The organism is Metallibacterium scheffleri (assembly GCF_002077135.1).
In the GTDB taxonomy this organism is placed as follows: Bacteria; Pseudomonadota; Gammaproteobacteria; order Xanthomonadales; family Rhodanobacteraceae; genus Metallibacterium; species Metallibacterium scheffleri.
The window spans coordinates 1,028,692-1,086,362 of record NZ_LDOS01000002.1 but is presented as its reverse complement, the minus strand read 5'-3'; the positions used below and the strand labels follow the sequence as shown (position 1 = coordinate 1,086,362).

The window sequence follows — 57,671 nt, the reverse complement described above, 5'->3', positions numbered from 1 at the left end:
GGCGCCGGGTTTACGCCCGCGCCTGCCGCTGCAGCGCACCCAGTTCCTGGACATCAGCGCTGCGGCCATGACGCGCTTCCTGGAGCGTGGTGCTGCCGCTGTAGTCGGCGTGATCAACGCGTTGCCGTTCGCCGACCAGACCTTCGATCTGGTCTGCAGCTTCGACATTGTCGAGCATGTCGACGACGACGCGACCGCGCTGGCTGAACTTTCGCGCGTGTGTGCGCCCGGTGGCACCCTGCTGCTCTCGGTGCCCCTGCACGAGGCCGCCTGGACTGCGTTCGACGACTTCGTCGGCCACCGCCGCCGCTACGAACCGCAGGACCTGATCAACATGCTGCGGCGTCACGGGTTTGACATCGAGCGCAGTGCCATCTTCGGCATGCAACCCAAATCCCCGCGCCTGATCGCCTGGAGCATGTGGCATCTGATCCATCATCGCGAACGTGCGATGTGGTGGTACAACCACGTGTTCATGCCCATCGGCCTGCGCATGCAGAGGAAGCTGCGCTGGCTGCCGGGCCTGATTGATGACCCTCACGTGGACACCGTGCTGATGGTCTGCCGCCGAACGGGGACTGCGAACGGCGCCAGATTCACTTGATGACGCTGAACGTTGACACTGAATGGAACCCCGACCCCCTTATGACCTACCCGCTTGCACCGAGTGTCGATATGCCATGCTCGGCCTGACACCCGCGGCCGGAGACTCCGATGTCCTCATCCACGATCAGACGCATTTTCGCTACTGCGGCGATCCTGCTGCTCGGCTGCTCGCTGAGCGGCTGTTTCTACCCCGGCTATGGCAACAACCGTGACGGTGACTACCGGCGCGGCGACGGCCAATCTGAACGTCACCACCGGGGCGATGGCGGCGATAACGGGGATGGCGGCGGCAGTTCGTATCAGCACCCAAGGTGACGGCACCTGACCGACGCCAAGCGTTCCCTTTACGACGAATCCGGTCCGCTTGACCTGTTGGCGCGCGTTGGCAATCGACCTGCGCGTTCCACAAGATCAACCCACGCTGTCGACACGTTCATCCTGTCTGCGGCTTGTGCCGTTGAACCATGGTCTGCCGTGATCGCACGCAATGGCCAACTGGTCAATCGCGAGCGCGCAGCAACACCGCTGGATTTCGCCAACGCCCGGCGCACCAGCAGTGTGCTTGCTATCCGGCGGCTGTCACTGGAAGGCGGACCAGCGCGGAAAGGCCGGTTTCGTGCTCAGGCCGAGGAGCTTTCCTCGGCGACGATGCGCCGTCTGGCCGACCGATAGTGCAGTCCCACCAGCACCGCCACGATGCCAGATGCAGCGCCCACGCCCATGGCCCAGCGCGGGCCGAAATGGTCGGCCACAATGCCCACCGCCAGCGCACCCAGCGGCGTGCCGCCCATGGCCACGGCCATGCGCAATGCCATCACCCGCCCACGCATACCGGGCGCGCTGGCCAGTTGCATGAAGCTGGTGCTGGCGGTGACGAAGACCAGCGCGGCGAAACCGGTCAGCGCCAGCGCGGCGGCGAACAGCGCCGGATCGGGCGCCAGCGCGGCCAGCGCGCAGCCCACGCCGAAGCCCAAGGCCGAGAAGCCCAGCGACGCCATGCCGGGGCCCTCGCGATGGGCGGAGAACAGCGCGCCACCCACCGAGCCCACCGCGAACGACGAGGTCAGGAGTCCATACAGACCGGCGTTGCCATGGAATGCGGTCACCGCCATGGTCGAGATGTAAATCGAAAAATTGAGGCCGAACGTGCCGATGACGAACACCATTACCAGCACCGCCATCAGGTCGGCACGCCGGCCGACGTAGCGGAAGCCTTCAGCCAGACTGCCAGCCTTGTGCGCGCTGCGGATCTGTGGGTGCAACTGGCCGCTGCGCAGCAGCATCAGCGAAGCCAGCACCGCTGCGAACGAGGCTGCGTTGAGCATGAACACCCAGCCCGTGCCGATCACGGCAATCAAGGTGCCGGCCACGGCCGGGCCGATCATGCGCGCGGCATTGAACGAGGTGGAGTTCAGCGCCACCGCGTTGGCCAGTTGCGCTTCGCCGACCAGCTCGTTGACGAACACCTGTCGTGCGGTGGCATCGAATGCGGTGACGCAGCCCAGCAGGAACGCGAACACGTCCACCTGCCACAGCGTCACCATGCCAGCGAGGGTGATCAGGCCCAGACCCAGCGCCAGCAGGCCCTGCGCGATCTGCGTGGCGATCAACAATTTGCGCCGGTCGAGATGGTCGGCCGCGCGCCCGGTCCACGGCAGGCACAGCAATTGCGGCACGAACTGCAGCGCCACCACCACGCCCATGGCGCTGGCGTTGTGCCGGGTGAGCACGGTGAGTACCAGCCAGTCCTGGGCGATGCGCTGCATCCAGGTGCCGACGTTGGATACCAGCCCGCCCAGGAACCAGATGCGAAAGTTGTAGTTGCGCAGCGAACGGAACGCCTTGCCGAAGCCGGAAGGCTTGCGATCGGAGGAGTGGGGCGCGGACATCCGCACCATTATCGCAGAGGCGATGGAAGCCGGAGACGATCGAGTGTTGCCGCCGCATCCGCGCCTCGCGATCAGTTTGCTGCGCGCGGTGCGGGTCGATTTTCCGCGCGCGCCACCTGCTTGCGCTGCAGCACGGTGTCGGATCCGGCGTCTCTGTCTGCTTCGTCATTACTCGTAGTACGCGCCCGGGCGCGGGATTCGGGACGTTCGATCAGGATGCGTCGAGTACCAATCGCCTTATTTTGTGTCGGCAATGCATGCCAGCAGTGCGGGTCCATAGCGTTCGAGCTTGACATCACCGACGCCGGAAATGCCGCGCAGGTCAGCAAGCGTGGCGGGGCGGGTGCTGGCGATGGCGTGCAGCGTGGCGTCGGGGAATACCACGTAGGCGGGCACGCCGTGCTCTTTGGCGGTGCTGGCGCGCCAGGCGCGCAGACGCTCGAACAGCGCGGCATCGACGCGGGACAAGGCTTGCAGGGCCGCGCCTGCGCTGGCTGCTGTCGCGCCGCTGCCGGCGACGCCACGCGGGGCACGGCGCTTGCGTTCGCTGCCCGGCGCGCGGCGCTTGAGCAGGATCCGGCGCTGCCCGCGCAGCACCTCACGGCTGGCCGCGCCGAGCTGCAGCACATTGAAGTGCGCGGCGTCCACCTCGACCAGATGTTGCGCGACGAGCTGGCGCAGCAGGCTGCGCCAGTCCTGCTCGTCCAGGTCCGCGCCGATGCCGAAAGTGGACACGGCGTGGTGGCCGTAGCGCTCGACCTTGTCGCCGCGCTTGCCGCGCAGTACGTCGATGATGTGCGTGGCGGCAAAACGCGTGCCGCTCGCTTGCTGACATCGGTAGATGGTGGATAGCAGTTTTTGCGCGGACTCGGTGGCGTCGATCAGCTCGGGTGGGCTCAGGCAGTTGTCGCAGTTGCCGCAAGGCGTGCTGGTTTCGTCGAAGTAGGCCAGCAGGCGCACGCGGCGGCAGTCGGCGGCCTCGGCCAGGGCCAGCATGGCGTCGAGCTTGGCCGTGGACAGGCGCTTGTAGGTGGCGTCCGCCTCGGATAGTTCGATCAGCCGGCGCTGCTGCACCACGTCCTGCAGGCCGTAGGCCAGCCACGCCTGCGCGAGCAGGCCGTCGCGCCCGGCGCGGCCGGTTTCCTGGAAATAGCCTTCGATGGACCTGGGCATGTCGAGGTGCGCGACGAAGCGCACGTCGGGTTTGTCGATGCCCATGCCGAAGGCGATGGTGGCGACCATGACGATACCGTCCTCATCCAGAAAGCGGCGCAGGTGGTGTGCGCGCATTTCGGCGGACAGGCCGGCGTGGTAGGGCAGGGCGGCGATGTCTTGTGCGGCCAGCATGGTGGCCACTTCTTCCACCGTATTGCGCGACAGGCAATACACCACGCCGCAATCGCCGGCGTGTTCGCCGCGAATGAACTGCAGCAGTTGCGCACGGCCATCGCGCTTTTCCACCACGCGGTAGCGGATGTTGGGGCGGTCGAAGCTGGAGACGAAAGCGCGGCCATCGCGCAGCAGTTTGTCGGCAATTTCCTGTCGCGTGGGCACGTCGGCGGTGGCGGTCAACGCGACGCGCGGCACGTGCGGCCAGCGCTCGCGCAGGATCGACAGCTGCCCGTACTCGGGGCGGAAATCGTGGCCCCATTGCGACACGCAGTGTGCTTCGTCGATGGCGAACAAGGCGATGCGGCATTGGTCCAGCAGGCGCTGTCCGCTGTCGCTCAGCAGACGCTCGGGCGCCATGTAGAGCAGGTCCAGGTCGCCGCGCCGCGCCTGTTCCTGCACCCTGCGCGCCGTTTCGGCGTCGAGCGTGGAATTGAGGAAGGCCGCGCGCAGGCCCAGCTCGCGCAGTGCGGCCACCTGGTCCTGCATCAACGCGATCAGCGGCGAGACCACGATGCCCAGGCCGTCACGCAGCAGCGCCGGGATCTGGAAGCACAGCGACTTGCCGCCGCCGGTGGGCATCAGCACCAGCGCGTCACCGCCGCCCAGCACGTGCTCGATGACCTCGCGCTGCAGGCCACGAAATTCGGCATAACCCCAGATGTGCTGCAGCAGGTCAGCGGCGTCCGGATTCGCGGGCACGGTGTTCATCCCCGGGCGCGGCTGTGGACGGAATGAACGCGCGCGCGCTGCAGCCTTGATGCGCTAACGTAGGCGCCAGGACATCGCGGAGCTGAGCCATGCACCCCCCCAAAGCCACGCCGGACCATGCACGCCTTGATCGCGTCGTTGCCGATGCGCGGCGTGCTGCCGAGACACGCAACAACGGCTACCGCGAGCGTGCGCTGAAGATGTACCCGTGGATCTGTGGCCGCTGCGCGCGCGAATTCACCCGCGCCAACGTGCAGGAACTCACCGTGCACCATCGCAACCACAACCACGATGACAACCCGGCCGACGGCAGCAACTGGGAGTTGTTGTGCGTGTACTGTCACGACAACGAGCACGCGCGGCATGTCGATCATGCCGCGGGCAGCATGGGTTCGGCCGCTGCGCCTGCCGCCGCGACGGCGCAGCCGTTTGCCGGTTTGCAGGCGCTGCTGGAAAAACGCGGCAAGGGCTAGGCGTCGGGGTTGCACGCAGTCGTTCATTCCTTCGTGGCGCCAGGCGCCATGACCGGCGCTGCCGTGGCGCTGCGCAAGCGTTTCTGCCAGCGCCGTGTCTCGGTGATCAGCGTCGTCAGGCCCACGCCCAGGACGACGCCCACCGCCAGCATGAACGGCACGCCCAGGTGATCGAGGTTATGCACGTGCAGACCGGTCACGATGCCGAACTCGCGCAGGCGCGGCAGCAGCAGCCCGAGTGCGCCGGCGCTGGCGTAGGCGAGGCCACCCCAGATCAGGGTGCGCGTGGCGGTGGTCAGCGCGACCGCGCGGATGGCCTCGGGCGGCAGGCTGCGCCGCGCAGCGATGCGGCCGAACAGCGCGCCGGCCAGCACCTGCACCAGTGCCGTGCCCAGCCCGAACAGCGCGCCCGGCAACCAGCCCCACCACGCCGAAGGCATCGCCGGTGCCAGCGTGGTGTAGAGGATCAGCGCGAAGGCGCCAAACCCCCAGCCGGCGACAAAACCATGCACCGCAGGCATCCACCCGGCCAGCTTGCGCGCGCGCGCGTCGCGGGTGCCGTGGCCGCGCAGCGACGCATCGGCGGCCTGCATCAACGCCGGTTCAGCGCATTGTCCGAACAGATGCAGGTGCACCGCATGCCGCTGTCGTGCCATGAGCATGCCGCCGAACAACATCAGCAGGCCCACGGGTATATACAGCGCGTAATCCAGACCCTTCAGGCCCATCCAGTGCGCCAGTCCGAGCCAGGCCAGTTCGCTGGCCAGCGCGCGTTGCACGATGAAGCTGAAGGAAAACAGTGCCCCTGCTCGCAGGCCGGCGCGGGTGGAATAGCCACCCACGGCGTAGCTGAAGGTGATCGGCCAGGTGTGCTCGTCCGGCGTGATGCCATGCACGATGCCCAGCAGCAAGGCGGTGATCAGCGCGGCGCCGACATCAAGATGACCGGGGGCCCAGAGGTTGAAGTCCACGCTTTGGCTCCGCAGTACTTGCGACAATCGTTATATCATAACACTGCGTCGCGGCCGCCGTATCCTCGATCGATCGCGTTTCAGAGCAACTGCATGCGCGCCCATGTGGCATCGAGCGCCGCGGCGGCGTCGTGCGGCGTGAGCTTCGCGGCGCGCTCGAAGGCTTCGGTCACCGCCGCGCCGCGGCGCATGCCGGACAGTGCCAGCAACGCATTGCCGGTTTCCAGCCATGCCAGCGGGTTGGCCGGCATCAGCCGGCGCGCGGTTTCCAGATGATGTTCCGCGGCGGTGGCATTGGCGCCGCAACTCATCTTCGCGGCGATCGCGCCCATGCGGCCGACCAGCGTGGCGTGGAAAGCGCCCAGTGCGAGTTGTGCCTCGGCGTGGCGCGGGGCGAGCTGCAAGGCGTTCTGCAAAGCCGCGTGCTGCATTTGCAGTTGCGCGTTATCGAGGCGTGCATTCGGGCTCATGTTCTGCAGATGCAAGTGCAGCGCGCACGCCAGCCGATAGTGGCTGTTGGCTTCGCCGGGCAGGATTTCGCGCAGCGTCGCGGCGACCGGGATAAGGTCCTTGGCGTACTGCCGCCGCGCGGCGGCATCGCCCAGCATGTGTCGCGCGTGCGCGCAGCCGGCCTTGACCGCGACCGAGGCACCCGCCACGCCCAGGGCCATGCCTTGCGCCTGCGCGGACTCGAATTCGCCGATGTGATAGGCGCGCCAGGCATCTTGCAAGGCGGCAGCCAGCGAAGCGGCGTCCGCATGTGGCTGTGCGGGCAGCGCCAGCAATGTCGCGGCGCGTTGCGCATCGGGCCAGGGCTCGAGATCGCCCAGATGCAGTTGTTTCCATGCCGCGTGCAGCGCCGCGCCGCTGAAATCGAAAGCATAGGGTGCGGCAGGCGCGGGCAGCCGGGCGGATTTGCTCATGGTGTCGATTCCAACGATCGCGGTTTTGGCATGTCTGGCGCGAACGCGCCGCTACGGCGATTATGCGGCACCACACTATGCGCCGGAGCCATGCGGTGCACATTGCAAGCAAGTTGTGATCTTGCGGCGATGCCGCCGCATGAGGAGCGTGTTCATGTCCGACCCGTCTGCGCCGAATGCGCAAATCGCCCGCCTGCGTCTGCGCATCGAAGACGCCAATCACCGCTATTACGTGCTCGACGATCCGGATATACCGGATGCCGAATATGACCGCTTGCTGCGCGAGCTGCAGGCGCTGGAAGCCGCGCATCCCGAACTGGTGACAGCCGATTCGCCCACGCAGCGTGTCGGTACGCGACCGGCCGGCGGCTTCGCCGAGGTGCGCCATGCGCTGCCGATGCTGTCGATCGAATCGGTCACGGTCGATGAGGAAAAACGCCCCGGGGAGGCGCGTAAACGCATCGAGCGGTTTGTGCTCGATGCGCGGCAGGCACTGGGCCGCGATGACCTCGAGTTTTCGGTCGAGCCCAAATTCGACGGGCTGGCCATCAGCCTTCGTTATGAACATGGGTTGCTGGCGCAGGGCGCCACGCGCGGTGATGGCAGCGTGGGTGAAGATGTGACCGCCAACCTGCGCACGGTACGCGCCATCCCGTTGCGTTTGCGCGGCAATGCACCCGCCGTGTTCGAGGTGCGCGGTGAAATCATCATGCTGCGTGCTGATTTCGATGCGTTCAACCGGCATGCGCTTGCGCAAGGCCAGCCTGCGCTGGCCAATCCGCGCAACGGCGCCGCGGGTGCGCTGCGCCAGCTCGATCCGCGCATCACGGCCAGGCGCCGGCTGACTTTCATGGCGTATGGAATCGGCATCGCCGATCCGCGCGAGGGACTGCCGGCCACCCAGTCGGGCATGCTGGCATGGCTGCGCGAATTGGGCTTTCCCGTCGCCCGCGAAGTCTCTACCGCGCACGGTTTCACCGGTCTGATCGACTATTACCAGCGCATTGGCACGGTGCGTGATCATTTGCCGTATGGCATCGACGGCGTGGTCTACAAACTCGACCGCTATGCCGACCAGGAGACACTGGGCTACGTCGCGCGTGCGCCGCGCTGGGCGATCGCGCACAAGTTTCCGGCTGAGGAACAGATGACCGTGCTCGAGGCCATCGACGTGCAGATCGGGCGTACCGGCGCCGCCACGCCGGTGGCGCGTCTGGCGCCGGTGCAGGTCGCCGGCGTCACCGTCACCAATGCGACCTTGCACAACGCCGACCAGATCGGGCGGCTGGACGTGCGCGTCGGCGATACCGTGATCGTGCGCCGTGCCGGCGACGTGATCCCCGAAGTCGTGCGCGTGGTAGCCGAGCGCCGCCCGCCGCACGCGCAGCCATGGCACATGCCCGCGCACTGCCCGGTATGCGGCGCGCAACTGCTGCGCGAGGCGGGTGCCAGTGCCTGGCGCTGCTCGGGCGGCCTGAGCTGCGCGGCGCAGCGCCGCGAGGCGATCCTGCATTTCGCCGCGCGCCGGGCCATGGACATCGATGGTCTGGGCGAACGCTACATCGAGGATCTGATCGCCTTCGACTATGTGCACACGCCGGCCGATCTGTATCGCCTCACGCTGGACGATCTGCTGGCGATGAAACGCCGTGCGGATGCGCGCGATGGCACCACGCCGGAAACGGTGAAGCAGGGCAAGGTCGCCACGCTGTGGGCCGAGAACCTGATCGCCGCCATCGCCGCCAGCACGCGACCCACGCTGGCGCGGCTGCTGTTCGCGCTGGGCATCATGCACATCGGCGAGGAAACCGCGAGGACGCTGGCCGACGCGCTGGGCAGCCTCGAGCGCGTACGTCGTGCGCCGGTGCTGGTGCTCGAATGCCTGCCCGATATCGGCCACGCGGTCGCCAATTCCATCGCCACCTTTTTCGCGCAGCCGGGCAACGCCGCAGCAGTGGATACGCTGCTCGCCGCGGGCGTGGCAGCGAGCGATGAGCATGCCCCGCGCCGCGCCTTGCTGGGCGATCTGCACTGGGCGGCACTGATCGAACGCGCTGGTATCCGCAACATCGGCAAGGGCGGCGCGCAAACGCTGGCCGAGGCCTGCCCCGACGCGCGTGCCCTGCGCGCGATACATGGCGCCGCAACGGGTTTGAACAGCCGTGCGCAGGCCGCGCTCGATGCCTGGCTGCATACGCCCGACTTCGATGCCCTTGTCGCTGCCGACACCTACGCGCGCAGTGTGCTGGCCGAAGCTGAAGGCACATCGACATCCGCAGGCCCGCTCGCAGGCAAGACCGTGGTGCTCACCGGCACGCTCGCCCGAATGAGCCGCGAGCAAGCCAAGGCCACGCTGGTACAGCTCGGCGCCAAGGTCGCCGGCAGCGTGTCCAAGACCACCAGCCTGGTGATCGCCGGCACCGAAGCCGGTAGCAAGCTCGACAAGGCCCGCGCGCTGGGCGTCGAGGTCTGGGACGAAACGCAGTGGCTGCGCTGGCTGGCGCGACACGTTTGACGCATCGCGCGACGCGCAAGCCGAGTCTGCCGCGCTAAGCTCGCGTTTTGACCCTGCCCGAACGCCCATGACCGAACCCATTCGCATTGCCATCCACGGCGCCGCCGGGCGCATGGGGCGCAGCCTGATCGAGCTGACGCGCTTGGATGCGCGCCTGAAACTCGCCGCCGCGCTGGTGGCGCCGGGCTCGACACTGGAGGGCACGCCGCTGGTCAGTCCGGCCGTGCCCGGCGCGCTGACCTACAGCACGCGTCTGGGCGACGCCGGTGCGCGGGTGCTGGTGGATTTCAGCAGCACCGGGGGCTTTGATCGTGCGCTGGCGCTGTGCGTGGAGCGCGGCATGGCGCTGGTCAGCGGCACGACCGGATTGAGCGCGGCGCAGTGGGCTGCGCTGGATGTGGCTGCCGCGCACATCGCGGTGCTGCACGCGGCCAATTTCAGCCTCGGCATCAGCCTGCTGACGCGCCTGTTGCGCGCGGCTGCCGCCGCGTTGCCGGATTGGGACATCGAGATTCTCGAGGCACACCACGCGCGCAAGGAAGACGCGCCTTCCGGCACCGCGCTGGCACTGGGCGAAGCCGCTGCCGCCGCGCGCGGGCGGCGCCTCGAGGAAGTGATGCAGACCGCGCGCCACGGACAGGTCGGGCCGCGCGCGCCGGGCGCGATCGGTTTCGCCGTGTTGCGCGGCGGCGACGTGGTGGGCGAACACGGCGTGTGGCTGCTGGGCGCGGGCGAGCGCATCGAGCTCACGCATCGGGCCGGCAACCGCGTCATCTTCGCGCGCGGGGCCCTCGAGGCAGCCTGCTGGCTGGCGGGGCGCCCGCCGGGCCATTACACGCTCGAACAGGTGCTGGATGTTCCGCGTGACAGATTGCCGACCTGAGCCGCGCCGCGCTGCGGTTGCGCGAGGAGGCGGCGCCGAAACAGCAGCACCAGCAACAGGCAGGCGCCGGCGCTGAGCAGCGCGTCGGTGAGCAAGGCTCCGCTGATGCCATGCCAGGCATAGCCGCGCGCATCCACGGCGGCCATGTAGTCGATGGGCAGATTGCCGGCAGCGATCAGTAGCGCATAGGTCGTTGCAGCCAGCGGGTTGCCGGTACCGATGACCTCGAAGGTGATTGCAGCCGCAGCAGCGATGGCTGCCGACTGCATCGTGTTCTCGCCGAGGAAGACCAGACCGAACACTGCCTCGGTGCGTGGCAGCAGCAGCATGCACAGGGTGAAGCTCGCCCCGACCAGGCCAATGGACAGATACAGCGCCCGTAGCGGGATGCGCCGCGCCAGTATCGGCACCAGCAGACTGCCGATGATGCCCCCGGCGATGATGCCGCCGCCACCGATCAGGCTGACGAATTGTTCACTGGCGCGGAAATCACCGCTCCAGCCGCTGAGCACGTTGGTCAGCGCGAATGAGGCCGAAGGCAGGATGAACATCGCCAACGCCATCAGCACCTGCGGACGCCTGACCAGGGCACCGATCTCGCGCACGAAGCGGCTGAAGTTCTCGCCCATGCGCACCGTGCCGACCTGGACGGATGGAATCCAGATGAACGCCAGTAATGGCGCGAGGAAAACCGCAAAGCACAGTGCTGCCGCCGTGGTGATGTTCCAATGCTCGATGGCATAACCGGAGACCATCGTGCCGATGCCGCCGCCGGAGAGGTTGTACACCGTGCTCCATGCGCCGAGCTTGCTGTCCTGGTTCTCGCCAATCAGGCTGCCTACCCATCCGCCCACTGCAGATTGGTACATGCACACGGACAGAAAGCCGATGAGCATGACGATCTCGACCACGACCAACTGGTGCATGTGCAACACGGTGAAGGCCGTGGCGGCCACGCCAAGGATGCCGAACACCAGCGCGTAGGTGCGGCGATTGAAGCGTACGTCCAGCAGCGGCGCGAAAATGAAATTCCAGAACATCGGCGAACCGATCACAGCTACCGCCACGCCCAGGCGCGCGCCGGGGATGCCCTGCGCGCCCAGCACGTTGGGCAGCGTCACCAGCACGAAACCGCTGACCATGCCGAAGGTGAGCCAGGGCAGGGCAAGGATCCAGACGGGCGGTATCTTCCTGCCGTTCATGCGCACCTGTGGTTGGTCTGCGCGATGCGACACGCAGCCATGCCGGGCCAAGCGCAGCGCGTATCAGTTCAGTGTACGCATGGTAACGCCGAGTGACGGCATCGTTTGCCGCGGTGCATAACACGATTCCGTGAGCGGGATCCTGGCGCGGCGGCTCAGTCCAGGTGCCCCGCGTTGCGGTCGCGCCCCGCGCCGAGCCTGCGGTCGAATCCGCCGAACAATTGTTTCATCAGGCGCGAAAAGCGTCCACGCCGGGTCTTGCGCGCCTTGGCCTCCTCGCTGACCACCCAGGCGATCTGCAGCACCTTGCGCTCGCCCTCGCAGGGCAGATGACCGTGGAAGGAGTTGTCGGCGCGCTTGAACATCGCCAGCGTGCCGAACAGCGGTCTGATCTCGGGCACCAGCACGGCGTCGATGTCATGCGCGTCGGCCAGAAAACGCAGGCAACCCGCGCTGGTGTCCGGCCAACTGGTGTTGAGGTAAAGCAGCGCCGTGGCCACTTTGGAACGACTGTCGGTATGGATGGTGCCGTGGCGCATGTTCATGCGCCCGCACAGCGTGACCAGGGTGGGGTACTGGCTGAGCCGCTCGATATTCAGTTGCGCGCCCAGCGCATCGGCGAACGCCGGCGCGGTCAGTGCCGCAACCAGCGCGTTGAAGCGCGGCCCGCATTGCTGCGGCGTGTAGGGGAAGAACCCGGCCTCGTTGAAATGCGGATAGTCCGGCAGCAGCGCGGGCGCCGACGCGGCGGGCAGCAGGTCCGGCACGACGATGAAATCGAAGGGCTCGTGGCGCAGCGTGCGCGCCGGACTGAGCAGGTGCGTGGCGGCAGGCAGCCAGTCGGTGTCGAAAGCGGGCAGGGCAGCGGCGTTCATCCGGTGCGCTCCGGGGGTTGACCAGCGCATTCTAGCGAGTGCGCGGCTCGCGGCGCGTGACTTCATGCCGCGACGCGCCTAGAATTGCGCCTCGCCTGCTGTCCCCCCACACCTCGGTCCCGCCGCGCGCTGGATCGCGGGTCTTGTCGCATCTGGAAGGCGTACCCCCATGCATGATCCAGCCCTGCTCGCCCTCGAAGACGGCACCCTTTTCGTGGGGATGAGCGTTGGCGCCCCCGGTTCCACCGTGGGCGAGGTGGTGTTCAACACCGCCATGACCGGCTACCAGGAAATCCTCAGCGATCCGTCCTATGCCAGGCAGATCGTCACGCTGACGTATCCGCACATCGGCAACACCGGCTGCAACGCGGACGATGACGAGTCCGCGCAGGTGCATGCCGCCGGTTTGATCGTGCGCGACGTGCCGCGCCTGCCCAGCAACTGGCGTAACCGCGAGAGCCTGCCGGATTACCTCGCACGCCATGGTGTGGTCGCCATCGCCGGACTGGACACGCGCAAGCTCACGCGCATCCTGCGCGACAAGGGGGCGCAGTCCGGCTGCATCCTGGCCGGCCCCGAGGCCGCGCACGCCGATGCCGCCGTGCGCGCCGTGACCGCCGCGCGCGGTTTTCCCGGCCTTGCCGGCATGGACCTGGCGCGCGTGGTCAGCACCACGGCAGCGTATCGCTGGCAGGATGGCAGCATCGATCTCGACCGCGGCGGCTGCGCGCATGCTGCGCCGCGCCGGCACGTGGTGGCCTACGACTTCGGCGTCAAACACAACATCCTGCGCCTGCTGGCGGATCGCGGCTGCGCCGTGACCGTGGTGCCCGCGCAGACGCCGGCCAGCGTCGCGCTGGCGCTCAAGCCCGACGGCGTGTTCCTGTCCAACGGTCCCGGTGATCCCGAGCCCTGCGCTTACGCCATCGCCGCGATCCGCGAGTTCCTGGCGCGCAGGACGCCGCTGTTCGGCATCTGCCTTGGCCACCAGTTGCTCGGCCTCGCCGTCGGTGGCAAGACGCTGAAGATGAAATTCGGCCACCACGGCGCCAATCACCCGGTGCAGGAACTGGCTTCCGGGCGCGTGCTGATCACCAGCCAGAACCACGGTTTCGCGGTCGATGAAACCACGCTGCCAGCCAACGCGCGCGTCACGCACCGCTCGCTGTTCGATGGTTCCAACCAAGGCATCGAACTGAGCGATGCGCCGGCGTTTTCGTTCCAGGGTCACCCGGAAGCCAGTCCCGGGCCGCACGACGTCTCCGACCTCTTCGACCGTTTCGTGGCGCTGATGGAGGCGCGCTGACATGCCCAAACGCACCGACCTCAAAACCATCCTGCTGATCGGCGCCGGTCCGATCGTGATCGGTCAGGCCTGCGAGTTCGATTACTCCGGCGCGCAGGCATGCAAGGCGCTGCGCGAGGAGGGCTACCGCGTGGTGCTGGTCAACTCCAACCCGGCGACGATCATGACCGACCCGGACATGGCCGACGCGGTGTACATCGAGCCGCTCACTTGGCAGTCACTGGAACGCATCATCGCCAAGGAAAAGCCCGACGCGCTGCTGCCGACCATGGGCGGGCAGACCGCGTTGAACTGCGCGCTGGATCTGGCCGATCACGGCGTGCTCGAACAATACGGCGTCGAGATGATCGGCGCCTCGCGCGAGGCGATCCGCATGGCCGAGGACCGCGAGCTGTTCCGCGTGGCCATGCAGGAGATCGGCCTGGCCTGCCCCAAGGCCGCGGTGGCGCGCAGCTTCGAGCAGGCGCTGGAGGTGCAGACGCTGGTGGGCTACCCGACCATCATCCGTCCCAGTTTCACACTTGGCGGCAGCGGCGGCGGCATCGCCTACAACCGCGAGGAGTTCGAGGACATCGCCAGGCGCGGCCTGGAACTCTCGCCGGTGCACGAAGTGCTGGTCGAGGAATCGGTGCTGGGCTGGAAGGAGTTCGAGATGGAAGTGGTCCGCGACAAGGCGGACAACTGCATCATCGTGTGCTCGATCGAAAACCTCGATCCGATGGGCGTGCATACCGGCGACAGCATCACCGTGGCGCCGGCGCAGACGCTCACCGACAAGGAATTCCAGCGCCTGCGCGACGACAGCATCGCCATCCTGCGCAAGATCGGCGTGGACACCGGCGGCAGCAATGTACAGTTCGGCATCAACGCCGAGGATGGCCGCGTGGTGGTCATCGAGATGAACCCGCGTGTGTCGCGCTCCTCGGCGCTGGCGTCCAAGGCCACCGGGTTCCCGATCGCCAAGGTCGCCGCCAAGCTGGCCGTGGGCTATACGCTGGACGAGCTGCGCAACGAGATCACCGGCGGCAAGACCCCGGCCAGCTTCGAGCCCAGCATCGATTACGTGGTCACCAAGATTCCGCGCTTCGCATTCGAGAAATTCCCGGCCGCCGACGCGCGCCTGACCACGCAGATGAAATCGGTCGGCGAGGTCATGGCGATCGGGCGCAGCATGCACGAGTCGCTGCAAAAAGCGCTGCGCGGGCTGGAGATCGGCAAGAACGGACTGGATCCGACCGAACTTGATCTGTCACTGCCCGACGATCTGGTGCGCCTGAAGCGCGAGTTGCGCGAACCCAGCCCGGAGCGTCTGTTCTATGTGGCCGATGCCTTCCGCGCCGGTCTGGTGCTGCAGGAAATCCACACGCTGACGCACATCGATCCGTGGTTTCTGGCGGTGATCGAGGATCTGGTGCTGGAAGAAGCGCGCGTGCGCGAGGGTGGCCTGAAGGCTCTGGACGCCGTGCGCCTGCGTGCGCTCAAGCGTCTGGGCTTCGCCGATGCGCGCCTGGCCGCGCTGGTTGGCACCGACGAGGCAGCGCTGCGCCACTTGCGCCATGCACTGGGCGTGCGTCCGGTGTACAAGCGCGTGGATTCGTGCGCGTCCGAGTTCGCCACCAGCACCGCCTACATGTACTCGACTTACGAGGACGAGTGCGAGGCCGCACCCACGGATCGCAGAAAGATCATGGTGCTCGGTGGCGGCCCCAACCGCATCGGCCAAGGCATCGAGTTCGACTACTGCTGCGTACACGCCGCGCTGGCGCTGCGCGAGGACGGCTTCGAGACCATCATGGTCAACTGCAACCCGGAGACCGTGTCAACCGATTACGACACCTCCGATCGCCTGTACTTCGAGCCACTGACGCTGGAAGACGTGCTGGAGATCGTCGAGCTGGAAAAGCCTGTCGGCGTGATCGTGCAGTACGGCGGACAGACCCCGCTGAAACTGGCACAGGCGCTGGAAGCCAACGGTGCGCCGGTGATCGGCACCAGTCCCGATTCGATCGATCTGGCCGAGGACCGCGAGCGTTTCCAGAAGCTGGTCAGCGAACTGGGCCTGCTGCAGCCGCGCAACCGCACCGCGCGCAACGCCGACGAAGCGCTGGTGCTGGCGCGCGAGATCGGTTATCCGCTGGTGGTGCGGCCCAGCTACGTGCTCGGCGGGCGCGCCATGGAGGTCGTGTATTCCGATGCGGATCTGACGCGCTACATCCGCGACGCGGTGCGCGTGTCCGAACGCTCGCCGGTGCTGCTTGACCGCTTTCTGGACAACGCCATCGAGGTCGATGTCGACGTCGTCGCCGATGCCGATGGCAACGTGCTGGTCGGCGGCATCATGGAGCACATCGAGGAAGCCGGCGTGCATTCCGGCGACTCGTCCTGCTCGCTGCCGCCGTATTCGCTGTCGCCCGCCGTGCAGGCGCAGTTGCGCACGCAGGTGATGCAACTGGCGCGCGCACTCAAGGTCAACGGCCTGATGAACACCCAGTTCGCGGTGCAGGGCGAAACCATCTACATCCTCGAGGTGAATCCGCGCGCCTCGCGCACGGTGCCGTTCGTGTCCAAGGCCAGCGGCGTGGCACTGGCCAAGATCGCCGCGCGCTGCATGGCCGGACGCTCGCTGGTGGAGCAGGGCGCCACGCGCGAAGTGGTGCCGGATTACTACTCGGTGAAGGAGGCGATTTTCCCCTTCGCCAAGTTCCAGAACGTCGATCCGATCCTCGGCCCGGAGATGCGTTCCACCGGCGAAGTGATGGGCGTGGGGCGCAGCTTCGGCGCGGCCTTCGCACGCGCGCACGAGGCCGCCGGGATCAAGGCGCCGCCGCTGGGCAGGGCGTTCCTGTCGGTGCGCGATGCCGACAAGGAACGCCTGCTGCCGGTGGCGCTGGACCTGCTGCGACGCGGCTATGGCTTGGTCGCGACCAGCGGCACGGCTGCATTCCTCAGCAGCCACGGTGTAGTCTGCGCGCGCATCAACAAGGTGCTCGAAGGCCGGCCGCACATCGTCGATCTGATCAAGAACGGTGAGATCGTATTCATCGTCAATACCACCGAGGGCAAGCAGGCCATCGCCGACTCGTTCTCGATCCGTCGCGAGGCGCTGCAATTGCGCGTCACGTATTCCACCACCATCGCAGGCGCGCGCGCCCTTCTGCACTCGCTGGACTTCCGTGGCCAGGGCGAGGTGCTGAGTCTGCAGGAACTGCATCAGGAGCTGCACGCATGAAGCGCGCCCCCATGACCCGAAAAGGCTCCGAGCGCCTGCGCGCCGAGCTGGAACGCCTGAAAACCGTCGAGCGCCCGCGCGTGATCCACGCCATCGCCGAGGCGCGCGCGCACGGCGACCTCAAGGAAAACGCTGAATATCACGCCGCGCGCGAGCAACAGGGCTTCATCGAGGGCCGCATCAACGAGCTGGAAGCCGCGCTGTCCTTCGCCGAGATCATCGACGTGGCGCGCCTCAACGCCGCGCCGCGAATCGTCTTCGGGGCCTGCGTGCAACTCGAGGACGCGGACAGCGGCGTGACCATCACCTACCAGATCGTCGGCGACCTCGAAGCCGACATCAAGGCCGGATTGATCTCGGTCAGCAGCCCGTTCGCACGCAGCCTGATCGGCAAAAGCGTCGGCGACAGCGTGGATTTCAACGCCCCTGCCGGGCCGCGTTGCTTCGATATCGTCGGCGTGCGCTACGAGTGATTTCCTTTCGTGGTGTCGCATTGCGCCGCGGCGGCAGACTGCTGCTGTCCGGCCTTGATCTGAACGTGCACGCCGGCTGGCGTGTCGGTGTGATCGGCCGCAACGGCAGCGGCAAGTCGAGCCTGTTCGCCGCGCTCAAGGGTGAGCTGGAGCCGGATGCCGGCAGCCTCGACATGCCCGCCGACCTGCGCATGGCGGCGGTCGATCAGGAAACCCCGTCGCTACCGGAAACCGCGCTGGACTTCGTGCTTGGCGGCGATGCCGAGCTGCACGCCGCGCATCGCGCTGCCACGCTGGCCACACAAGCGGACGATCACGAGGCCGCCGCGCAGGCGCATCTGCGCATCGAGGCACTGCACGGTTACGATGCCGAAGCGCGCGCCGCGCGCCTGCTGTACGGACTCGGTTTCGCGCCGGAGACGCACCAGCACGCGGTGGCGCGTTTCTCCGGTGGCTGGCGCGCGCGCCTGAACCTGGCGCGCGCGCTGATGACGCCATCCGACCTGCTGTTGCTGGACGAGCCCACCAACCATCTCGATCTGGATGCCGTGCTGTGGCTGGAAACCTGGCTGCTGCGCTATCCGGGCACGCTGCTGCTGATCTCGCACGATCGTGAGTTTCTGGACGCGGTGTGCACGCAGATCCTGCATATCGAGGCCGGCGTCGCGCGCGCCTATGTCGGCAACTACAGCGCCTTCGAGCGTCAACGCAGCGAACAGCTCAAGCAGCAGCAGGCGATGCGCGCACGCGAACAGACCGAACGCGCGCATTTGCAATCCTTCATCGATCGCTTCAAGGCCCAGGCCACCAAGGCCAAACAGGCGCAGTCGCGCATGAAACGCCTGGAAAAACTGGGCGATACCGTGGTGCTGCGTCCAGCGGAGGCATTCCGCTTCAGTTTTCCGGCACCCGAGCGCCAGCCCGAATCGCTGCTGGCGCTGGACGACGCCGCGATCGGCTATCCCGGTCACGAGATCCTGGAAAACGTGCGCTGCAACGTGCAGGCCGGCGACCGCATCGGCTTGCTCGGTCGCAACGGCGCCGGCAAGTCCACCCTGGTCAAGGCACTGGTTGGCGAACTGGCGCTGCAAGGCGGCACGCGCCAGGCGCACAAGGATATGGTCATCGGCTACTTCGCCCAGCACACGGTGGAAAGCTTGCGCGCCGGGCACAGCGCCTATGCGCATTTGTCCGAGCTGGCACCGCGCGCCGCACCGCAGGTGCTGCGCGACTGGCTGGGGCAGTGGCAATTCGCCGGCGAGCGTGCGTTCGAACCGGTCGAGGCCTTCTCCGGCGGCGAGCGTGCGCGCCTGGCGCTGGCATTGATCGCGTGGCGCAAGCCCAACCTGTTGGTGCTGGACGAGCCCACCAACCACCTCGATCTGGACATGCGCGAGGCGCTGGCCGAGGCGCTCAACGATTATCCAGGCGCGCTGCTGCTGGTGGCGCACGACCGCCACTTGCTGGGCCTGGTGTGCGAGCGCTTCTGGCGCGTGCACGACGGCGAGGTGCAGGTCTTCGATGGCGACCTGGACGACTACGCCGCGCTGCAATCCACCTCGACGCGCAGTGCACGTAGCGGTACCGGCAAGGCGGCCGGGGCCGAGATCAACGCACGCGAACGGCGTCGTCAGGCAGCCCAGCAACGCGAGCGCGAGAAGCCCCTGCGCCAACGGTTGCAGAAGGTCGAAAGCCGCTTGCAGACGCTGGCCGACGCACTGGCCGCGCAGGCGCAGCAGTTGGCCGATCCGCAACTTTACGCCAGCGCCGATGCCGAACTGACGCACCTGCTGCAGCAGCAGGCCGGGCTGCACGCCGAACACGCTCGGCTCGAGCAGGAGTGGCTGGACATCTACGCCCGGCTCGATCCCGACACGGCTGCATGAGCGTGGCTGATGTGCGCGCCAAGTGCCGGGTTTAGGCTGCGCACATGAACACGCATACGCTGCTGCTGCCGCCGTTGGCGCGGCTCGCCGATGAGCTGGCGCTGCGGCGCCTGCTGGGGCGTGGTGATCGCCTGCCCGCGCAGCCGCCGGGGCTGCTGGCCGCGCTGGGCGAGCTATTCGCGTTGCCCGGTACGGCCTTGCCGGTGGCGGCGCTGCTGCGCGAGGCCGCCGCGCACGACGCCGGCGACAGCGTGTGGCTGTGCGCCGACCCGGCCTGGGTGCAGGCCGAGATGTCCGGTGCGCGACTGCTGGCCTGTGGCACATTGGGCCTGACGCGTGTCGAAGCCGAGGATCTCGCGCGCCCGCTGCGCCCGCTCTTGGGCGATGCGGGCATGCTGCTGGAGATCACCAGCCCGGACCGCTGGCAATTGCGCCTGCCCACGGGCAGCCCGTTGCCGAGGTTCGCGGCACCCGAGGCGGTGCTCGGCGAACAGCTGCTGCCGCATCTGCCGCAAGGCGTCGAAGGCCGCCGCTGGCGCGCCCTGTTCACCGAACTGCAGGTGCTGCTGCATCAGCATTCGCGCAATCGCGTGCGCGCGCAGCAGGGTCTGGCGCCGGTCAATGCGCTGTGGCTGTGGGGCGGTGGCGCTTTGCCGGCACGACCGCGTACCGCGTTGACGCAGGTGCGCTCGATCGATGCGTTGGTGCGCGCGCTGGCGCAGCATGCCGGCATCAGCATCGTCGACGGGTCGCTGCCGGCGCGCGCTAGCGGCGATCGCTGCAGCGATCTTGCCGCGCTTGATCCGCAGTCGGCACGCGCTGCCATCGCGCAGGCTGCGCGCGCGCTGCATCGCGATGAAATCCTGCGCCTGGCCTTCATCGATGGCGCGCGCTGGCGCATCCGTGCAGCGCAGCGCTGGCGTTTCTGGCGGCGTGCATGGCGGCCATGATGCGCCTGCGCCAGCGCGTGCTGGATGCCGCCACACCACTGCCGCAAGCCCTGCACCCGGCGCTGGCGCGCGTGTATGCCGCGCGCGGCGCACTGGATGCCGCCAGCATCACGCCGCGCCTGGCCGCGTTGCTCGCGCCGCAGGATTTTTCCGCCATGCCGGCCGCGACCGCGCTGCTGCTGGATGTGCTGGCGCGCGATGCCCGCATTTTGATCGTCGGCGATTACGATTGCGACGGCGCTACCGGTATCGCGGTCGGCCTGCGCGGACTGCGCCTGCTCGGTGCGCGCCACGTCGATTACGCCGTGCCCAATCGCCTGGTGCATGGCTATGGCCTGAGCCCGGCGCTGGTCGCCACGCTGGCGCAGGCACCCGATCTGCTGATTACCGTGGACAATGGCATCGCCGCGCTGGATGGCGTGGCCGCGGCGCGCGCGCGCGGTTGTCGCGTACTGGTCACCGACCATCATCTGCCCGGCGCGGCGCTGCCCGCGGCCGATGTCATCCTCAATCCGAATCTGCCCGGTGAGCGCTTTGCCAGCCGCGCGCTGGCTGGCGTCGGCGTGATGTTCTACCTGCTGCTGGGTCTGCGTGCCGCGCTGCGTGCGCAAGGGCGCTACCGTGATGTCGCCGAGCCCGATCTGGCGCCGCTGCTGGACCTTGTCGCGCTGGGTACGGTCGCCGATCTGGTGCCGCTGGATGTGAACAACCGCGCGCTGGTGCGCGCCGGGCTGGCACGCATGCGCGATGGTCGCGCCACGCACGGCATCGCGGCGCTATTCGCGGTCAGCGGTCGCGATGCGCGCGTTGCCTCAGCCGCTGATCTGGGCTTCGCGCTGGCGCCGCGCATCAATGCCGCGGGCAGGCTGGACGACATGCGTATCGGCATCGAATGCCTGCTCGCCGATGACGCCGCGCGCGCCGCAGCGCTGGCCGCGCAACTGCATGCCATCAACGCCGAGCGCCGCGAGGTGCAGGCCGGCATGCTTGAGCAGGCGCTGGCGCTGGCCGACGCCGATCACGTTGCCGACGTCTGCGGCGTGTGCCTGTTGCAGCCGGGCTGGCACGAGGGCGTGGTCGGCCTGGTGGCTGCGCGCCTGAAGGAACGATTGCATCGCCCGGTGGTGGCGTTCGCGCCTGCTGCCGGCGCACCCGGCGAACTGCGCGGCTCGGCGCGATCGATTCCCGGCCTGCACATTCGCGATGCGCTGGCCGATGTCGATGCCGCGCACCCTGGTCTGCTGCTGCGCTTCGGCGGACACGCCATGGCGGCGGGCCTCAGCCTGCGCAGCGCCGACTACGCGCGCTTCGCCAGCGCGTTCAATGACGCCGTGCACGCGCGCCTCGCCCCCGGGGCGCTGCAGCCGGTGCTGTGGACCGATGGCGAACTGCAGGCCGATGAGTTCACCCTCGATCTGGCGCGCGCGTTGCGCGACGGTGGTCCGTGGGGGCAAGGTTTCCCCGAGCCGCTGTTCGAGGGTGATTTCGCTTGCCTGCACTGGCGCCCGCTCAGCGGTGGCCACTGGCGTCTACGTCTGCAGGCGCTGCCGCACGGCCCCGAACTCGACGCGGTGTATTTTCAGGCGCCCGGCGAGCGTCCGCCCACCCGCATGCGCGCGGCCTATCGCCTGCAGCTGGACACCTGGCAAGACCGCGAGCGCCTGCAATTGCTGTTGCAGCACGTCGAAGCCGTGCATCTGTAAAAGACGAGGTCGCCCATGTGCCCGCGCGCCGATCCGCACGTGATTCCGGCAGGGTGGCGGCCTGAAGAATTGCGCGGTGCTCTGCTATCCTCGGATGCTTTATACGGCGTGTCGTCCATGATCGAGACCAACCCCATCCACAACCTGATCGCAGACCTGCGTGGGCGCGTTGCCGCGCTCAGGGGGTATCTTTGACTACGCGGGCAAACGCGAGCGTCTGGAAGAGGTCAACCGCGAGCTGGAGTTGCCCACGATCTGGGACGATCCGGCGCACGCGCAGGAGCTGGGCCGCGAACGTGCGCGGCTGGCCCAGGTGGTCGAGGGTCTGGATGCGATCGGAAGCGGGCTGAACGACGCTGCCGAACTGCTCGATCTCGCCATCGCCGATGGCGACGAGGCTTCGATCAAGGCCATCGCCGCAGATGTCGATGTGCTGGCCGGTCGCGTCGGCACGCTGGAGTTCCGGCGCATGTTCGCCGGCAAGATGGACAGCAGCAATGCGTTTGTCGATATCCAGGCCGGTGCCGGCGGCACCGAGGCGCAGGACTGGGCCGAAATGCTGTTGCGCATGTACCTGCGCTGGGCCGAGTCGCGCGGTTGGAAGACCGAACTGCTGGAAGCCAGCGCCGGCGAGGTGGCCGGCATCAAGAGCGCGACCTTCCGCGTCGAGGGCGACTACGCCTACGGCTGGCTGAAAACCGAAACCGGCGTGCACCGACTGGTGCGCAAGAGTCCGTTCGACTCGGACAATCGCCGCCACACCAGCTTCGGCAGCGTGTTCGTCGCGCCCGAGGTGGACGACGATATCGACATCGCGATCAACCCGGCCGACCTGAAGACCGACGTGTATCGATCCTCCGGCGCCGGTGGCCAGCACGTCAACAAGACCGAATCCGCGGTGCGCATTACCCACGTGCCGACCAACACCGTGGTCGCCTGCCAGACCGAGCGCAGCCAGCACGCCAACCGCGACCGCGCGATGAAGATGCTCAAGGCCAAGCTGTACGAGCTGGAACTGCACAAGCGCAATGTCGAGAAGGCCGCGGTCGAGGCCACCAAGTCCGATATCGGCTGGGGCAGCCAGATCCGCAATTACGTGCTCGACCAGTCGCGCATCAAGGACCTGCGCACCGGTATCGAACGCACGGACACGCAAAAAGTGCTGGATGGCGATCTCGACGCGTTCGTCGAGGGCAGCCTGAAGGCTGGCCTTGAAGTCGGCTCCAGGCGCGCGGATGCCTGACTATCCTCGATGCTGCAATGATGGAAAACTTGCCCATGAGCGAAGCCACGCCCCCGGCCACTGACAGCGCGCCGGACGAGAACAAGCTGATCGCCGAACGCCGCGAAAAACTCAAGGCGCTGCGCGCTGCCGGCATCGCCTATCCCAACGATTTCCAGCCGGATGCGTTCGCCGGCGACCTGGTTACGGAGTATGCCGACGCCGAGCGCTGGAGCGCCGAGGCACTGGCCGCCTGCGCGCGCCGCGTGCGCCTGGGTGGGCGCCTGCTGGCCAAGCGCGTGATGGGCAAGGCCAGCTTCGCGCGCGTGCAGGATGGCAGCGGCGCGATCCAGTTGTTTCTGCGTGCCGAGCTGGGCGAGGCCTATGCCGCTTTCAAGGGCTGGGACATCGGCGATATCGTCGGCGTCGAGGGCACGCTCACACGCACCAAAACCGGCGAATTGTCGGTGGCGGTCAGCGCGATCCGGCTGCTGGTCAAGGCGCTGCGCCCGCTGCCGGACAAGTGGCACGGGCTGGCCGATGTGGAGCAGCGTTACCGGCAGCGCTACGTCGATCTGATCGTGACCCCCGAGACGCGCGCCACGTTCCGCTTGCGTTCGCAGGTTATTGGCCACATCCGGCGCTGGCTCGAGGACGCGCCACGGCGCTTCATGGAAGTTGAAACGCCGATGATGCACGTCATTCCCGGCGGCGCCACGGCGCGGCCGTTCATCACCCACCACAATGCGCTGGACCTGCAGCTTTACCTGCGCGTGGCGCCGGAGCTGTATCTCAAGCGCCTGGTGGTCGGCGGTTTCGAGCGCGTGTACGAGATCAACCGCAACTTCCGCAACGAGGGCGTATCCACGCGCCACAACCCCGAGTTCACCATGCTTGAGCTGTACCAGGCCTATGCCACCTATAGCGACATCATGGACTTGACCGAAGCCCTGCTGCGCAGTTGCGCAACCGATGTGCTCGGGCGCTGTGCGCTGAGTTGGGAAGGCCGTGCGGTTGATCTGGACGCGCCGTTCCGGCGCTGGCGCATACAGGACGCGGTGCTCGAGCACAATCCGCAAATCCAGCCCGGTCAGTTGCGCGACCGCGCTGCGCTGGCCGCGCATGCGCAGCGCCTGGGCGTGGTGGTCAAGCCCGACTACGGCTGGGGCAAGCTGTTGCTGGAGATCTTCGAGAAAACCGTCGAAGCCAGCCTGGTGCAGCCGACCTTCATCACCCAGCACCCGGTCGAGGTGTCGCCGCTGGCGCGCGAGAGCGACACCGACAAGGGCGTCACCGACCGCTTCGAGCTGTTCATCGGCGGCAAGGAAATCGCCAATGGCTTTTCCGAGTTGAACGATCCCGAGGATCAGGCGGCGCGCTTTCAGGCCCAGGTGGATGCCAAGGCCGGCGGCGATGACGAGGCCATGCACTACGACGCCGACTACATTCGTGCGCTGGAACACGGCCTGCCGCCCACCGGTGGCCTCGGCATCGGCATCGACCGGTTGGTAATGCTGCTGGCCGACGCGCCCTCGATCCGCGACGTGTTGCTGTTTCCGTACATGCGCCCGGAAGACCGCGACCCGTGACATGCAAGCCTCGCGCACACTCGGCACGCACGTTTCCCACTTCCCGCTCACGAGCGCTCTAGCCCATGTGGTACGCCATCACCGCGATTGACCATCCCGACTCGCTGGCCGCGCGCCAGGCCGCACGCCCGGCGCATCTCGCGCGTCTGCGCGCGCTGCTCGAACAGGGGCGTCTGCTGCTGGCCGGACCGTTCCCGGCGATCGATGCCGAGGATCCCGGGGCGGCCGGATTTAGCGGCAGCTTGATCGTGGCCGAGTTCGCCGATCTTGGCGCCGCGCAGGCCTGGGCCGAGTCGGATCCATACCGTGCCGCGGGCGTCTACCGCAGCATCGAGGCCAAACCCTTCCGCAAGGTGTTGCCGTGACGGCGTCGCGCGTGGCGCTCATCCGCGCGCGCCTGCAGGACGCGTTCGCGCCGCTGCAGCTCGAAGTGATCGACGACAGCGCCCGACACGCTGGTCACGTCGGCGCGCGCGATGGGCGCGGGCATTTTCGCGTGCGCATCGTCAGCACTGCATTCGCCGGCATGGCGCCGCTGGCCAGGCATCGCGCCGTCTATGCCGCACTGGGCACGCTCATGGACAGCGATATCCACGCCCTGCAAATCGAGGCCACATCCGGGACCGACCCGAAATCTGGCGGTGACTTATAAGGGATCGGTTTGCAAAACCGGGCATCCTGCCGCCAGATTCAAAGCGGCTTCATGCAAGCAAACAGGCGCGGCAAAGCCGCACCACCCAGGTCGCGACCAGCACTTGCATGCCCGTCGCGGCGGCACTTTGGCAGCTACGCATCCTGCTTCGCTGCCAAAGCCCTGCCTGCACCATCCATGGTTCCGGCGCGCAGCGGGCGCCGGCCCAGTGCGCCCATATGCTGCAGCGGGTTTGCAAACAGCTCAAAGCTTGAACATTTTTATTCAATGAGTTGCGTAATAAATTGAGTTTAAATTCGAGCCCGTTCGCATTGCGCATCGATGGCGGCATTGGCTACAGTTCATGGCTTGGCCGCAGCGGGGAGCGCGGCGTTCACCGGATTCCTGCACGCGCATGCGCCTGACCTCGATCAAGCTGGCCGGCTTCAAGTCCTTTGTCGACCCGACCACGTTGTCACTGCCGACCAATATCACCTGCGTGGTCGGTCCCAACGGCAGCGGCAAATCCAACATCATCGACGCGGTGCGCTGGGTGCTGGGCGAGAGCGCGGCCAGCCGTCTGCGCAGCGAGAACATCACCGATGTGATCTTCGCCGGATCCAGCGCGCGCAAACCGGCCGGGCAGGCCAGTGTCGAGCTGGTGTTCGACAACTCCGAAGGCACGCTCGGTGGCGAGTGGGCCAACTTCGCCGAGATCTCGGTGCGGCGTCTGGTCAGCCACGACGGCCAGTCGAACTACTACATCAATGGCACGCGCTGCCGACGTCGCGATATCACCGACCTGTTCCTCGGCACCGGCCTCGGCGCGCGCAGCTACGCGATCATCGAGCAGGGCGTGATCTCCGACATCGTCGAGTCCGAGCCCGAGCACCTGCGCGTGCATCTGGAGGAAGCCGCTGGCATCTCCAAGTACAAGGAGCGGCGCAAGGAGACCGAGAGTCGCATCAAGGCCACGCGTGAAAATCTGGATCGCATCCGCGATGTGCGCGATGAGGTCGACAAGCAACTGGATCACCTCAACCGCCAGGCCCGCGCGGCCGAGCGCTGGCAAGCACTGAAAACCGAACAGACACGGCGCGAGGCCGAATTGCGCGCACTCGAATACCGCGCACTGAGCGCCGAACTGGCACAACAACAGCAGGCGCTGCGTGACCGCGAGCTGGCGATCGAGCGCGAACAGGCGGCGCTGGCCGCGATCGAAAACCGCCTCGAGCACGCGCGTACTGCACATGCCGAAGCCGGCACGCGATTCAATGCGGCACAAGCCGAAACCTACAAGATCGGCGCGGAAGTCGCGCGCGTCGAGCAACAATTGCGGCACAACCGCGAGTTGGGCGAGCGCCTGCAGCGCGAGCAGGCCGAGGTGCTCGTGCAAATGCAGCAGATCGAACGCCAGCTCGAAGACGACCAGGCCCGCCAGCACGAGCAGCGCCGCGCGCAGAATGAGGCGCTACCGCAGATGGATGACCTGCGCGCTGAAGAACAGCGTCATGAGCAGGCGCTGCAGCAGGCCGAGGCGCAACTGGCCATATGGCAGCAGGATTGGGATGCGCACAGCGGTGAATCCGCCGATGTGGCGCGCGCGGCCGAGGTCGAGCGCACGCACCTGAGTCACCTCGATCGCGAGAGCATGGAACTGGCGCGCCGCCGAGAAACCCTGGAACGCGAACGCGGTGGTACCGACCTCGCCGCGCTGGCCGCCGAGATTGGCGTGCTGAATCAACAGCACGATGCGCAACAGCAACAGGTCGAACGCCTCAACGCCGCACTGGAACAGCACAAGGCGGAATTGGCTCGGGCGCAGACGCACGAACGCGAGCAGCAGGCGGCACAGGACCACGCGCGGCAGAACGTGCAGACGCTGCGCGGGCGGCTGGCATCGCTTGAAGCCCTGCAGCACGCCGCGCTGGGTGAGGACGATGCGCGACTGCGCGGCTGGCTGCAGCGTCTCGGCTTGCAGCAGGCCACGCGTCTGGGCGCGCAGCTCAAGGTGGATGCGGGCTGGGAGCGTGCGGTGGAAACCGTGCTCGCCGGTTGGCTCGACGCCGTGCTCACCGTGCAGCCGCTGGAAGCTGCTGGCGCCCTGAGCGCAGATGACGATTTTGATCTGACCCTGCTCGGGCTCGATCAGGCGAGCGCACCCAGGGTTGCAGGCACATTGGCCATGCATGCCCAGGGACCAGCGGCGGCACTGGCCCTGCTGGCACGCGTGCATACCGCCGCGGATCTGGCCAGCGCGCGCGCGCTGGCGGTGAATCTTGCGCCAGGGCAAAGCGTCATCACCGCCGGCGGCGAATGGCTGGGTCGCGATTTCCTGCGCGTGCTGCGCGGTGGTGACAAGCAGGTCGGCGTACTGGCGCGTGCGCGCGAAATTGCGTCCGTGCAGACCATGCTGGCCACGGCCGAGGCCGCCGTACAGGCAGCCAGCGTTGCCGTGGAGGCAGCCACCACCGCGCGCGCCGAGCACGAACGCCTGCGCGAGGACACACAGCGCGAGCTGTACCAGGCGCACCGGCACCTGTCGGAATTGGCCGGTCAACGTCAAAGCCAGGCAGGCAAGCTGGAACTGGCGCGCAATCGCCTGACCCGGCTGGATGAGGAGCTTGGCGGCGTTGCGCAACGCCTGACTGCGCTGGAATTCGAAACACGCAGCGCACGCGCCAGGCTGGAGGCTGCGCTGACGCGCATGGGCGCTGATGAAACCCGGCGCCATGGGCTGGATGCCGCGCGGCGCAACCTGCTGGAAGCGCGCGAAGAGGCGCGCCTGAATCTGCGCGAGGCCAGCGAGCGGCAGCGGCAGCTGGCGCTGGGCCTGGAGGCGCGGCGCAGCGCGCTGATCGCGCTGGAACAGGCGATCGCGCGCACGCAGGCGCAGCATGCGCAAGTGCGTGCACGCAGCGAGGCACTGGCCGAACTACTCGCCACTGGCGCCGCGCCGCTGGTCGAACTCGATGCCGAACGCGCGGTGTATCTCGAGCAACGCCTGCTGGCCGATCGCGCACTGGTCGAAGCGCGCGGCGCACTGGAAGCAGCCGAGACCGGCCAGCGCACGCTGGAAGGCGAGCGCCAGCACGCCGAACAACGTCTGCTGCGGCAGCGCGAGCAGGGCACCGAGCAGCGCCTCGCGGAACAGGCGCAGCGCCTGCGCGCCGCGCAGATCGCCGAGGCCATCGGCGCCAGCGGCCTCGCGCTGGATGAAGTGCTGGCCAGCCTTGCCGAGGACATCGAGATCGACAGTTTCCGCACCGCGCTGCTGGACCTGGAGCAGAAAATACGCCGCCTCGAACCGGTCAACCTTGCCGCGATCCAGGAACACGCCGAACAGGCCGAGCGCAAGACTTATCTGGATGCGCAGCTGGCTGATCTGACCGAGGCGCTGGAGACGCTGGAAACCGCGATCCGCAAGATCGACCGCGAGACCAGGCAGATGTTTCGCGACACCTTCGACAAGGTCAACACCGGTTTGCAGGAGCTTTTCCCGCGCTTGTTCGGTGGTGGCACGGCCTATCTCGAGCTCACCGGCGATGATTTGCTCGATGCCGGCGTGGCGATCATGGCGCGGCCACCTGGCAAGCGCATCAGCAATATCTCGCAGCTCTCCGGTGGCGAAAAGGCGCTGATTGCAGTGGCGCTCGTGTTCGCGATTTTTCGCCTCAATCCGGCGCCGTTCTGCATCCTCGACGAGGTCGATGCGCCACTGGACGAGGCCAACGTCGGCCGCTTCACCGAACTGGTCAAGGAGATGAGCGAGCGCGTGCAATTCATGTACGTGACGCACAACAAGACCAGCATGGAATCCGCGCAACATCTGTGCGGCGTGGCCATGCGCGAACCTGGCGTATCGCGGCTGGTGCAAGTGGATCTCGAAGAAGCCGCTAAACTCGCCGGCGTTGCCTGACCCCCTCCGCGCTGATCGGCGCGGAACCCCGGAGAACACGATGCATTGGGACCCCGCGATCGGACTGCCGTTGCTGATTTTGAGCTTCGTTGCGCTGCTGGCGATCTATATCATCGGCCGCAAGCGCCCACCGGCCGCCACGCGCAACGAGACCGAACGCGCCGAGAGCGTGCGCATCGAACCGCGCTTCGGCGACGCGGCGCTGGATGCGGACCCTGCCGCGGCGCGCGTGAAGGTCCCCGCCGAGACAGGCAAGTCTGGCGTCAGGCCCATGACCCCGCAGGCACCGCTGGCGCATGCGGCCGCGGCGGCACCGATCACGCCTGCGTCCGCTACGCCCGCCAAGAGCGCCGGGAAACGCCAGGAGGCGAACATCGAGCGCATCATCAGTTTGTTCGTCACCGCGCGCGAAGGGCGGGTATTTCGCGGTGTCGATCTGGTGGTGGCCGCCGAAAAAGTAGGTCTTGAATTCGGCGACATGAACATCTTTCACCGTCTCGATGAGCGCAGCGCGGCGCTGGGTCCGGTGTTCAGCGTGGCCAACATGGTCAAGCCCGGCAGTTTCGATCTGGCGCACATCGATGCGTTGGCGACGCCCGGCCTCGGTTTTTTCATGACGCTGCCCGGTCCGCTCAACGCGCTGGATGCTTGGGATGCCATGTTGCCCGCCGCGCAGCGCATGGCCGAATTGCTCGATGGCGTGCTGCTCGATTCCGAGCGCAATGGCCTGGGTCGTCAAGGCATCCAGCATATCCGCGATGATCTGCGCAATTGGGATCGCCGCCACGAGGGCGAGGAAATCGGCTTGCGCGGGCGCTGAGTTGCGCTCAAAACCGGCGCTGTCCATCCGGCTCGCGCGACACGATCGGCACCGCGACCAGGCGCAGCATGAAGTGAGCGACGAATGCGATCGTCATGCCGATCAACAGCCACAAGCCGTCGCGGATCGGCACGAGTGGCAGCAGTATCAGAATGGCCAGTATCGGCAGCATGGCCAACCCATGGCCCCACCACGGCACGCCGATGCGACAACCACAGCGGCGGCACTCACGCGCCTGCCACGGTGAGGTGAGTGCCTTGACCACGGCCGGCATGGCACGCTGCGCGCAGTGCGGACAACCGAGTTGCATGTGCATGGCGGAATTCGGTGGACGCAGGTGGGCGCAACGTCTGCTCAGGCGCCCAGGCTGTGCACCAGTTCGATGTACTTGCTCTGTGCCGCATCGCGCGCGGTGCCCTTGAGCTTGGCCCAGGCTTCGTACTTGGCGGTGCCGACGAAATCAAAAAAGCCCGGCTTGGGGCCATCGACATCGCCCACGGAGCCCTGCTTGTACAGCGCATAGAGCTTCAGCAGCGTGTCGTTGTCGGGACGCTCACCCAGCTTTTTGATGGCCTCGCTGGCGGCGAGAAATTGTTGTTCGAGATCAGCCATGGCGGGCGTCGACAGAATAGGTGGCAGGGCTTGTAGCACGCACCCCGCAGGGGGTCAACGCGCGTTGCACTAGCGGCGCCACATCATCCGTGTCGCGCCGGGATACCTGATGCGTGCAAACGACCTATTGCGTCAGTCGGGTGACGCCGACGGACGCCCCGCGCACTGTTCGGCCAGCATTTTTGCGGTCTGCGGGGTTGGCCTGAATCCTGCTTGGATGTTTGCGTACCCGGCGCAAGGGGCCGGAACCGGACACCAGCATGAGTGCACAGAACCTTTATCGTCACGCCCGCCTGCATGTGGTCAGCGCGGTACTGCTCAGCCGCGGCGCCGAGAGTGCGCAGAGCGAAATGGTCGACATTTCCGCAACGGGTCTGTGCGTGCAGCGCCCGCAGCAGTGGCAAGGTGGCCGTGGACAGTTGTGGACGCTGGATCTGCTGCTGGAAGGCGATGCGCACATCAATCTGGAGGCTACTTGCGTGCGCGAGACCGAGCACAAGCTGTGCTTCGAGTTCACGCGCATACCCGAGGATCGGCAGATCCCGCTGTGGGACCTGCTCGGCGGCTATGCGGATCGCGTGGAGGCTTTCAATACCTGAGTTTTTCAACGACTGAGTTTGCCGGGGTCGTTGCGTCGCAGCCTCAACTCCCGGGACTGGCGCGCAGTTCGCGACGCAGGATCTTGCCGACGTTGGTCTTGGGCAGGCTGTCGCGGAACTCGACGATGTGCGGGCGCTTGTAACCGGTGAGGTTGGCTTTCGCATAATCGCGTACCTCGGCCTCGGTCAGCGCGGGGTTCTTGCGCACCACGAACAGCTTTACCGCTTCACCGGATTTATCGTCGGGTACGCCGATGGCGGCCACTTCGAGCACGCCGGGGCAGGCGGCCATGACGTCTTCGACTTCATTGGGGTACACATTGAAGCCGGATACGAGAATCATGTCTTTCTTGCGATCGACGATGTAGAAAAACCCGTTGCTGTCCATGCGCGCGATGTCGCCGGTGTGCAGCCAGCCGCCGCTGTCCATGACCTTGGCGGTTTCGTCGGCACGGTTCCAGTAGCCCTGCATCACCTGCGGACCCTTGACGCACAATTCACCGATCTCACCGGTGGCCAGCAACGTGCCGCTGTCGTCCTGCACGCAGACCTCGGTGGAAGGCACCGGCAGGCCGATCGAGCCGTTGTAGGCGGCCAGGTCCAGCGGGTTGATGCACACCGCTGGGCTGGTCTCGGTGAGGCCGTAAGCTTCCACCAGCGTGCAGCCGGTCACCTGCTTCCAGCGTTCGGCCACGGCACGCTGCACCGCCATGCCGCCACCGAGGGTCATGCGCAGGTGCGAAAAATCCAGATCGTTGAAGCCGGGCGTGTTGAGCAGGCCATTGAACAAGGTATTGACGCCGGTTATCGCGGTGAAGCGCAATTGGCGCAGTTCCTTGACGAAGCCCGGCATGTCGCGCGGATTGGTGATCAGATAGGCATAACCGCCGGTTTTCAGGAAAGTGAAGCAATTGGCCGTGAGCGAAAAGATGTGATACAGCGGCAGCGCGGTGACGATGACTTCCTCGCCCTCGTGCAGCACCGACTGGATCCAGGTCGAGGCCTGCAACATGTTGGCGACCATGTTGCCGTGGCTGAGCATCGCGCCCTTGGCCACGCCGGTAGTCCCGCCGGTGTATTGCAGGAACGCCAGATCGTCGTGGCCCAGCGCCACCTGCGGGCGTGCCTGACCCGCGCCCAGCACCAGCGCCTGATGCAGGCTGACGGCTCCGGGCAATTGCCAGGGCGGCACCATTTTCCTGACATGACGCACTGCGAAGTTGATCAGCGCGCCCTTGAGTGTGCCCAGCATCTCGCCCAGGCTGGTCACCACCACGTGACGTACGTCGGTATGCGTGATCACGCCCTGCAGCACGCCGGCGAAGTTCTCCAGCACCACGATGGCCTTGGCGCCGGAATCCTTGAGCTGGTGCTCCAGTTCGCGCGCGGTGTATAGCGGATTGGTGTTGACCACGACCAGTCCGGCGCGCAGTGCACCGAACAGGACGATCGGGTACTGCAGGATGTTGGGCAGCATGATCGCGATGCGATCGCCCTTGGCCAGACCCAAGGTGCCGCCCAGATACGCTGCGAACTGCGCACTGAGGCGATCGATCTCCGCATAGCTCAGGACATGACCGTAATTGCCATAGGCCGGGCGCTGGGCGAAGCGCAGGCAGGCCTCGTCAATGACTGAAACGACCGAGGCGTAACGGTTCAGGTCGATTTCGGCAGGGACATTTTTCGGGTAGTGCGCAAGCCAGGGACGCTCAACGCCCATGTGTTGACCTCATCGACCGTCAGATGGAGCGTGCACCCTGCGCGCACGTAGGGTCCGGATTGCAACATAGCCCCCGCGGCCCAGCAAGATGCGCTGCAATGCCGCGTTGCCATCATCGGGGCCGTCTGTCCTGGCTATGGCTGGGCGCCGGCCACCCATGACTAATGGCAGGGATACGGAACCGTAGCCTGGAAGACTGCTCTAATGCTTCGCTCGCGCCATTCAGCGCCTGTTACCAATCCCGGGAGAACGCCTTGAAACTGCAACGCAAGATACTGCCCATGCTGCTGGCCGCAGCTCTGTTGCCCATGGGCGCGTATGCCGCCGACGCCGCCCATGCCGAGCCCGCCAAGACCGCAGCTGCCGCAACGCTGCCGCAGCAGCGCGAGGTCGTGACCCACGGCAGCGTGCGCATCGGCAATGAGGACGTGCGCTACACCGCCACCGCAGGAACCATCATCCTGCGCGATGACAAGAATGAACCGGTGGCGACCATGTTCTACGTGGCCTACACCAAGGACGGCGTACGCAATGAGGCCAGGCGCCCGATCACGTTTCTGTACAACGGCGGACCCGGATCTTCTTCGATCTGGCTGCACATGGGCGGTCTGGGTCCGATGAAAGTCGCGCTCAACAATGCAGGTGCCACGCCGCCCGCACCGTATGCCATCGTGCCCAACCACGACAGCCTGCTCAATGACAGCGATCTGGTGTTCATCGACGCGATCGGCACCGGTTACAGCCATGTGGTCGGCAAGGGCACCGACAAGATGTTCTGGGGCGTGGATCAGGATGTGAAATCCTTCAGCCAGTTCATCCAGCGCTATCTGACCCAGTTCAATCGCTGGAATTCGCCCAAGTTCCTGCTTGGCGAAAGCTACGGCACCACGCGCTCGGCAGCGCTGGTGGAGTATCTGCAGGATCAGGGCATCAGCATGAACGGCGTGGTGCTGCAGTCGTCCATCCTCAACTACGGCTTGCTGATGCCGGGGTCGGACACGAAATACGAGTTGTACCTGCCAACCTACACCGCGCTGGCTTGGTACCACCACAAGCTGCCGGGCAATCCGGGCACCGATTTGCCGGCGCTGCTGGCCAAGGTGCAGCAGTTCGCGCTGGGCGAGTATGCGCACGCGCTGGCGCAGGGTGAAAACCTTCCTGTCGCCGAGCGCGACGCGGTGGCTGTCAAGCTGCACGAGTACACCGGGTTGCCGCTGGAGTACATCAAGCGCGCCAACCTGCGCATCGAGGCCAGCAATTTCCGCAAGGAGCTGATGCTGCCCGAGCGCGAGAGCATCGGCCGCTACGACGGACGCTACGCCGGACTGGATATCAACGCGATCGGCTCCACGCCGGATTTCGACCCGTCCGACCAGTTCGTCTCGCCGGGCTTCACCACGGCCTTCAACTGGTATTTGGGCAACGTGCTGAAGTACCACTCCGAACGCCCGTACAAGGTGATGAACGACAAGGTCATCGGCGAATGGGACTGGCACCATGCCGTGCCGGGCTCGGGCTGGAAACTGCCGCTGCCCTATGTGGCGGGTGATCTCGGCGCGGCGCTGCGCAAGAACCCGTACCTGCGCGTGATGTCGGCTAATGGCTATTTCGACCTGGCCACGCCATTCTTCGCCACCGAGTATGACCTCGACCACATGATGCTCGAGCCGCAGTTGCGCAGCCATGTCGAGTTCACCTTTTACGACTCGGGTCACATGATTTACCTCAATCCGCAGGCACTGGCCGCCTATCACGCGGACCTCAATCGGTTCTACAGCAGCACGCTCGCGGTTGACGCTGCCGGCGACAAGCAGTAATAAAGCCACTGACCGCGCGGGTGTGATGCCCGCGCGGTCAACCCTGATGAGCGGACCGCGTTATCCAGGAGGGGGCTTCTGGAGTTGGCAGTGAAACGAATTTTTGTTGTGGGCTGTCCGCGTTCGGGTACCACCGTGGTGCAGGCGCTGATCGCACGTCACCCCGATGTATATACCTTGCCCGAAACAGGGTTCTTCGAAGCCCTGTACGGCGGCACCCAGGCGCGCTGGGGCGATCCCTACGCGCGCGACGGACGGCGCTGGTATCACCGCCGACTGCATCTGGCGCAATCGCGTGGTCGTCGGCGCCTGCGCGAACTCGAGCACGGCGCCGGCCTGAGCCGGCGTCCGCCGGTCCCATGGCGCGATGGCGCATGCATCCGGCGTTTCGTGCACATGCTTGATCGCGCTGCGACGCGCGCCGAGTGCAGCGCGTGGATCGAAAAAACCCCGCAGCACCTGCTGTATCTCGACGAGATTGCGGCTGCAGTGCCCGATGCGTGCTTCGTGCATGTGATTCGCGCTGGCCGCGACGTGCTGGCCTCGATCGCCGATGCCGATCTGCACCAGCCGTGGCCGGATTTCACCGGCGGCGTGGTCACCTGGGCACGGCGCTGGAACCACGCATTGGGCTTGTCGCTGGCCCGTCAGGATGACCCGCGGCATTTCCTGCTGTGCCTGGAAGACCTGACCCGCGACTTCGACGGCACATGGCATGCGCTGCGTGGGTTTCTCGATCTTGCGGCCGATCGCACCTTGCTGGCGCGGCCCGGCAGTCGCGTCAGCAGCGTCGATCACGAACCATGGCGCAAGCGCGAGACCACGGGGCGAATCAGTACACCCGAGCGCAAATACGAGCGCCTGTTCGGACCCGAAACCCGCGCCTGGATCGAAACCGCGCTGTGTGACTATGCCAGCGCGCGGCGTCAGATCAGCGCGGCCTGCGCGCAGTCCCGCTCGGGTTGATGCATGTGCCGGCGCGGGCAGTCCGGCGTCGTCCAGACACGGTAGTCATCAGTTGGATGACGCCGCGGGCGGTGCGCAGACCCGCTGCGCGCCGCAAGGCATGCACCCGTGCTCGTTGCCGGGCACATCCCTGTGCCGCGGCCATGCAACCAGGGCCTTGTCAGCGCGAACTCAGGCCGCCTTGCGTGCGGCCAGTTGGCGCAGCACGTAGGGCAGGATGCCCCCATGGCGATAGAACTCGCGTTCCTTGGGGGTGAGTAGCATGACCTGCACCTGGAAGCGCTTTTCGCCGCCATCGCCCTGCGCGATGACCGTGGCCTCGCACGCTTCGGGCGCATCGAATCCGACGATGGCGAAACTCTCGCGACCCGTCAGACCATGCGCCTGCGCGCTTTCACCGGGCAGGAACTGCAGCGGCAGCACGCCCATGCCGACCAGGTTGGAGCGATGGATGCGCTCGAAGCTTTCCGCGATCACCGCCTTCACGCCCAGCAGCAACGTGCCCTTGGCAGCCCAGTCGCGCGAGGAGCCAGTGCCGTATTCCTTGCCGGCAAGCACGATGAGTGGCGTTTTCTCGACCTGGTAGCGCATGGCCGCGTCGTAGATCGCCATCTGCTTGCCACTGGGCACGTGCAGGGTATAGCCGCCCTCCACGCCATCCAGCATCAGGTTCCTGATGCGGATATTGGCAAAGGTGCCGCGCACCATGACATCGTCGTTGCCGCGGCGCGACCCGTAGGAATTGAAGTCCCTAGGCTGCACGCCGTGTTCGATGAGGTAGCGTCCGGCCGGGGAATCCTGCTTGATGTTGCCGGCCGGTGAAATGTGATCGGTGGTGATGGAATCGCCGAACAGGCCCAAGCAGCGCGCGCCCTGGATGGTGGCCATCGCGGCGGGCTGCATGCGAATGCCGGCGAAATAAGGCGGATTCTTGATGTAGGTGGAATCACCCCAGCGGTACAGCTCGCCCACGGGCGCGTCGATGCTGTTCCAGCGGCTGTCGCCGGCGAACACGTTGGCGTAGCTGTGGGTGAACATCTGCGGGTCGATGGTGCTGGCGATCAGATCGGAAATTTCCTGGTTGCTCGGCCAAATGTCTTTCAGATACACCGGTCGGCCATCACTGCCCGTGCCCAGCGGGTCATGGGCAAGGTCGATGTCGAGCGAGCCCGCCAGGGCATAGGCCACGACCAGCGGCGGCGAGGCGAGATAGTTGAGCTTGACCTCCGGGTGCACGCGGCCCTCGAAGTTGCGATTGCCCGAGAGCACCGCGCCTACCGCGAGATCGCCCGTGGCGATGGCTTTGCTGACCGCCGCCGGCAGCGGACCGGAGTTGCCGATGCAGGTGGTGCAGCCGTAGCCGACCAGATAAAAACCGAGCTTTTCCAGCTCGCCCAGCAGCGCCGCTTTCTTGAGGTAATCCGTCACCACCAGCGAGCCCGGTGCCAGCGAGGTCTTCACCCAGGGCTTGGCCTTGAGGCCGCGTGCGACGGCCTTCCTGGCGACCAGCCCCGCAGCCAGCATCACCGCCGGATTGGACGTATTGGTGCAGGACGTGATCGCGGCGATCACCACGGCGCCATCACCGAGGTCGAAGGTTTGCCCATTCATCTCGACACGCACGCTGCCCTCGGACAAGGCATTGGCGGCATTGCCGACCGCACTGTCACCGCCTTCATCGACAAATCGTGCGGCATCGCCATTGCGCGGCTTGCGTAGGGCCGCCAGTGGCTTGATGGCGGCGGCGGCGCTGGCCTTGACGTCCTCCAGCAAGACGCGGTCCTGCGGGCGCTTGGGACCCGCGAGCGCGGGCCGCACACTGGCCAAGTCCAGCTCCAACGTGGCGCTGAATTCGGCGTGAGGCGTGTGCGCGTCGTGCCACAGGCCCTGGGCCTTGGCATAGGCCTCGACCAGCGCGATCTGCGCGGCCTCGCGGCCGGTCAGGCGCAGATAATTCAGCACCTCGGCATCGATCGGAAAGATGCCGCATGTGGCGCCGTATTCTGGCGCCATGTTGGCGATGGTGGCGCGATCAGCAAGCGCCAAATGCGCCAAGCCATCGCCATAGAACTCGACGAACTTGCCGACCACGCCCAGCTTGCGCAGCATCTGCGTCACGGTCAACACCAGGTCAGTGGCGGTGGCGCCCTCGGGCAGCTTGCCGGTGAGCTTGAAGCCCACCACGTGCGGAATCAGCATGGACGAAGGTTGGCCCAGCATGGCCGCCTCGGCCTCGATGCCGCCCACGCCCCAACCCAGCACGCCCAGACCATTGACCATGGTGGTATGCGAGTCGGTGCCGAATACGGTGTCGGGATAGGCCCAGCGCGCACCGTCCTTGTCGGCGCTCATCACCACGCGCGCCAGGTGCTCCAGATTGACCTGATGCACGATTCCGGTGCGCGGCGGCACCACCTTGAAATTGTCCAGCGCCTTCTGCCCCCAGCGCAGGAAGCCATAGCGCTCGCCGTTGCGCTGGAACTCGATGGCGACGTTGTCCTCCAGCGCCCTGGCGGTGCCGAACTCGTCGACCTGCACCGAGTGGTCGATCACCAGTTCGGAAGGAATCAGCGGATTGATGCGCTTCGGATCGCCGCCCAGCACGCGCATGGCGTCGCGCATCGCGGCCAGGTCGACCACGCACGGAACGCCGGTGAAATCCTGCAGCACCACGCGCGCGGGCATGAAGGCGATCTCGGTCTCGGGTTCCTGTTTCGCGTTCCAGCGGGCGACGGCCTCGATTTCGCGCGCGCTGACATTCACGCCGTCCTCGTGGCGCAGCAGGTTCTCCAGCAGGATCTTCATCGAGTAGGGCAGGCGCTTGAGATCGAAATGCTGGCCCAGTCTGGCGAGGCTGGCGAAGGTATAACGCTGGCCCTGCACCTCGAGGGTGTCGCGCACGGCAAATGAGTCTTTCATGGGTCGAACTCCTTGGATTGGTGGCCGATATGGCTGCCCGATTCATGCTGGCTGCAGGCCGGGATCATGTCCCTGCGCGGGCGCCCGGTCAGTTGAGACAAGTCGCTCGCGGATGCGTTCGGCCGGGTGCGCCAACATCAACGGCAGCGGTTCATCCGCGCTAGCATGGGCCGGATGCGCACTCCATACAATCGCATTTCATGACATGCAGCATTCGATGATTTCGACCATGCTGGCCGCAGTGTCGCTGCGCGATCTGGCGCTGGTACAGGCAGTGCAGCGCGCCGGAAGCTTCAACAGCGCGGCGCGCGCCATGCACATCAGCCCGTCCGGCCTGTCGCATCAGGTGCAGAAAGTCGAGCAGGCCCTTGGTGCGCCCTTGTTCGAGCGCGGCGGACGGCGCGTGGTACCCACAGCGGGTGGCCAGCGCTTGCTGGCGCACATCGATACCCTGCTGGATGCCGCCGAGCACCTGCAGCAACTGGCGCGGGCCGGCGCCGTGGCCTTTGGTGGCGAACTGCGCCTGGGCGTGCCCGCCTCGTTGGGGCCATATCTGCTGCCGCATCTGATCGCGCCGTTCCCGCAGCATTTCCCTGGCGCGCGGCTGGGCCTGTCCGAGGGCAAGCCCAAGGGCTTGCTGCGACGTCTGCAGGAAGCCGAACTGGATGCCGTGCTGGCACCCGTCGCGCCAGCGCTCAGCGGGATCGCCATGCGACCGCTGTTTTTCGAGCCGTGGGAGCTGATGTTGCGCGCCGACCACCCGCTGGCCGGACGCCGCCAGATCGCGCTGACGCAGCTCGACCCCAGCACGGCCACACTGATGGCCGAGAGCCACGCCGACGTTGGGCAGGGCCACGTGCAAGACGTGAGCCTGGAAAGCCTGGCGGCGCTCACCACCTTGCGCGGCGGTTATGCGCTGGTGCCGGCGCTGGCGCACGAACGCCTCGCCTCGATGCCGGGCATCGTGCTGGCGCGGATCAAGGGTCAGGCGCCAGGTCGCGAGATCGCTCTGTATTGGCGCGAGTCTTCGCCCTGGCAGGCCGACGTGCTCCGCTTCGCGGCATTGCTGGCCAGGCTGGCGCAGCAGCGCCCATGCTTGCAGCTGATCAGCACCAAGGCCTGATCAGTCCAAATCGAAAATTTCCCGCGGTCAACATACGCGGTGCTCAGCCCTGGCCCAGCGTCGCGCGCGTCTGCAGCCCGCGCGCCAGCATCAGGATCTGCTTGCGCTGCAGGAGCAGGCGCCATTGCGTGCCACCGATCTGGCGCCACAGTACTGCTGCGCGTACCGCAGCCAGCAACGCGGCGCGGATGCGTTCGACCAGCGCCGGTTGATTGAGCATCTGTGCATTGCCGGTGACCAGCACGCGCGGGCGCAGGCTGCTGACGGTTTCGGCGTACAGGCCGGCCAGCCGTGCAATGACGCTGGCGTGATCGGGACTGCCGAAATGCTCGGCCTGGCGTTGCGCGTCGCGCAAGCCTTGCTGCAGGTGCTCGATACGCGGGCCATCTGCCATCAGGCGGCGTTCGATGCGCAGCACGGTCAGCGCCATGCGCGTGATCATGGCGTCAGCCTGGTCGCCTTCGATCTGGTTGACCAAAGTCTGCAACCCCAGGCGCACGTCACTGATGCTGCCGAATACTGCCAGCGTGTCGGGCGCATCGATGCGCAGCACGCTGGCCAGGCTGGCCGCGTAGGCAGTGTTGTCGGCCTGACCTTTGGTAGCCAGCGCGCGTACCAGCGCCAGCGCCTGAAACAGGCCAGCCAGGGCAAGGGTGCGTTCTTCCGGGCGATCGGCGGTCATTGCGGAGAACTCATCGCGGCATGCTCATCGGGTGGGATTCGGGCGGTGCGAGCAAACCGCCAAACACGGCGTCGCTGGCCTCAATGGTAGCGCCACCGAGGCAGACCTCGTCCTGGTAGAACACAACGGACTGCCCAGGCGCAGGCGCACGCTGCGGTTGCACGAAGTCCACGCGACAGCCCGCGGCATCGATTTGCACGCGGCAATCTTGCGCGGTCTGGCGGTAGCGGATTTGCGCCTGGCAGATGAACGTGTCGCCCGGCGCGCGGCCCGCGATCCAGGTTGGCGCCGAAGCGCACAGCGTGCGCGCGTCCAGCCATCGCGAGGCGTCATCCTGAGCGACGATCAGCGTATTGCTGGCGACGTCCTTGCCCACCACGTACCAGGCGCCTTCGCCCGCACCGCGCACGCCACCCAGCCCCATCCCGCCGCGCTGACCCAGAGTGAAATACAGGCTGCCTGGGTGCGTGCCGATGCGCTGCCCGGCGGTATCCAGAATGTCGCCCGGCTGTGCCGGCAGGTAGCGCGCCAGAAACCTGCGGAAATCGCGCTCGCCGATGAAGCAGATGCCGGTCGAATCCTTCTTGGCTTGCGTCGGCAGGGCATGCTCGCGCGCCAGTGCGCGCACCGCGGGCTTGTGCATCGCGCCCAGCGGAAACAGCGTGCGCGATAGCTCGTACTGGCCCAACTGGTGCAAGAAATAGCTCTGGTCCTTGGCCTGGTCCACGCCGCGCAGCAGCTCGAAGCCCCGCGCGGTTTCGCGCACGCGCGCGTAATGCCCGGTGGCGATGCGCTCGGCGCCCAGCGCCAGTGCGGCCTGCAGAAACACCTTGAACTTGATTTCGCGGTTGCACAGCACATCCGGATTGGGCGTGCGCCCACGCGCGTACTCGTCCAGAAAATGCCGGAATACTTCGCTCTGGTAATCGACCGAAAAATCACGCAGACGAAAGCGCAAGCCGAGATGGCCAGCCACGGTGACGGCGTCCTTGCGGTCGGTCTCGGCGTGACAGTGCGGGTCGTCGGCGTCCGCGCGCCAGTTGCGCATGAAAATGCACTCGACCACATGCCCGGCCTGTTGCAGCAATAGCGCGGCGACCGAGGAATCCACTCCGCCGGACAAACCCAGAGCTACACGCATCTCAGCCCCGTCCCGTGGCGCCCAGGCGCCCGATCGTTGCCAGCGGCAGGCGCTGGCCGCCCAGCCAGGCATCGATGCTGGAGAGCACCAGCGAGGTGCGCAGGCGCGGCGACTGGGCCGCGATCTCGGCGCGCGTCATCCATAACGCGCGCACGATGCCGGCATCCAGCAGCTGCGACGCATCGTGCCGCAGCGCCTCGGCAGCGAAGGCGAAGCGCAGCGTGACATCGCCGTGGCGCGGATTCAGCCACGGCATGACCCCGATGAAGTGCCGCGGCATTACCTGCCAGCCGGTTTCCTCCCGCGTTTCGCGCACCAGCGCATCGACGATCTCCTCGCCTGATTCCAGATGACCGGCCGGCTGATTCAGGCACAGCACGCCGCGGATGGTTTCCTCGACCATCAGGAACCGGTCGCCGCGCGCCACCACCGCGGCCACGGTAACGCGCGGTCGCCACACCGATTCCGCAAGGGGTTGCTGCACCATGTTTGCAATCTCTGGAAACGCCTTCATTGTGCCATTCACGCCGCTTTGTCGCATGCATCGCAGAGTATGATTTGCCTATGAAATCGAACGTTCGCGCGATGGCCGCAGACCCGCCTCCGGAATCCGAACACGAATACGGCGTGGCGCTGGAAACCGCCAAGCCGGAACTGCAGCGTCCGGCCATGTTCCAGGTGGTGCTGCTCAACGATGACTACACGCCGATGGAGTTCGTGGTCGAGGTGTTGCGCGTGTTCTTCGGCATGCAACAGGAGCGCGCGGTGCAGGTGATGCTGCATGTGCACCAGCGTGGCAAGGGCGTGTGCGGCGTATTCACGCGCGAAGTGGCCGAAACCAAGGTCAACCAGGTCAACGAGTACGCGCGGGCGCACCAGCATCCTTTACTTTGCGATATGGAAAAGCTCTAAGCTGGCTCCATATCGGCGACATCCAACAGAGGTCAATCCGATGTTCAGCAAGGATCTCGAACTCACCATAGGCCAGTGCTACAAGGATGCGCGCGAGCATCGTCATGAGTTCATGACGGTCGAACATTTGCTGCTGGCGCTGCTCGGCAACGCCGCCGCGAGCGGGGCGCTGCGCGCGTGTGGCGCCGATCTGCCCAAGCTCGAGCACGACCTGCGCGAGATCATCACGCAGACGGTGCCGGTGCTGCCCGTCGATGACGAGCGCGACACGCAGCCGACGCTGGGGTTCCAGCGCGTGCTGCAGCGCGCCGTGTACCACGTGCAATCCTCGGGTCGCAAGGAAGTCACCGGCGCCAACGTGCTGGTGGCGATTTTCGGCGAGAAGGACTCGCACGCCGTGTATTTCCTCAACCAGCAGGAGGTGAGCCGGCTGGACGTGGTCAACTACATCGCGCATGGCATCGCCAAGATGGAGCCGGATGCCTCGGGCAACAGCAGCCCTGGCGAGCGCGAGCAAGAAGAGGGCAGCGAGGGCAAATCCAATCCGCTCGGCGATTACGCGGTCAACCTCAACGAACTGGCGCGGCAAGGCAAGATCGATCCGCTGATCGGGCGCGCGGACGAGATCGAGCGCACCATCCACGTATTGTGCCGGCGGCGCAAGAACAATCCGCTGTATGTCGGCGAGGCTGGCGTCGGCAAGACCGCGCTGGCCGAGGGTCTGGCGCGGCGCATCGTCGAGGGCGAGGTGCCCGAGATCCTCAAGGACACCACGGTATGGGCGCTGGACCTGGGCGCGCTGGTGGCCGGCACCAAGTATCGTGGTGATTTTGAGAAGCGCCTGAAGGGCGTCATCGCGCAGTTGCGCAAGGATCCCAAGGCGATCCTGTTCATCGACGAAATCCATACCATCATCGGCGCCGGCTCAGCCTCGGGCGGCACCATGGACGCCTCCAACCTGATCAAGCCGGTGCTGGCTTCGGGCGAGCTGCGCTGCATCGGCTCGACCACGTTTCAGGAGTATCGCGGCATCTTCGAGAAGGACCGCGCGCTGGCACGGCGTTTCCAGAAGATCGACGTGCCCGAACCCTCCCTGGCGGAAAGCGTGGAAATCCTCATTGGCCTGAAGAGCCGTTTCGAGGCGCATCACAGCGTCGAATACACCGCCGAGGCGCTGCGTGCCGCGGTTGATCTGTCGGTGCGGCATCTGCCGGATCGCCTGCTGCCGGACAAGGCGATCGACGTCATCGACGAGGCCGGCGCGCGGCAACGACTGCTGCCGGTCGAAACGCGCAGCCAGCGCGTGGATGTGCCGGACATCGAGTACATCGTCGCGCGCATGGCGCGCATTCCGCAGAAGCAGGTTTCGGCATCCGATCGCGACGTGCTGCGCAACCTCGATCGCAACCTCAAGATGGTCGTGTTCGGCCAGGATGAGGCCATCGACACGCTGACCAGTGCCATCAAGATGGCGCGTTCGGGGCTGGGCGACCCGCAAAAACCCATCGGTTGTTTCCTGTTGGCCGGCCCGACCGGCGTGGGCAAGACCGAGGTCACGCGGCAACTCGCCATGCAGCTCGGCATCGAGCTGATCCGCTTTGACATGTCCGAGTACATGGAAGGTCACTCGGTCAGCCGCCTGATCGGCGCACCGCCTGGCTACGTGGGTTTCGATCAGGGCGGTCTGCTCACCGAAGCCGTGGTCAAGCATCCGCACAGCGTGTTGCTGCTGGATGAAATCGAGAAGGCGCACCCGGATGTATTCAACATCCTGCTGCAGGTGATGGACCGCGGCGCGCTGACCGATACCAATGGCCGCGAAGCCAATTTCAAGAACGTGATCGTGGTGATGACCACCAATGCCGGCGCCGCCCTGGCGGCGCGCCGCAGCATCGGTTTTGTCGAGCAGAACCACACCAGCGATGCCATGGAAGTCATCCGCCGCACCTTCACGCCCGAATTCCGCAACCGCCTGGATGCCATCGTGCAGTTCGGCGCGCTCGGCTTTGATCATGTGCTGCGCGTGGTCGACAAATTCCTGATCGAGCTCGAGGCCCAGCTCAACGAGAAGCGCGTCAGCCTCACTGTCGAGGCGGACGCGCGGCATTGGCTGGCCGAGCACGGTTTCGATGCGCAAATGGGCGCGCGGCCGATGGCGCGCGTGATCCAGGAACAGGTCAAGCGCCCGCTGGCTGATGAGCTGCTGTTCGGCAAACTGGCCACGGGAGGGCGTGTGACCCTGCGCGTGCGCGATGGCAAGCTGTACAGCGAAGTCGAGACCAGCGCGCAGACCCCGGTGACAGTTGAGTAACCGGCATTTGCTGCTTAGCGCACGCGATAAGTGATGCGTGCCTTGGTCAGGTCGTAGGGGGTCATTTCGACCTTGACCTTGTCGCCGGTGATGATGCGGATGTAGTTCTTGCGCATGCGCCCGGAAATATGCGCGATCACGATGTGACCGTTTTCCAGTTGCACGCGAAACATGGTGTTGGGCAGGGTTTCGGAAACCGTGCCCTCCATTTCGATGACGTCGTCTTTGGCCATTGCTCGGGGCTAACCGCGGCTCAGGGCCGCATCAACCATCAATTCTGCCACGTACAGGCGCCGCAGCGATAGTAAAAGCCTCTTCAAATGACCAATGAGTCCGCAGGAGGCGACATGATTCCAACGAAGCATGAGCCTGGACGGTTCGGTTCGGGGTCATCCCTGGAGGATGATCGTGGCCCTGAAGACACACGCGCTGACTTCACTCGGCTAGGTTCGCGGGAACGAAACGGGGTCAATTCCTGCCGAACCAACAAACAATTTATCCACGCGCCCCGCGTCCAGGCGTGATCTTTTTATGTTGGCGGCCCCGGCCCGATTCGAACGGGCGACCTTTCCCTTAGGAGGGGTAAATTACCCCTAGTAACGGCGCGGTTTTACGGGTATTTTGTGGTTTCCGTGTCCACTGCATGTCCAAGTCATGGCCTCGATCCAGCAGCTTCCGTCTGGCCTCTGGCGCGCGCGTGTACGGCGCCTGGGGCAGGGCACGCAGAGCAAGAGTTTCGCACTTAAACTCGATGCGGAGGCTTGGGCGCGCAAACTTGAGTCGGCGCAGGAGCGGGGTGTCTGGCGTGATAACAACGAAGCCGAGCGCACCACGTTGCGCGCGGCACTGGACAGGTACGAGCGCGAAGTGACTCCACGCAAGCGTGCGCAGGACAGCGAGCGTTCAAATCTGCGCATGCTTCGCGCAGAACGGATTGCCGGTCAGGCGCTGGCCCGGATCGGTTCGCAGGACGTTGCCGCGATGCGCGATGCGTGGCAAAGGGCAGGGCTGAAACCCGCCTCGATCAAGCGGCGCATGGTCACGCTGGCGCACGTGTTTGCGGTGGCCGCGCGCGAGTGGGGCTTAGTAGAGCTGGTGAACCCGGTGCGCACTGTGCGCCTGGAACCCGAGAACAACGCCCGTACGCGCCGCGTGAGCGAAGCCGAAATCGATGCCCTATGCGCGGCCACCGGCTCGGCGGCGCTCGCCTCCTTCATCCGGCTGGCCGTAGAGACGGCCATGCGTCGCGGTGAGCTGTGCGCGTTGCGCTGGGAAAACGTGGACCTCAAGGCGCGCACGGCGCATCTCCCGCATACGAAAAATGGCAGCGCGCGAGACGTGCCGTTGTCGAGCCGCGCCATCGCCGCGCTACGCGCGTTGCCACGCCGCATTGACGGGCAGGTGTTCGGGTTGCGACCGGATTCCGTCACGCAGGCGTTTGAGCGCGCCGCTGTCAGAGCGAGCATTGACAACGTGCGGTTCCACGATCTCCGCCACGAGGCCACCACGCGGCTCTCCGACAAGCTGCCCAACCTGCTCGAGCTGGCGGCCGTCACCGGCCACAAGGACCTGCGCATGCTCAAGCGCTACTACCATCCGCGCGCCGCCGACCTCGCGAAAAAACTCGACGCCGACTAACCGGCCTCACGCGCGCGACGGGAAATGCTCTAAACGAATCGCCGGCCAGTTCGATGCGCCGCGCGCGGCCAGGACCATCTGGTCGGTGCTCAGCGCTATTGCGCACGGCTGCCCGCCCTCGAGCAGGTGCCAGCAGCGGCCAGCGTCGTCGCGCTCGTACGTGAGCACGCAGGCAGGCGACGCGACCATGCGGGCACCCCACAACGCCGACCGCGCGGGGTAGTGCGCGAGGATGCGCGCGGCGGCGGCGGCGCTCATGGCTGCGCTCCGCGCTTGGACTGCATCGCGATCAGCTCAGCGGCCAGCATTATGCTGGCCCGAATCGCAGCAGCCCGACTCGGTGCCCGCAGCGCGCGTTGTACCGATTTCAGCGCAGCGACATGCTCGCGATCGAGTGCGACGCCAGCCAAATTCGCAGCAGCGGCAGCACGGTACCGGCGGCCCCGTGCAGCGTCGGCAGCCCGGCGGGCCGCCAGGGCGGCGGCGGTGATAGTGATTTGCATTTTCATGTTGCGCCTCGTGGTGGCGAGTCGGGGTCGGGCACGGAATTGCGCCTTCTCAACCGAGAGGGGCTACTGGGTCACCGCCGGTGGACCCGCGCGTCTGGCACCATAGAGCTGTTCAAGGGAAGACAAGGGCAAGACTGAGCCATGACCGCTGCATTGACCCGCTTGCTCGACACCTATCGCCAGGCCGCAGCCAGCGAGCGCGAGAAAGGCAGTTATTTCGAGGAGCTGATCCTTGCGTACCTGCGCACGGAGCCCAGCTACGCCGACCTCTACGCAGAGGTCTGGACCTATGCTGACTGGGCGCGGGCACAAGGCCAGGACGCACGCGATACCGGCATCGATTTGGTGGCGCGCACGCGCGGCACGAACGAGTTCCACGCGATCCAGTGCAAGCTGTACGCGCCGGATTACAAGCTGCAGAAGAAGGACATCGACAGCTTCTTCACCGCCTCCGGCAAGAAGCCCTTCACCCACCGCCTCATCGTCAGCACCACGAACCTGTGGAGCGAGCACGCTGAGGACGCGCTGCGCGACCAGCAGCCACCGGTCAGCAAGATCGACCTGCACGATCTCGAGAACAGCCAGATCGACTGGGCACGCTATCAGCCCAGCGCGCCACCGCCGCTCAAACCCAGGAAAGCCTTACTGCCGCACCAGCAGTCTGCGGTCACTGCGGTACGCGCGGGCTTGAGCGAGGGCGACCGCGGCAAGATGATCATGGCCTGCGGCTCCGGCAAGACCTTCACCAGCCTCAAGATTGCCGAGTCCCTGGCCGGCAAGGGTAAGCGCGTGCTGTTCCTGGTGCCTAGCCTGGCGTTGCTCTCGCAGACGCTGACCGAGTGGACGCAGGAGTCCACCACGCCGCTGCACAGCTTCGCGGTGTGCTCGGACAGTGACGTGGGCAAGAAGCGCAAGTCAGACGACGACACCGTCCAGACCTTCACGCACGAGCTGCGCTATCCCGCCACGACGAATGCCCGACGTCTGGCCGAGGAAATGGCCAAACGCCACGACGATCAGCACATGAGCGTGGTCTACAGCACCTACCACTCGATTGATGTGATCAGCCGCGCGCAGAAAGAGTTCGGCCTGGCCGAGTTCGACCTGATCGTCTGCGACGAGGCCCACCGCACCACCGGGGCCACGTTCGAGGACGAGGACGAAAGCCATTTCGTCAAGGTGCACGACAACACCTTCATCCGCGCCGCCAAGCGGCTGTACATGACCGCCACGCCACGGATCTACGGCGACAGCGCCAAGGTCAGTGCCGAGCGCGACAACATCGCGCTTTGCTCGATGGACGACGAAGCCCTCTATGGCAAGCAGCTCTACGTGCTCACCTTCTCCGAGGCGGTCAAGCGCGGGCTGCTGGTCGACTACAAGGTGATCGTGCTCTCGGTCGACGAAGCCCACGTCAGCCGCCGCCTGCAGAACCTGCTGAAGGACGAGAACAACCAGCTCAAGGTGGATGATGCCGCCAAGATCGTCGGCTGCTGGAAAGCGTTGTCCAAGCAGGGCCTGGATCAGGATCTGGCCGACGACCACCACGCCATGCAGCGTGCCGTGGCGTTCTGCCAGGTCATCGAGATGCAGAAGGGTGCCAGGACCCACAAGGTCAGCTCCAAGAACATCGCCAACATGTTCCAGGCCGTGGTCGAGGGCTATCAGAAGTCCAGCGAGCCGGACGAGGCCACCACGCAGCTGCACTGCGAGGCCGAGCACGTCGATGGCGGCATGAATGCCAGCCAGAAGGAAGCCAAGCTGGACTGGCTCAAGGCGGCAACGCCCGAGCAGACCTGCCGCATTCTCAGCAACGTGCGTTGCCTCTCCGAAGGCGTGGACGTGCCGGCGCTGGATGCCGTGCTGTTCCTGACCCCGCGCAACTCACAGGTCGATGTGGTCCAGTCCGTTGGGCGTGTGATGCGCAACTCACCGGGTAAGCAGCGCGGCTACATCGTCTTGCCGGTCGTGATCCCGGCCGGGGTCGAACCCCACGACGCGCTCAATGACAACCAGACCTACAAGGTGGTCTGGCAGGTGCTGCAGGCCCTGCGCTCGCATGATGACCGCTTCGATGCGATCGTCAACAAGCTGGACCTGATGGGTAAGGACACCAGCAAGATCGAAGTCGTCGCCATCACCGACACGATCCAGCGCAAGCCAGGCAACCGCAGCCAACGCGATCAGCAGGCCAGTCTTGCCAGGGGACGCCGCAGCATCGGCGCGGCGGTGGAGCATCCCGTCCCCGAGACGATGCCCATGCCCTTCGAGATCGGCGAGATCGAGCGCGCCATCGTCGCCAAACTGGTGCAGAAGGTCGGCAACCGCCACCACTGGGAAGACTGGGCCGACGACATCGCCAAGATCGCGCGCACGCACATCGCGCGCATTACCACACTGATCGAAAATCCTGCCAACACCCGCGAGCGCGAGGCCTTCAACCGTTTTGCCCGCGAGTCGCGCGAAGACCTCAATGACAGCATCACCGATGCCGAGATCGTCGAGATGCTGGCCCAGCACCTGATCACCAAGCCGGTCTTCGATGCGTTGTTCAAGGGCTACAGTTTTGCCCAGCACAACCCGATGTCGCAGGCGATGCAGGGCGTGCTCGATGCGCTGCAGGAGCACCGCCTCGACAAGGAGGGCGACACGCTACAGGCCTTCTACGACAGCGTGAAGCTGCGCGCCGAGGGCATCGACAGCGCGGCCGGCAAGCAGAAGATCGTGGTGGAGCTGTACGACAAGTTCTTCCGCAACGCCTTCCCGCGCATGACCGAGCGCCTTGGGATCGTCTATACGCCGGTGGAAGTCGTGGATTTCATCATCCACAGCGTCAACGACCTCCTGCAGGCCGAGTTCGGTCAGACCCTGGGCAGCACCGGCGTGCACATCCTCGACCCGTTCACCGGCACCGGCACCTTCATCACCCGGCTGCTGCAAAGCGGCCTGATGACGCCGGAGCAACTGAGCTACAAGTACCAAAACGAGATCCACGCCAACGAGATCGTGCTGCTGGCCTACTACATCGCCGCCATCAACATCGAGGCGGCGTACCACGGCATCGTCGGCGGCGACTACGTGCCCTTCGAGGGCATCTGCCTGACCGACACGTTCCAGATGTACGAGAAGGACGATCTGGTCAGCGCGCTGCTGGTCGACAACAGCCAGCGGCGCAAGCGCCAGAAGACACTGGATATCCGCGTCATCCTGGGCAACCCGCCATACTCGATCGGGCAGAAGAGCGAGAACGACAACAACGACAACGTCGCCTATCCGCACCTGGACGAGCGCATCCGCAGCACCTACGCGGCACGCTCCAAGGCGATGCTTGCCAAGGGTCTCTACGACAGCTACATCCGCGCCATCCGCTGGGCCTCCGACCGCATTGGTGACTCGGGCATGATTGGTTTCGTGTCGGGCTCTGGCTTTGCCGAAAAGTCGGCCATGGATGGGATGCGTAAGTGTCTCGCCGAGGAGTTCAGCCGAATCTATCTGCTCAACCTTCGTGGCGACATTCGCAAGAATATGCTCAGCAAAGGACGAGCAAAGGAGGGCCAGAACATATTCGCGAGCGGCAGCATGAGCGGCATCGCCATCACGCTGTTTGTCAAGAACCCTAAAGCGAAGACACGCGGCGAAATTTTCTATCGTGACATCGGCGACGACTTGACGCGCTACGATAAGTTAAATTCGCTTGCAGCCTTAAGCTCGGTTGCTGAAATCGAAAAGGTCGGCGATTGGCTGGTCATCGCCCCAGACGCCCACGGCGACTGGCTCAACCAGCGCGACGACCGTTTCAGCGAGTTCATCGTGCTCGGCGACAAGAAGGGCGACGCCGCCAAGTTGTTCGAGAACTTCTCGCTTGGCGTTGTCACCAACCGCGATGCGTGGTGTTACAACAGCTCCAAGTCCGCGCTTGCGGCCAACATGACGCGGATGATCCGCTTCTATGACGAGCAATTGACCGCCTTCAACAAGGTCTACCCGGGCAAGAGCAAGGCGGTACGTGCGGCAGCGGTGGACGATTTCATCGACACCGATTCAACCAAGATCAGCTGGACGCACAACCTCAAGCAGGAACTTGTGAAAGGGAGTCGCTTCGCGTTCGAAGCGCCCTGCCTGGTGCCGAGCCTCTATCGCCCCTTCACCAAGCAGTGGCTGTACTTCAACCGCCGCTTCAACGAGAGGGTCTACCAGATGCCGCGCATCTTCCCGGATGCAGCGGCGGAGAATCGGGTGATTTGCGTGTCGGGAATCGGGGCGCGAAGTGGCTTCTCTGCGCTCATGTCTGATGCGCTTATAAACCTCCACACCTTGGACACGGGCCAATGCTTCCCGCTCTACCTCTACGACGCGCCCGACGAAGAGGGCGACGATGACAGCATCCAAGGTGGGCTGCTGCCGGGTGCTGCAAGTGCCACCCAATCGACGCGCACGCGCCGCGAGGCGCTGACCGACGAGGGGCTGGCGCACTTCCTGGCCGCGTACCCAGGTGAAGCGATCAGCAAGGAAGACGTGTTCTACTACGTCTACGGCCTGCTGCACTCGCCTGAGTACCGCGAGCGCTATGCCGACAATCTGTCCAAGGAACTGCCGCGCATCCCCTGCGTCAAGACAGCAGCGGACTTCTGGGCGTTCAGCAAAGCGGGCCGCGCGCTGGCCGAGCTGCACCTCCATTACGAGACCGCGCCGATGTTTCCGGCCACCCTCGACACCGGAGGCGGGCGCTTGACCGATGCCGACTACCGCGTCGAGAAGATGCGCTACGGCAAGAACGGCAAGGACAAGGATCTGACCACGCTGCTCTACAACGACGCCATCACCGTTACCGGCATTCCGCTCGAAGCCTACGAGTACGTGGTCAACGGCCAGCCCGCGCTGGATTGGGTGGTCGAGCGCCAGTGTGTGAAGACTGACAAGGACAGCGGCATCGTCAACGACGCCAACGACTGGGCGACCGAAACGGTCGGAAATCCACGCTACCCGCTGGAGTTGTTCCTGCGGGTGATTACGGTGAGCCTGGAAACCATGAAGGTCGTCAGAGCATTGCCGGCGCTGAACGCGTGATTGCCGCGGGAATCCAACTGATGTTAATGCAGCTCAATCGACGTTCCGACCGACGCAAAGTCGCCGGCCGGATTTCCATTTCTGCAATTTCGCAGAACAGGAGCGAGCATGGACCAGACGCGCATAGTTCATTCGGCAACAGCGGCGTGGGAAGCACTTCCCAAAGTGGCAGCCCTCAGTGAGCAACCTTTACCAAAGCCGGCCACCAGCGCAACAGAACTTCAGATCGAACGTCCTCCGAAATTGAGCGCAAGCGATGTAAACGGAATGATTCCGGCCTGGCTCGCGCTGGTCGGCGTGATAGTCACGCTCATGGTAAAATGGATCTCAGACTGGTTTCAGCGTAGATATGAATTTCGTCGACAGCTTTATCTCGACTTAGTTGATGGAGTACAGACGGTCAATCAATGCCTAGGACGGCTGTGTGACGTGGACATCAAGCTAAGCGAAACGTCGCAAAAGTATCAAGGCGCTGGCCCCGCTCTCGCTAAGGTAGAGCTTGCTGCGCCGAAAAGGTTGTCTCGCTTGCTGACCGACTACAAAAATGTGAGCGGGGCTTGTTTCATATATCTTCTGCAGTTGCGAGCAGTCATCGAAATTAACCTGCAAGATTTGAAGTTTGCAGACGGACAAATGGAAATCTACAAAGAGCAGCAGCGCTATTTACTCGAGGAGTTGCGGAACCTGAGCATCGCAGGGAGCGACGACCAAGCTCGAAGAGCGCGCGTAGAGCAATATTTTGATGACTATCAAGAACAAATACAAAAGCAACTAGACAGAAAAGTTGTTGATACAAAAAAAATCGCCGCGCAGACAGAAGTAATGAGCATCATCGTTACGGGCTGCATGGGCATGCTTGCATTAATGTCACCACAAATTCTGATGCACGCTCGCAAAGGGCTCGGTTTTTGGTTTTTCGATCTAAAGGACTATCAGGAGCGAACAAAATCAAGTGTCGTCATGGCGCAGCAGGCTTTGAAGGATTTGCGGGAGTCTTTAAAAGAGACCGGCAAATCCGATGGTAGTATCGGCGCGGATAATATCGATTAGTCGGTGTTCTGTCTTGCTAACGAGTCGAACCTACCAACGCGCCTCTGTTGATTCCCGAGCACCGACGGCACCGCCGAGTAAATGAGGTCTCCGGGTGCGGTTTATACCTTGGTCCGCGCCAGCAGCAGTGGCGCAACAAGACCGGTTATGGAAATGCAGTCTGACAACGTTGAACACCGCATTGCACTGACACAGCAGCACCCTGCAACAAGGACAACACCATGACCAGCGAACGCCTGAAAGCTCAAGGCAAGAGCATCAAGCGGGCAGTATTGACGGGAAGTCTCTTATGGAGATGTTAGATGACCGGCTCATATCTCCACATGCGCCGTAGGAAGAGCTTGAACCGGTAGCAAACCGTCCAAGTCGACCCCAGACAATATATGGACTGCCTTTAGTGCAGTGATGATCACTTCGTGTATGGCATTCAGGTCATTGAGCATGATGTCGCAGCCAACATCAGAATTTCTACGGAAATTGTGCTGACGATAAAACGAATGTGCTAAGCGATTCCGCTCGCTCAGGGCAGTGGTAAGAACGGACTCAATGTTGGCTGCGGAGTCCACTGACTTATGCAACCGTTTGAGCAGCTGCCCTAGAGTGTCACGATTAATAGATTTGAAGAGGGTCGCCGCTTTTTCCGGATCTTTGTTCTCAAGGAGGTCTGCGTCAATTGCGCCAACCGTGAGCAGGATGTTCCCAAGCGCTGTCTCTAGCAGCTGAGCCGCTTCAGAGACCTCGCCAAACTTACAGTACACATCATCCAAGCTAGACATTGAACACCCTAGACCATCTAACGCTGCTCGTGAGCGGCGAGCGAAGGCAGCGCGAAACGCCGACGTAGCGAGTCCGACTCCACGCGCTTGTTAGAGATCATTTTCAAACTTGCTGAGATATTCATGCTCAGACGGCTTCAGCTTTTCGTCCGTGATGCCGTACCTTTCTCGCAAGGGCTTGGCGACCTCTGTTAACCTTTCATCGGCTGTCTCGAAAAGCTTTTGAGCGTGCTCAAGCTCTTCGATCATTTTGTCCCGACCGTTACTGGACATGAAAGATTCTGCACGTTCGCGAAAGAAGTGATGGGCAAGGAAGTTGCGCTTTTTCAAAGCGTCAGTGAGGAGGCCTTCCAAATCCGTCGGAACTGAAGTGGCTTTCCCCAACCCTCGGATGAGTCTACCAAGCGTCTGTTCGAATTGTTGGCTCATAAACCCATCAAACTCTGCCTCCCACTGCTTCCTTGGGACCGGCTTCTCAGCTCGACGTGGAAGTAGTTCAGCATACATAAGAGCATTCGCCAGCCCGTGTTCCAATACCTGGGCAAGATACTGAGTCAGACCAAAATGTGCGTACACGGTCTTAACGTGCTCGTCTTTACTGTCTTCGTTCATGATCTCTCAACGCTGGAGTTAAGCGGCGGCGTAGCCGTCCGCCTTGAACGGATTTGTTAGATTAGCCCGCTTCGGGCGGCACCTTCTTCGACCATTCCGCCACACGCAACAAGACAGCCCCATTTTCCGCTCCGCCCCACATGGCCCTCTCATCCTGCCAGTAGAAGAAGCGAGCGGTACGCCCTTCACCGAGATCTTTAGTGCTCGATTTTCCCTTCTTTGAGTAGAGGACAACTAAATCATCCTTTTTGATCTCACCATCAGGGAACCAAAACGCAGTTTTTCGCCCAGCGGTTACGCCTCCGTCAGAAGAAACCGCAGTGTAGAACACGGCGTATTGACCAAGATCTAGATCAGATACGGCCTTCATAACAATTCGTTCATTCTGGTAGTTGCCGGCGTCAACAAACGATGTAATATAGATTTTCATAGCTTAATCGCCTTGGCGATGATCCCGCAAATTATCAGAACAGCTCCAAATACCAGAGCTATCACCCCGCTAGGAGGGGAAGCCCAAACCGCTGGAGCGTATCCAAGTGCGGCTGCTCCTACTGCAAGGCATGACCCGGATACAATTTCAGCGGCGATATTTCTTTTCTGCTTCTCTTCAACAACGGCAAGATTTTTGTCTGCACGATGGTAGTCGTCTTTGAAAGAAGAGAGTCGACTATTCTCATCAGAGAGTCGCTCTAACTCCTCGAGAATCATTTTTTGGGTACCTGGTGCAGCAAGCTCTTCGTCAGTCAGCTCTCGTTTCAGACCAGACAGCGCACGCCTAGTCTTTGTCGCTGGCACCGTGGTGACAATGGCGCCGCTTTCTTCCGGTTGTTGCTCTTGCTGAGACATCGTGAATTCCCAGAACTGATCTAACGTCGAAAATCACCGGCCTGCGCGGCTTTTCGCGCAGGTCCGGTGGATTGCCGGGTTAGCCCGGCACATGGTGGAAGAATGCCTTCCCTTGCCGACTGGCAAATAGATAAAACCATGCGAGAAGACCCCAGACAAAACACTCGGTGACGTAAAGGCCTGACTCAGGGAGCGGGTCGGGCCCCGGAAATAGCCAATGTACGACCACAAATGGCAAGACTTGCAGAATGGGCATAACGACTACGACAGGCCGAACCCAGAGGCTTCGTCGAAACAAGCCGATACCTACAGCGGTCATGAACGGGCCTATTACGAAAAGGCCAAACGCAACTCCAGTACTCCATATCTCTTGCCACGACAGCTGCGTACCGAAATAGCCGATGGTGGCACTTGGAACGAGCGGAAGTACTGTGCAGACAATGCCAACGACAAAGCATGCTCCGCACATGATGCGAGGTAGCCAGGGCATCTCATTCCACCGATTGACGATATCTCTCAGCATAGAGGGCTAACAAGAAGTAGACCCCGGATCGGGGTGTAGCGCCGGATGTTCAGCCTCGCATGAGGTGCTGTCAATCGGAAGTTCCTAAAGTGGTCAGAGAGTTGGGCATAGACGTCGCAACCGCCAAGATTCCAGCATGGGCCTGCATATCCCGCGAAGTGTAGCGACGCGTGCCGAAATAGTTTTCGACGCAGTACCGGCGGCCGATCTCCGGCCGCCTTGGGTTGCTGTGTCGGGCCTTTGTCAGTCCTCACCTTCGCGCATGATCGTGATGACCGGCGCGGCGGTGTCGCCCGGCCCGCACACGGCGTTGAGCGCCGCGCCCAGCGCGGAGAACGCCACGCGGTCGGTGTTGCCGCGGGCCGCGCGGATTGCGGTCAGCATCGCGCGCATGACCTCGTCCGCGCGCACGTCGCGCACAATGCCGGCGAGTTCGTCGGCGTCGCGCTTCGGCAGGCAGTCGATCAGCGCCCACACGCCCGCCGTGCAGGCCGTGGGGTACTTGATGCCGCCGCGCTGCGCGTGCGCGGTGACGTCAATCAACACGCCATCGGCTAACGCCTGGGCGCGGGTGTAGGAGTAGATCAGCTCGCCGGAAAGATCGCCGGTCATGGTTTCGTCGTTCATTATTTCGCTCCTGGGATGGTCATCGATCAGTTCCGCCTGCGCCTTGCACCAGCCCGCGCGCGTCCAGCGCAGCGGGTGTTTCTCGGCGTCGATCGCATGGACGAAGCGCGCATCGGCTTCGGTGACGGTCACGATGAAGTGCACGCCGAAACAGCTATCGACCCGGTAGCAGCGGCCGGCCTCGGGCCGCTGCTGGGTGCGGGTGGGCTTCGCCATGGTCAGCCCTCCGCTTCGGTGGCGGCCGGTTTGCCGGCCTTCAGGACCTTGTCCACCGCGCCCAGCACGCGGCGCGCATGCTTGTCGGTGAAGCTCGCGGCATCGCAGCCGCTGCCGGCCAGCCAGTCCTGCACGTAGCCGCGGGCGTCCTCGAGTCCCGGCAGGCCCAGCACCGCGCAGCACAGATACGCCACGCTCTCGGCCTCCACTTCGGCCAGGTCGCGGGTCAGTTCCGCGCCATCCTCGATGCGCGCCTGCTCGCTGTGCAGCAGGCAATGCGCGATCTCGTGAAACAAGGTCTTTGCAGGGTTCACCGCCAGCGGCGACACGGCCACGCGGCGGGCTTCCGGGCGTGCGTAGCCCTGCACGTTGCCGTTGGTGTGCTCGAAGTCCTCGCGGGTGATGCCCAGCGCCTCGAGGGCGCGGCCGGCGTTCCAGTCCGGCGTGACCGTCTCGATGGCTTGCGGCTCGGCTCCGGCCATCGGCTCGGTGTGATGCAGCGCGAACCAGTGGCGGCGCACCACGAACAGCACGCGGCGGCTGTCGTCCTGCTCTGTGCCGGGGTCGGCGCCGGCCAGCTTCGTGTCGGCCTTGGCCTTCACGGTGACGGGCATCGACATGCACAGCGCCTTGCTGCCCTTTTTGACCACGCGCCCGAGTTCGCGCCAGCGGTTGAAGCTCGCAATGGGTGCCAGCGGCTCGCCGCGTGCGTCCAGTTGCTCGGCGATCCATAGGGCATTCCCGAAGCTGTACGAGTGAAACAGCGTGTAAGCCTTACTGATCCGGCCGGGCTCGGTCAGTGCGTCGTGCAACATCGCCAGGAACTGCGGCTTCTGCTGC

At 65.0% G+C, this 57,671-nt stretch carries 48 protein-coding genes (2 of these 48 only partly in view); 26 read left to right on the top strand and 22 right to left on the bottom strand.

The features are described from left to right. On the top strand, positions 1–604 hold the 3' portion of the coding sequence (locus Mschef_RS10095) for a class I SAM-dependent methyltransferase (RefSeq protein ID WP_081128078.1). 167 nt of this gene lie to the left of the window's left edge; 604 of the gene's 771 nt are visible here — the last part of the coding sequence; its start codon lies beyond the left edge, outside the window; the stop codon is at positions 602–604. A 110-nt stretch (positions 605–714) separates the two neighbouring features. Then, positions 715–921: a hypothetical protein gene (locus Mschef_RS17280; protein ID WP_136256505.1), complete on the top strand. Its 207-nt coding sequence runs from the start codon at positions 715–717 to the stop codon at positions 919–921. 305 nt (positions 922–1,226) lie between these two features. Here Mschef_RS17280 and Mschef_RS10090 read toward each other — a convergent pair whose 3' ends face one another. Continuing rightward, a complete protein-coding gene (locus Mschef_RS10090; protein WP_081128077.1) occupies positions 1,227–2,495 on the bottom strand; it encodes an MFS transporter in 1,269 nt (422 codons plus the stop codon). Between the two features lie 237 nt (positions 2,496–2,732). Next, the gene (gene recQ, locus Mschef_RS10085; RefSeq protein WP_136256504.1) at positions 2,733–4,595 is read right to left on the bottom strand and encodes a DNA helicase RecQ; all 1,863 of its coding nucleotides are present in this window, start codon (positions 4,593–4,595) and stop codon (positions 2,733–2,735) included. Positions 4,596–4,684: 89 nt separating this feature from the next. Here recQ and Mschef_RS10080 point away from each other — a divergent pair, with 89 nt between their 5' ends. After that, positions 4,685–5,068 (top strand): YajD family HNH nuclease, encoded by a 384-nt coding sequence (locus tag Mschef_RS10080; RefSeq protein ID WP_081128075.1) that lies wholly within the window; start codon positions 4,685–4,687, stop codon positions 5,066–5,068. Positions 5,069–5,091: 23 nt separating this feature from the next. On the opposite strand, the gene Mschef_RS10075 is transcribed toward Mschef_RS10080, so the two are convergent. After that, positions 5,092–6,039, bottom strand: a complete 948-nt coding sequence (locus Mschef_RS10075) for a hypothetical protein (RefSeq protein WP_081128074.1) — start codon at positions 6,037–6,039, stop codon at positions 5,092–5,094. A gap of 80 nt (positions 6,040–6,119) precedes the next feature. After that, entirely contained in the window at positions 6,120–6,962 is an 843-nt protein-coding gene (locus Mschef_RS10070) for a tetratricopeptide repeat protein (protein ID WP_081128072.1), read from the bottom strand. A 154-nt stretch (positions 6,963–7,116) separates the two neighbouring features. Between Mschef_RS10070 and ligA the strand changes: the two genes are divergently transcribed. Together ligA and dapB are read left to right on the top strand one after the other, a co-directional pair. After that, positions 7,117–9,477 (top strand): NAD-dependent DNA ligase LigA, encoded by a 2,361-nt coding sequence (ligA, locus tag Mschef_RS10065; RefSeq protein ID WP_081128071.1) that lies wholly within the window; start codon positions 7,117–7,119, stop codon positions 9,475–9,477. A gap of 67 nt (positions 9,478–9,544) precedes the next feature. Then, positions 9,545–10,360, top strand: coding sequence for a 4-hydroxy-tetrahydrodipicolinate reductase (dapB, locus tag Mschef_RS10060; RefSeq protein ID WP_081128069.1), 816 nt, complete (start codon positions 9,545–9,547; stop codon positions 10,358–10,360). Here the strand turns inward: dapB and Mschef_RS10055 are convergent. Together Mschef_RS10055 and Mschef_RS10050 are read right to left on the bottom strand one after the other, a co-directional pair. Continuing rightward, complete coding sequence (locus Mschef_RS10055) at positions 10,309–11,562, bottom strand: MFS transporter (RefSeq protein ID WP_081128067.1); 1,254 nt, start codon at positions 11,560–11,562, stop codon at positions 10,309–10,311. The two genes, dapB and Mschef_RS10055, sit on opposite strands and share 52 nt — an antisense overlap. A 155-nt stretch (positions 11,563–11,717) precedes the next feature. Further along, positions 11,718–12,437, bottom strand: a complete 720-nt coding sequence (locus Mschef_RS10050) for a 2OG-Fe(II) oxygenase family protein (protein WP_081128066.1) — start codon at positions 12,435–12,437, stop codon at positions 11,718–11,720. A 169-nt stretch (positions 12,438–12,606) separates the two neighbouring features. Here Mschef_RS10050 and carA point away from each other — a divergent pair, with 169 nt between their 5' ends. The 12 genes from carA (at position 12,607) to zipA (ending at position 30,165) form a co-directional block, all read left to right on the top strand. Continuing rightward, positions 12,607–13,743, top strand: coding sequence for a glutamine-hydrolyzing carbamoyl-phosphate synthase small subunit (gene carA, locus Mschef_RS10045; protein WP_081128064.1), 1,137 nt, complete (start codon positions 12,607–12,609; stop codon positions 13,741–13,743). 1 nt (position 13,744) lies between these two features. Continuing rightward, positions 13,745–16,972: a carbamoyl-phosphate synthase large subunit gene (carB, locus tag Mschef_RS10040; protein ID WP_081128062.1), complete on the top strand. Its 3,228-nt coding sequence runs from the start codon at positions 13,745–13,747 to the stop codon at positions 16,970–16,972. Continuing rightward, a complete protein-coding gene (gene greA, locus Mschef_RS10035; protein ID WP_081128061.1) occupies positions 16,969–17,445 on the top strand; it encodes a transcription elongation factor GreA in 477 nt (158 codons plus the stop codon). Before carB ends, greA begins: the two co-directional genes overlap by 4 nt. Next, positions 17,442–19,331: an ABC-F family ATP-binding cassette domain-containing protein gene (locus Mschef_RS10030; RefSeq protein WP_081128059.1), complete on the top strand. Its 1,890-nt coding sequence runs from the start codon at positions 17,442–17,444 to the stop codon at positions 19,329–19,331. The genes greA and Mschef_RS10030 overlap by 4 nt, the downstream gene beginning before the upstream one ends. A 44-nt stretch (positions 19,332–19,375) precedes the next feature. Next, the gene (locus Mschef_RS10025) at positions 19,376–20,281 is read left to right on the top strand and encodes a hypothetical protein (RefSeq protein WP_081128058.1); all 906 of its coding nucleotides are present in this window, start codon (positions 19,376–19,378) and stop codon (positions 20,279–20,281) included. Beyond that, complete coding sequence (recJ, locus tag Mschef_RS10020) at positions 20,269–21,984, top strand: single-stranded-DNA-specific exonuclease RecJ (protein WP_081128056.1); 1,716 nt, start codon at positions 20,269–20,271, stop codon at positions 21,982–21,984. Before Mschef_RS10025 ends, recJ begins: the two co-directional genes overlap by 13 nt. 117 nt (positions 21,985–22,101) lie before the next feature. After that, positions 22,102–23,227 (top strand): peptide chain release factor 2 gene (gene prfB, locus Mschef_RS10015; protein ID WP_136256503.1). Its coding sequence is split into 2 segments (ribosomal slippage): positions 22,102–22,176 and positions 22,178–23,227, totalling 1,125 coding nucleotides; the frame shifts between segments, so codons are not numbered across the junction. A 35-nt stretch (positions 23,228–23,262) separates the two neighbouring features. Beyond that, entirely contained in the window at positions 23,263–24,795 is a 1,533-nt protein-coding gene (gene lysS / locus Mschef_RS10010; RefSeq protein ID WP_081129952.1) for a lysine--tRNA ligase, read from the top strand. Between the two features lie 65 nt (positions 24,796–24,860). Then, positions 24,861–25,160 carry a YciI family protein gene (locus Mschef_RS10005; RefSeq protein ID WP_081128055.1) on the top strand — a complete coding sequence of 100 codons (300 nt, stop codon included), beginning with the start codon at positions 24,861–24,863 and terminating at the stop codon, positions 25,158–25,160. Further along, positions 25,157–25,447, top strand: a complete 291-nt coding sequence (locus tag Mschef_RS10000) for a BolA family protein (RefSeq protein ID WP_081128053.1) — start codon at positions 25,157–25,159, stop codon at positions 25,445–25,447. The genes Mschef_RS10005 and Mschef_RS10000 overlap by 4 nt, the downstream gene beginning before the upstream one ends. 394 nt (positions 25,448–25,841) lie before the next feature. Further along, positions 25,842–29,345 carry a chromosome segregation protein SMC gene (gene smc / locus Mschef_RS09995; protein ID WP_081128051.1) on the top strand — a complete coding sequence of 1,168 codons (3,504 nt, stop codon included), beginning with the start codon at positions 25,842–25,844 and terminating at the stop codon, positions 29,343–29,345. Between the two features lie 40 nt (positions 29,346–29,385). Then, positions 29,386–30,165: a cell division protein ZipA gene (zipA, locus tag Mschef_RS09990; RefSeq protein WP_081128050.1), complete on the top strand. Its 780-nt coding sequence runs from the start codon at positions 29,386–29,388 to the stop codon at positions 30,163–30,165. Between the two features lie 7 nt (positions 30,166–30,172). On the opposite strand, the gene Mschef_RS09985 is transcribed toward zipA, so the two are convergent. Together Mschef_RS09985 and Mschef_RS09980 are read right to left on the bottom strand one after the other, a co-directional pair. Then, complete coding sequence (locus Mschef_RS09985; RefSeq protein WP_136256502.1) at positions 30,173–30,439, bottom strand: hypothetical protein; 267 nt, start codon at positions 30,437–30,439, stop codon at positions 30,173–30,175. A gap of 80 nt (positions 30,440–30,519) precedes the next feature. Further along, a complete protein-coding gene (locus Mschef_RS09980) occupies positions 30,520–30,777 on the bottom strand; it encodes an acyl-CoA-binding protein (protein ID WP_081128048.1) in 258 nt (85 codons plus the stop codon). 260 nt (positions 30,778–31,037) lie between these two features. Between Mschef_RS09980 and Mschef_RS09975 the strand changes: the two genes are divergently transcribed. Beyond that, positions 31,038–31,376: a PilZ domain-containing protein gene (locus tag Mschef_RS09975; protein ID WP_081128047.1), complete on the top strand. Its 339-nt coding sequence runs from the start codon at positions 31,038–31,040 to the stop codon at positions 31,374–31,376. A 43-nt stretch (positions 31,377–31,419) separates the two neighbouring features. Here Mschef_RS09975 and Mschef_RS09970 read toward each other — a convergent pair whose 3' ends face one another. Further along, positions 31,420–33,096 carry an AMP-binding protein gene (locus Mschef_RS09970; protein WP_081128046.1) on the bottom strand — a complete coding sequence of 559 codons (1,677 nt, stop codon included), beginning with the start codon at positions 33,094–33,096 and terminating at the stop codon, positions 31,420–31,422. A gap of 254 nt (positions 33,097–33,350) precedes the next feature. On the opposite strand from Mschef_RS09970, the gene Mschef_RS09965 reads away from it, so the two are divergent. Together Mschef_RS09965 and Mschef_RS09960 are read left to right on the top strand one after the other, a co-directional pair. After that, positions 33,351–34,913: a S10 family peptidase gene (locus tag Mschef_RS09965; protein WP_242426509.1), complete on the top strand. Its 1,563-nt coding sequence runs from the start codon at positions 33,351–33,353 to the stop codon at positions 34,911–34,913. Between the two features lie 90 nt (positions 34,914–35,003). Further along, entirely contained in the window at positions 35,004–35,879 is an 876-nt protein-coding gene (locus Mschef_RS09960; RefSeq protein WP_168708945.1) for a sulfotransferase family protein, read from the top strand. Between the two features lie 171 nt (positions 35,880–36,050). On the opposite strand, the gene acnA is transcribed toward Mschef_RS09960, so the two are convergent. Continuing rightward, positions 36,051–38,798: an aconitate hydratase AcnA gene (acnA, locus tag Mschef_RS09955; protein WP_081128044.1), complete on the bottom strand. Its 2,748-nt coding sequence runs from the start codon at positions 38,796–38,798 to the stop codon at positions 36,051–36,053. Positions 38,799–39,003: 205 nt separating this feature from the next. On the opposite strand from acnA, the gene Mschef_RS09950 reads away from it, so the two are divergent. Next, positions 39,004–39,921: a LysR family transcriptional regulator gene (locus Mschef_RS09950; protein WP_081128043.1), complete on the top strand. Its 918-nt coding sequence runs from the start codon at positions 39,004–39,006 to the stop codon at positions 39,919–39,921. 43 nt (positions 39,922–39,964) lie between these two features. On the opposite strand, the gene hflD is transcribed toward Mschef_RS09950, so the two are convergent. Genes hflD through Mschef_RS09935 form a run of 3 tightly spaced genes read right to left on the bottom strand, consistent with a single transcriptional unit; the run spans position 39,965 to position 42,231 of the window. Continuing rightward, positions 39,965–40,603: a high frequency lysogenization protein HflD gene (gene hflD / locus Mschef_RS09945; RefSeq protein ID WP_081128042.1), complete on the bottom strand. Its 639-nt coding sequence runs from the start codon at positions 40,601–40,603 to the stop codon at positions 39,965–39,967. Between the two features lie 10 nt (positions 40,604–40,613). Further along, complete coding sequence (gene mnmA / locus Mschef_RS09940; protein ID WP_081128040.1) at positions 40,614–41,744, bottom strand: tRNA 2-thiouridine(34) synthase MnmA; 1,131 nt, start codon at positions 41,742–41,744, stop codon at positions 40,614–40,616. Position 41,745: 1 nt separating this feature from the next. Next, positions 41,746–42,231: an NUDIX hydrolase gene (locus tag Mschef_RS09935; protein ID WP_081129950.1), complete on the bottom strand. Its 486-nt coding sequence runs from the start codon at positions 42,229–42,231 to the stop codon at positions 41,746–41,748. 98 nt (positions 42,232–42,329) lie between these two features. Between Mschef_RS09935 and clpS the strand changes: the two genes are divergently transcribed. Together clpS and clpA are read left to right on the top strand one after the other, a co-directional pair. After that, positions 42,330–42,656 (top strand): ATP-dependent Clp protease adapter ClpS, encoded by a 327-nt coding sequence (clpS, locus tag Mschef_RS09930; RefSeq protein ID WP_081129949.1) that lies wholly within the window; start codon positions 42,330–42,332, stop codon positions 42,654–42,656. A 40-nt stretch (positions 42,657–42,696) separates the two neighbouring features. After that, positions 42,697–44,967 (top strand): ATP-dependent Clp protease ATP-binding subunit ClpA, encoded by a 2,271-nt coding sequence (gene clpA / locus Mschef_RS09925; protein ID WP_081128038.1) that lies wholly within the window; start codon positions 42,697–42,699, stop codon positions 44,965–44,967. A gap of 14 nt (positions 44,968–44,981) precedes the next feature. Here the strand turns inward: clpA and infA are convergent, their stop codons facing one another. Continuing rightward, on the bottom strand, positions 44,982–45,200 hold the full coding sequence (gene infA / locus Mschef_RS09920; RefSeq protein WP_081128036.1) for a translation initiation factor IF-1: 219 nt from the start codon (positions 45,198–45,200) through the stop codon (positions 44,982–44,984). Positions 45,201–45,621: 421 nt separating this feature from the next. Here infA and Mschef_RS09915 point away from each other — a divergent pair, with 421 nt between their 5' ends. Next, entirely contained in the window at positions 45,622–46,605 is a 984-nt protein-coding gene (locus Mschef_RS09915) for a tyrosine-type recombinase/integrase (protein ID WP_081128032.1), read from the top strand. Positions 46,606–46,611: 6 nt separating this feature from the next. Here the strand turns inward: Mschef_RS09915 and Mschef_RS09910 are convergent, their stop codons facing one another. Both Mschef_RS09910 and Mschef_RS09905 read right to left on the bottom strand, forming a co-directional pair. Then, entirely contained in the window at positions 46,612–46,863 is a 252-nt protein-coding gene (locus Mschef_RS09910; RefSeq protein WP_081128030.1) for a hypothetical protein, read from the bottom strand. Continuing rightward, positions 46,860–47,114, bottom strand: a complete 255-nt coding sequence (locus tag Mschef_RS09905) for a hypothetical protein (protein ID WP_081128028.1) — start codon at positions 47,112–47,114, stop codon at positions 46,860–46,862. The genes Mschef_RS09910 and Mschef_RS09905 overlap by 4 nt, the downstream gene beginning before the upstream one ends. Positions 47,115–47,255: 141 nt before the next feature. Here Mschef_RS09905 and Mschef_RS09900 point away from each other — a divergent pair, with 141 nt between their 5' ends. Beyond that, positions 47,256–52,181 carry a DEAD/DEAH box helicase gene (locus Mschef_RS09900; RefSeq protein ID WP_081128026.1) on the top strand — a complete coding sequence of 1,642 codons (4,926 nt, stop codon included), beginning with the start codon at positions 47,256–47,258 and terminating at the stop codon, positions 52,179–52,181. Between the two features lie 108 nt (positions 52,182–52,289). Then, the gene (locus tag Mschef_RS09895) at positions 52,290–53,231 is read left to right on the top strand and encodes a hypothetical protein (RefSeq protein ID WP_136256501.1); all 942 of its coding nucleotides are present in this window, start codon (positions 52,290–52,292) and stop codon (positions 53,229–53,231) included. A 311-nt stretch (positions 53,232–53,542) separates the two neighbouring features. Here Mschef_RS09895 and Mschef_RS09890 read toward each other — a convergent pair whose 3' ends face one another. The 6 genes from Mschef_RS09890 to Mschef_RS09870 form a co-directional block, all read right to left on the bottom strand. Further along, a complete protein-coding gene (locus Mschef_RS09890; protein ID WP_136256500.1) occupies positions 53,543–53,998 on the bottom strand; it encodes a hypothetical protein in 456 nt (151 codons plus the stop codon). Positions 53,999–54,097: 99 nt separating this feature from the next. After that, entirely contained in the window at positions 54,098–54,619 is a 522-nt protein-coding gene (locus tag Mschef_RS09885) for a hypothetical protein (RefSeq protein WP_081128020.1), read from the bottom strand. A 61-nt stretch (positions 54,620–54,680) separates the two neighbouring features. Then, positions 54,681–55,049 carry a hypothetical protein gene (locus tag Mschef_RS09880; protein WP_081128018.1) on the bottom strand — a complete coding sequence of 123 codons (369 nt, stop codon included), beginning with the start codon at positions 55,047–55,049 and terminating at the stop codon, positions 54,681–54,683. Continuing rightward, a complete protein-coding gene (locus Mschef_RS17275; protein WP_136256499.1) occupies positions 55,046–55,465 on the bottom strand; it encodes a hypothetical protein in 420 nt (139 codons plus the stop codon). Before Mschef_RS17275 ends, Mschef_RS09880 begins: the two co-directional genes overlap by 4 nt. Positions 55,466–56,231: 766 nt before the next feature. Continuing rightward, positions 56,232–56,831: a DUF6573 family protein gene (locus Mschef_RS09875; RefSeq protein WP_081128016.1), complete on the bottom strand. Its 600-nt coding sequence runs from the start codon at positions 56,829–56,831 to the stop codon at positions 56,232–56,234. Between the two features lie 2 nt (positions 56,832–56,833). Then, positions 56,834–57,671, bottom strand: partial view of an ArdC-like ssDNA-binding domain-containing protein gene (locus tag Mschef_RS09870; RefSeq protein ID WP_081128014.1) — the 3' portion only. Its footprint extends 83 nt past the window's final position; the window shows 838 of its 921 coding nt (coding positions 84–921); its start codon lies beyond the right edge, outside the window; it ends in the stop codon at positions 56,834–56,836.

Coding starts and splice junctions, on each gene's coding strand:
- carA (WP_081128064.1), top strand. CDS start 12,607: ATGCATGATCCAGCCCTGCTCGCCCTCGAAGACGGCACCCTTTTCGTG.
- carB (WP_081128062.1), top strand. CDS start 13,745: ATGCCCAAACGCACCGACCTCAAAACCATCCTGCTGATCGGCGCCGGT.
- recJ (WP_081128056.1), top strand. CDS start 20,269: ATGGCGGCCATGATGCGCCTGCGCCAGCGCGTGCTGGATGCCGCCACA.
- Mschef_RS09980 (WP_081128048.1), bottom strand. CDS start 30,777: ATGGCTGATCTCGAACAACAATTTCTCGCCGCCAGCGAGGCCATCAAA.
- Mschef_RS09900 (WP_081128026.1), top strand. CDS start 47,256: ATGACCGCTGCATTGACCCGCTTGCTCGACACCTATCGCCAGGCCGCA.
- Mschef_RS09970 (WP_081128046.1), bottom strand. CDS start 33,096: ATGGGCGTTGAGCGTCCCTGGCTTGCGCACTACCCGAAAAATGTCCCT.
- Mschef_RS10005 (WP_081128055.1), top strand. CDS start 24,861: ATGTGGTACGCCATCACCGCGATTGACCATCCCGACTCGCTGGCCGCG.
- Mschef_RS10050 (WP_081128066.1), bottom strand. CDS start 12,437: ATGAACGCCGCTGCCCTGCCCGCTTTCGACACCGACTGGCTGCCTGCC.
- acnA (WP_081128044.1), bottom strand. CDS start 38,798: ATGAAAGACTCATTTGCCGTGCGCGACACCCTCGAGGTGCAGGGCCAG.
- dapB (WP_081128069.1), top strand. CDS start 9,545: ATGACCGAACCCATTCGCATTGCCATCCACGGCGCCGCCGGGCGCATG.
- lysS (WP_081129952.1), top strand. CDS start 23,263: ATGAGCGAAGCCACGCCCCCGGCCACTGACAGCGCGCCGGACGAGAAC.
- recQ (WP_136256504.1), bottom strand. CDS start 4,595: ATGAACACCGTGCCCGCGAATCCGGACGCCGCTGACCTGCTGCAGCAC.
- Mschef_RS17275 (WP_136256499.1), bottom strand. CDS start 55,465: ATGTCTCAGCAAGAGCAACAACCGGAAGAAAGCGGCGCCATTGTCACC.
- Mschef_RS09950 (WP_081128043.1), top strand. CDS start 39,004: ATGCAGCATTCGATGATTTCGACCATGCTGGCCGCAGTGTCGCTGCGC.
- Mschef_RS09985 (WP_136256502.1), bottom strand. CDS start 30,439: ATGCCGGCCGTGGTCAAGGCACTCACCTCACCGTGGCAGGCGCGTGAG.
- infA (WP_081128036.1), bottom strand. CDS start 45,200: ATGGCCAAAGACGACGTCATCGAAATGGAGGGCACGGTTTCCGAAACC.
- hflD (WP_081128042.1), bottom strand. CDS start 40,603: ATGACCGCCGATCGCCCGGAAGAACGCACCCTTGCCCTGGCTGGCCTG.
- smc (WP_081128051.1), top strand. CDS start 25,842: ATGCGCCTGACCTCGATCAAGCTGGCCGGCTTCAAGTCCTTTGTCGAC.
- mnmA (WP_081128040.1), bottom strand. CDS start 41,744: ATGCGTGTAGCTCTGGGTTTGTCCGGCGGAGTGGATTCCTCGGTCGCC.
- Mschef_RS09875 (WP_081128016.1), bottom strand. CDS start 56,831: ATGGCGAAGCCCACCCGCACCCAGCAGCGGCCCGAGGCCGGCCGCTGC.
- Mschef_RS10090 (WP_081128077.1), bottom strand. CDS start 2,495: ATGTCCGCGCCCCACTCCTCCGATCGCAAGCCTTCCGGCTTCGGCAAG.
- Mschef_RS09910 (WP_081128030.1), bottom strand. CDS start 46,863: ATGAGCGCCGCCGCCGCCGCGCGCATCCTCGCGCACTACCCCGCGCGG.
- clpS (WP_081129949.1), top strand. CDS start 42,330: ATGGCCGCAGACCCGCCTCCGGAATCCGAACACGAATACGGCGTGGCG.
- Mschef_RS10080 (WP_081128075.1), top strand. CDS start 4,685: ATGCACCCCCCCAAAGCCACGCCGGACCATGCACGCCTTGATCGCGTC.
- zipA (WP_081128050.1), top strand. CDS start 29,386: ATGCATTGGGACCCCGCGATCGGACTGCCGTTGCTGATTTTGAGCTTC.
- Mschef_RS09880 (WP_081128018.1), bottom strand. CDS start 55,049: ATGAAAATCTATATTACATCGTTTGTTGACGCCGGCAACTACCAGAAT.
- greA (WP_081128061.1), top strand. CDS start 16,969: ATGAAGCGCGCCCCCATGACCCGAAAAGGCTCCGAGCGCCTGCGCGCC.
- Mschef_RS09975 (WP_081128047.1), top strand. CDS start 31,038: ATGAGTGCACAGAACCTTTATCGTCACGCCCGCCTGCATGTGGTCAGC.
- ligA (WP_081128071.1), top strand. CDS start 7,117: ATGTCCGACCCGTCTGCGCCGAATGCGCAAATCGCCCGCCTGCGTCTG.
- Mschef_RS10055 (WP_081128067.1), bottom strand. CDS start 11,562: ATGAACGGCAGGAAGATACCGCCCGTCTGGATCCTTGCCCTGCCCTGG.
- Mschef_RS09935 (WP_081129950.1), bottom strand. CDS start 42,231: ATGGTGCAGCAACCCCTTGCGGAATCGGTGTGGCGACCGCGCGTTACC.
- Mschef_RS09905 (WP_081128028.1), bottom strand. CDS start 47,114: ATGAAAATGCAAATCACTATCACCGCCGCCGCCCTGGCGGCCCGCCGG.
- Mschef_RS09895 (WP_136256501.1), top strand. CDS start 52,290: ATGGACCAGACGCGCATAGTTCATTCGGCAACAGCGGCGTGGGAAGCA.
- clpA (WP_081128038.1), top strand. CDS start 42,697: ATGTTCAGCAAGGATCTCGAACTCACCATAGGCCAGTGCTACAAGGAT.
- Mschef_RS17280 (WP_136256505.1), top strand. CDS start 715: ATGTCCTCATCCACGATCAGACGCATTTTCGCTACTGCGGCGATCCTG.
- Mschef_RS09885 (WP_081128020.1), bottom strand. CDS start 54,619: ATGAACGAAGACAGTAAAGACGAGCACGTTAAGACCGTGTACGCACAT.
- Mschef_RS10070 (WP_081128072.1), bottom strand. CDS start 6,962: ATGAGCAAATCCGCCCGGCTGCCCGCGCCTGCCGCACCCTATGCTTTC.
- Mschef_RS10025 (WP_081128058.1), top strand. CDS start 19,376: ATGAACACGCATACGCTGCTGCTGCCGCCGTTGGCGCGGCTCGCCGAT.
- Mschef_RS09915 (WP_081128032.1), top strand. CDS start 45,622: ATGGCCTCGATCCAGCAGCTTCCGTCTGGCCTCTGGCGCGCGCGTGTA.